50 protein-coding genes (2 of these 50 only partly in view) are annotated in these 57103 nt (G+C 62.0%); 23 read left to right on the forward strand and 27 right to left on the reverse strand.

All coding sequences use genetic code 11. From position 1 onward, the window contains the following. On the reverse strand, positions 1-381 hold the start of the coding sequence (locus MUM_RS0108050) for a LysR family transcriptional regulator (protein WP_010168852.1). It extends 540 nt beyond the left edge of the window; only the first 381 of its 921 coding nucleotides appear in the window; its start codon is at positions 379-381; the stop codon falls past the left edge of the window. A gap of 183 nt (positions 382-564) precedes the next feature. On the opposite strand from MUM_RS0108050, the gene MUM_RS0108055 reads away from it, so the two are divergent. Beyond that, positions 565-1470, forward strand: coding sequence for a TauD/TfdA dioxygenase family protein (locus tag MUM_RS0108055; RefSeq protein WP_010168854.1), 906 nt, complete (start codon positions 565-567; stop codon positions 1468-1470). Positions 1471-1654: 184 nt separating this feature from the next. Here MUM_RS0108055 and MUM_RS0108060 read toward each other — a convergent pair whose 3' ends face one another. Both MUM_RS0108060 and MUM_RS0108065 read right to left on the reverse strand, forming a co-directional pair. Next, complete coding sequence (locus tag MUM_RS0108060; RefSeq protein WP_010168856.1) at positions 1655-3268, reverse strand: alkaline phosphatase family protein; 1614 nt, start codon at positions 3266-3268, stop codon at positions 1655-1657. 190 nt (positions 3269-3458) lie between these two features. Further along, on the reverse strand, positions 3459-4403 hold the full coding sequence (locus MUM_RS0108065) for a LysR family transcriptional regulator (RefSeq protein WP_010168858.1): 945 nt from the start codon (positions 4401-4403) through the stop codon (positions 3459-3461). A 155-nt stretch (positions 4404-4558) separates the two neighbouring features. Here MUM_RS0108065 and MUM_RS0108070 point away from each other — a divergent pair, with 155 nt between their 5' ends. Further along, complete coding sequence (locus MUM_RS0108070; RefSeq protein WP_010168860.1) at positions 4559-6907, forward strand: TonB-dependent receptor; 2349 nt, start codon at positions 4559-4561, stop codon at positions 6905-6907. On the opposite strand, the gene MUM_RS0108075 is transcribed toward MUM_RS0108070, so the two are convergent. Together MUM_RS0108075 and MUM_RS0108080 are read right to left on the reverse strand one after the other, a co-directional pair. Further along, positions 6904-8088, reverse strand: a complete 1185-nt coding sequence (locus MUM_RS0108075) for a CynX/NimT family MFS transporter (RefSeq protein ID WP_010168863.1) — start codon at positions 8086-8088, stop codon at positions 6904-6906. The two genes, MUM_RS0108070 and MUM_RS0108075, sit on opposite strands and share 4 nt — an antisense overlap. Further along, positions 8075-8536 (reverse strand): nucleoside deaminase, encoded by a 462-nt coding sequence (locus MUM_RS0108080; RefSeq protein WP_010168865.1) that lies wholly within the window; start codon positions 8534-8536, stop codon positions 8075-8077. The genes MUM_RS0108075 and MUM_RS0108080 overlap by 14 nt, the downstream gene beginning before the upstream one ends. 105 nt (positions 8537-8641) lie before the next feature. Here MUM_RS0108080 and MUM_RS0108085 point away from each other — a divergent pair, with 105 nt between their 5' ends. The 11 genes from MUM_RS0108085 (at position 8642) to MUM_RS0108140 (ending at position 18905) form a co-directional block, all read left to right on the forward strand. Then, complete coding sequence (locus MUM_RS0108085; RefSeq protein WP_010168867.1) at positions 8642-9493, forward strand: LysR family transcriptional regulator; 852 nt, start codon at positions 8642-8644, stop codon at positions 9491-9493. Between the two features lie 240 nt (positions 9494-9733). Beyond that, positions 9734-10531, forward strand: coding sequence for an energy transducer TonB (locus MUM_RS0108090; RefSeq protein WP_010168869.1), 798 nt, complete (start codon positions 9734-9736; stop codon positions 10529-10531). A gap of 51 nt (positions 10532-10582) precedes the next feature. Further along, positions 10583-11311 (forward strand): MotA/TolQ/ExbB proton channel family protein, encoded by a 729-nt coding sequence (locus MUM_RS0108095; RefSeq protein WP_085989906.1) that lies wholly within the window; start codon positions 10583-10585, stop codon positions 11309-11311. 1 nt (position 11312) lies between these two features. Continuing rightward, positions 11313-11714, forward strand: a complete 402-nt coding sequence (locus tag MUM_RS0108100; RefSeq protein WP_003218118.1) for an ExbD/TolR family protein — start codon at positions 11313-11315, stop codon at positions 11712-11714. Positions 11715-12777: 1063 nt separating this feature from the next. Further along, the gene (locus MUM_RS0108105) at positions 12778-13359 is read left to right on the forward strand and encodes an alpha/beta hydrolase (protein WP_010168877.1); all 582 of its coding nucleotides are present in this window, start codon (positions 12778-12780) and stop codon (positions 13357-13359) included. Between the two features lie 48 nt (positions 13360-13407). Beyond that, complete coding sequence (locus tag MUM_RS0108110; protein WP_003211821.1) at positions 13408-14328, forward strand: sigma 54-interacting transcriptional regulator; 921 nt, start codon at positions 13408-13410, stop codon at positions 14326-14328. Between the two features lie 232 nt (positions 14329-14560). Then, positions 14561-15343 carry a MetQ/NlpA family ABC transporter substrate-binding protein gene (locus MUM_RS0108115; protein WP_010168878.1) on the forward strand — a complete coding sequence of 261 codons (783 nt, stop codon included), beginning with the start codon at positions 14561-14563 and terminating at the stop codon, positions 15341-15343. A gap of 611 nt (positions 15344-15954) precedes the next feature. Next, positions 15955-16620, forward strand: a complete 666-nt coding sequence (locus tag MUM_RS0108125; protein WP_010168879.1) for an amino acid ABC transporter permease — start codon at positions 15955-15957, stop codon at positions 16618-16620. Then, on the forward strand, positions 16601-17260 hold the full coding sequence (locus MUM_RS0108130) for an amino acid ABC transporter permease (protein WP_010168880.1): 660 nt from the start codon (positions 16601-16603) through the stop codon (positions 17258-17260). The genes MUM_RS0108125 and MUM_RS0108130 overlap by 20 nt, the downstream gene beginning before the upstream one ends. Then, the gene (locus tag MUM_RS0108135; RefSeq protein ID WP_010168881.1) at positions 17257-18033 is read left to right on the forward strand and encodes an amino acid ABC transporter ATP-binding protein; all 777 of its coding nucleotides are present in this window, start codon (positions 17257-17259) and stop codon (positions 18031-18033) included. Before MUM_RS0108130 ends, MUM_RS0108135 begins: the two co-directional genes overlap by 4 nt. Continuing rightward, the gene (locus MUM_RS0108140) at positions 18030-18905 is read left to right on the forward strand and encodes a transporter substrate-binding domain-containing protein (protein WP_010168882.1); all 876 of its coding nucleotides are present in this window, start codon (positions 18030-18032) and stop codon (positions 18903-18905) included. The genes MUM_RS0108135 and MUM_RS0108140 overlap by 4 nt, the downstream gene beginning before the upstream one ends. A gap of 97 nt (positions 18906-19002) precedes the next feature. On the opposite strand, the gene MUM_RS0108145 is transcribed toward MUM_RS0108140, so the two are convergent. Next, entirely contained in the window at positions 19003-20163 is a 1161-nt protein-coding gene (locus MUM_RS0108145) for an AAA family ATPase (protein ID WP_010168883.1), read from the reverse strand. A gap of 122 nt (positions 20164-20285) precedes the next feature. Here MUM_RS0108145 and MUM_RS0108150 point away from each other — a divergent pair, with 122 nt between their 5' ends. The 4 genes from MUM_RS0108150 (at position 20286) to MUM_RS0108165 (ending at position 27818) form a co-directional block, all read left to right on the forward strand. After that, positions 20286-21395: an efflux RND transporter periplasmic adaptor subunit gene (locus MUM_RS0108150; RefSeq protein WP_010168886.1), complete on the forward strand. Its 1110-nt coding sequence runs from the start codon at positions 20286-20288 to the stop codon at positions 21393-21395. Continuing rightward, positions 21392-22462 (forward strand): efflux RND transporter periplasmic adaptor subunit, encoded by a 1071-nt coding sequence (locus tag MUM_RS0108155; protein ID WP_010168887.1) that lies wholly within the window; start codon positions 21392-21394, stop codon positions 22460-22462. Before MUM_RS0108150 ends, MUM_RS0108155 begins: the two co-directional genes overlap by 4 nt. Next, positions 22459-25512 carry an efflux RND transporter permease subunit gene (locus MUM_RS0108160; protein WP_010168889.1) on the forward strand — a complete coding sequence of 1018 codons (3054 nt, stop codon included), beginning with the start codon at positions 22459-22461 and terminating at the stop codon, positions 25510-25512. The genes MUM_RS0108155 and MUM_RS0108160 overlap by 4 nt, the downstream gene beginning before the upstream one ends. 122 nt (positions 25513-25634) lie before the next feature. Next, a complete protein-coding gene (locus MUM_RS0108165; protein ID WP_029615805.1) occupies positions 25635-27818 on the forward strand; it encodes a glycoside hydrolase in 2184 nt (727 codons plus the stop codon). Positions 27819-27929: 111 nt separating this feature from the next. Here the strand turns inward: MUM_RS0108165 and MUM_RS0108170 are convergent, their stop codons facing one another. From MUM_RS0108170 to MUM_RS0108225, 12 genes are all read right to left on the reverse strand, one after another. After that, positions 27930-28556, reverse strand: a complete 627-nt coding sequence (locus MUM_RS0108170; RefSeq protein WP_010168893.1) for a class I SAM-dependent methyltransferase — start codon at positions 28554-28556, stop codon at positions 27930-27932. Positions 28557-28595: 39 nt separating this feature from the next. Beyond that, complete coding sequence (locus MUM_RS0108175; RefSeq protein WP_003211840.1) at positions 28596-29240, reverse strand: methionine ABC transporter permease; 645 nt, start codon at positions 29238-29240, stop codon at positions 28596-28598. Then, positions 29230-30348 carry a methionine ABC transporter ATP-binding protein gene (locus tag MUM_RS0108180; protein ID WP_010168895.1) on the reverse strand — a complete coding sequence of 373 codons (1119 nt, stop codon included), beginning with the start codon at positions 30346-30348 and terminating at the stop codon, positions 29230-29232. The genes MUM_RS0108175 and MUM_RS0108180 overlap by 11 nt, the downstream gene beginning before the upstream one ends. Beyond that, entirely contained in the window at positions 30345-31160 is an 816-nt protein-coding gene (locus tag MUM_RS0108185) for a MetQ/NlpA family ABC transporter substrate-binding protein (RefSeq protein ID WP_010168897.1), read from the reverse strand. Before MUM_RS0108185 ends, MUM_RS0108180 begins: the two co-directional genes overlap by 4 nt. Positions 31161-31301: 141 nt before the next feature. Further along, entirely contained in the window at positions 31302-32654 is a 1353-nt protein-coding gene (locus MUM_RS0108190; RefSeq protein ID WP_010168899.1) for an LLM class flavin-dependent oxidoreductase, read from the reverse strand. Continuing rightward, a complete protein-coding gene (locus MUM_RS0108195; protein ID WP_010168901.1) occupies positions 32654-33847 on the reverse strand; it encodes an SfnB family sulfur acquisition oxidoreductase in 1194 nt (397 codons plus the stop codon). The genes MUM_RS0108190 and MUM_RS0108195 overlap by 1 nt, the downstream gene beginning before the upstream one ends. Before the next feature lie 25 nt (positions 33848-33872). Continuing rightward, on the reverse strand, positions 33873-35114 hold the full coding sequence (locus MUM_RS0108200; protein ID WP_010168903.1) for an SfnB family sulfur acquisition oxidoreductase: 1242 nt from the start codon (positions 35112-35114) through the stop codon (positions 33873-33875). Positions 35115-35298: 184 nt separating this feature from the next. Further along, positions 35299-36084: a hypothetical protein gene (locus tag MUM_RS0108205; RefSeq protein ID WP_010168904.1), complete on the reverse strand. Its 786-nt coding sequence runs from the start codon at positions 36082-36084 to the stop codon at positions 35299-35301. Between the two features lie 337 nt (positions 36085-36421). Further along, a complete protein-coding gene (gene tcyN / locus MUM_RS0108210) occupies positions 36422-37168 on the reverse strand; it encodes an L-cystine ABC transporter ATP-binding protein TcyN (RefSeq protein WP_010168907.1) in 747 nt (248 codons plus the stop codon). A 3-nt stretch (positions 37169-37171) separates the two neighbouring features. Continuing rightward, a complete protein-coding gene (gene tcyL, locus MUM_RS0108215) occupies positions 37172-37837 on the reverse strand; it encodes a cystine ABC transporter permease (protein ID WP_010168909.1) in 666 nt (221 codons plus the stop codon). After that, entirely contained in the window at positions 37837-38631 is a 795-nt protein-coding gene (tcyJ, locus tag MUM_RS0108220) for a cystine ABC transporter substrate-binding protein (protein WP_010168911.1), read from the reverse strand. Before tcyJ ends, tcyL begins: the two co-directional genes overlap by 1 nt. 160 nt (positions 38632-38791) lie before the next feature. Next, positions 38792-39784, reverse strand: a complete 993-nt coding sequence (locus MUM_RS0108225) for a D-cysteine desulfhydrase (protein ID WP_010168913.1) — start codon at positions 39782-39784, stop codon at positions 38792-38794. Between the two features lie 166 nt (positions 39785-39950). Here MUM_RS0108225 and epsC point away from each other — a divergent pair, with 166 nt between their 5' ends. Both epsC and betT read left to right on the forward strand, forming a co-directional pair. After that, the gene (epsC, locus tag MUM_RS0108230; protein ID WP_010168915.1) at positions 39951-40877 is read left to right on the forward strand and encodes a serine O-acetyltransferase EpsC; all 927 of its coding nucleotides are present in this window, start codon (positions 39951-39953) and stop codon (positions 40875-40877) included. Positions 40878-41303: 426 nt separating this feature from the next. After that, positions 41304-43265 (forward strand): choline transporter BetT, encoded by a 1962-nt coding sequence (gene betT, locus MUM_RS0108235; protein ID WP_003211865.1) that lies wholly within the window; start codon positions 41304-41306, stop codon positions 43263-43265. 3 nt (positions 43266-43268) lie between these two features. Here the strand turns inward: betT and MUM_RS0108240 are convergent, their stop codons facing one another. Together MUM_RS0108240 and MUM_RS0108245 are read right to left on the reverse strand one after the other, a co-directional pair. After that, positions 43269-43517 (reverse strand): hypothetical protein, encoded by a 249-nt coding sequence (locus MUM_RS0108240; RefSeq protein ID WP_010168918.1) that lies wholly within the window; start codon positions 43515-43517, stop codon positions 43269-43271. Positions 43518-43693: 176 nt separating this feature from the next. Beyond that, complete coding sequence (locus MUM_RS0108245) at positions 43694-44425, reverse strand: SDR family oxidoreductase (protein ID WP_010168919.1); 732 nt, start codon at positions 44423-44425, stop codon at positions 43694-43696. Between the two features lie 119 nt (positions 44426-44544). Between MUM_RS0108245 and MUM_RS0108250 the strand changes: the two genes are divergently transcribed. From MUM_RS0108250 to mgrA, 3 genes are all read left to right on the forward strand, one after another. Then, positions 44545-45435 carry a LysR family transcriptional regulator gene (locus tag MUM_RS0108250; RefSeq protein WP_010168920.1) on the forward strand — a complete coding sequence of 297 codons (891 nt, stop codon included), beginning with the start codon at positions 44545-44547 and terminating at the stop codon, positions 45433-45435. Positions 45436-45596: 161 nt separating this feature from the next. After that, on the forward strand, positions 45597-46925 hold the full coding sequence (locus tag MUM_RS0108255) for an OprD family outer membrane porin (protein ID WP_010168921.1): 1329 nt from the start codon (positions 45597-45599) through the stop codon (positions 46923-46925). A gap of 109 nt (positions 46926-47034) precedes the next feature. Further along, on the forward strand, positions 47035-48072 hold the full coding sequence (mgrA, locus tag MUM_RS0108260) for an L-glyceraldehyde 3-phosphate reductase (protein ID WP_003211877.1): 1038 nt from the start codon (positions 47035-47037) through the stop codon (positions 48070-48072). A gap of 146 nt (positions 48073-48218) precedes the next feature. Here the strand turns inward: mgrA and tauD are convergent, their stop codons facing one another. From tauD to MUM_RS0108295, 7 genes are all read right to left on the reverse strand, one after another. Then, positions 48219-49055, reverse strand: a complete 837-nt coding sequence (gene tauD, locus MUM_RS0108265; RefSeq protein WP_029615806.1) for a taurine dioxygenase — start codon at positions 49053-49055, stop codon at positions 48219-48221. 22 nt (positions 49056-49077) lie between these two features. After that, on the reverse strand, positions 49078-49914 hold the full coding sequence (tauC, locus tag MUM_RS0108270; RefSeq protein WP_010168923.1) for a taurine ABC transporter permease TauC: 837 nt from the start codon (positions 49912-49914) through the stop codon (positions 49078-49080). After that, a complete protein-coding gene (gene tauB, locus MUM_RS0108275; protein ID WP_029615807.1) occupies positions 49911-50690 on the reverse strand; it encodes a taurine ABC transporter ATP-binding subunit in 780 nt (259 codons plus the stop codon). Before tauB ends, tauC begins: the two co-directional genes overlap by 4 nt. 18 nt (positions 50691-50708) lie before the next feature. After that, complete coding sequence (gene tauA / locus MUM_RS0108280) at positions 50709-51686, reverse strand: taurine ABC transporter substrate-binding protein (protein WP_003213167.1); 978 nt, start codon at positions 51684-51686, stop codon at positions 50709-50711. Between the two features lie 206 nt (positions 51687-51892). Beyond that, on the reverse strand, positions 51893-53476 hold the full coding sequence (gene gshA, locus MUM_RS0108285; RefSeq protein WP_010168929.1) for a glutamate--cysteine ligase: 1584 nt from the start codon (positions 53474-53476) through the stop codon (positions 51893-51895). Between the two features lie 213 nt (positions 53477-53689). Next, complete coding sequence (locus tag MUM_RS0108290) at positions 53690-54073, reverse strand: PaaI family thioesterase (protein WP_008435797.1); 384 nt, start codon at positions 54071-54073, stop codon at positions 53690-53692. Next, positions 54073-56397, reverse strand: coding sequence for a Tex family protein (locus MUM_RS0108295; protein ID WP_010168933.1), 2325 nt, complete (start codon positions 56395-56397; stop codon positions 54073-54075). Before MUM_RS0108295 ends, MUM_RS0108290 begins: the two co-directional genes overlap by 1 nt. A 356-nt stretch (positions 56398-56753) precedes the next feature. Here MUM_RS0108295 and ompR point away from each other — a divergent pair, with 356 nt between their 5' ends. Continuing rightward, positions 56754-57103: the beginning of an osmolarity response regulator transcription factor OmpR gene (gene ompR, locus MUM_RS0108300; protein WP_003213175.1), read on the forward strand. The gene runs 391 nt beyond the window's last position; the window shows 350 of its 741 coding nt (coding positions 1-350); its start codon is at positions 56754-56756; its stop codon lies beyond the right edge, outside the window.

The raw sequence follows: 57103 nt of genomic DNA on the forward strand, positions 1-57103 counted from the left end.
ATCCACCTGGAAACTGGTGCGGATTTTCGGGTGGGCGGTGATAAAGCGCGCCACCGCGTCCGGTACCAGTTTCACCGCCGGCGCCGGGCCGCAACCGAAGCGCAGTTCGCCGGCATCGAGCTTGGTCATGCGCGTGACTTCGCTGCTCAGCAACGCGGCGCCGTGCACCAGGGTCAGGGCGTGCTGCAGCACCACCTGGCCTTCGGGTGTGGGGCGCAGGTCCTTGTTGCCACGGTCGACCAGAACGCAGCCGAACTCCTGCTCCAGCCCCTGGATGCTGCGGCTGAACGCCGGTTGGGTGATGCCCATGGCGTCGGCGGCACGCACAAAACTGCGGTGTTCGTTGAGGGCAATGAAGTAGCGCAGTTGGCGAAGATCCATATGCTTTCCTGGCATCTGAAAAATAGGTCGAAGGCATTTGCGACCGGGGGAGCTGAGGTTTTAAATGCAAGCTCTTATTCCGTCAACGAAGCATTCGTTCATTTGCTAGACCTAAAATGCATATGAATAGAGCGTTGTTGCACGCTACTCCCAACCGAAAGCTGGCACATGAGGGTCATCACCATGAGCAACGCCGCACTAGCTGTTCAACCCGTCGCCCAGGCGCTGGATATCCACCCGGTGGCCGGACGCATTGGCGCCGAGATCCGTGGCATCACGTTATCCGGCGGGCTGGATGCCGCCACGGTCGAAGCCATCCAGCAGGCGCTGGTGCAGTACAAGGTGATCTTCTTCCGCGAGCAGACCCACCTTGATGACCAGAGCCAGGAAGCCTTCGCCCATTTGCTCGGTGAGCCGATTGCCCACCCCACCGTACCGGTGCGCGACGGCACCCGGTTCCTGCTGGAACTGGACGGCGCCCGTGGCCAGCGCGCCAACTCGTGGCACACCGACGTGACCTTCGTCGACGCTTACCCGAAAGCCTCGATCCTGCGTTCAGTGCTGGCGCCGGCTTCGGGGGGTGACACCGTCTGGGCCAACACCGCTGCCGCCTACAACGACCTGAATGCCGAACTGCGTGAGCTGGCCGACAAGCTTTGGGCCGTGCACAGCAATGAATACGACTACGCCGCGCGCAAGCCGGACGTGTCGCCGGAGAAGTTGGAGGAGTACCGCAAGGTCTTCACCTCGACGGTCTACGAGACCGAACATCCGGTGGTGCGCGTGCACCCGGTCAGCGGCGAAAAAACCTTGCTGCTGGGGCACTTCGTCAAACGCCTGAAGGGCTATTCACAGGTGGATTCGGCGCACCTGTTCAACCTGCTGCAAAGCTACGTCACACGCCTGGAAAACACCGTGCGCTGGCGCTGGAACACCGGCGACGTGGCGATCTGGGACAACCGCGCCACCCAGCATTACGCGGTGGATGACTACGGCACCCAGGAGCGCATCGTGCGCCGGGTGACGCTCAAGGGCGATGTGCCGGTGAGCGTGCAGGGGCAGCGCAGCCAGACCACCCGCGGCCTATAAAACCACCGCAATATTCGTGGCTAGGGGGCTTGCTGTGGCGAGGGGGCTTGTCCCCCGTTGGGCTGCGAAGCGGCCCCAGGAACTGCCAACGTCATTGTATCTGGCAGACCGCATGTACCTTATTGGGGCTGCTTCGCAGCCCAACGGGGGACAAGCCCCCTCGCCACAAAAGCGGGTTTCGGCGTCACCAGACGCCGATCTGCACCACCTTCTCTGCCTCCGGCTCGCCATACCGAAACCGTTGGCCACGCAAATCGATCTCGGCGTGGCTGATGGTGGTGCGCCGCTTCAAGCCCCGCAGCCATTCGAACAGATAACCCCGATGCGCCTCGCGCACATCGGCATGCGCCGGGTCGGTGCCCAGGTCATGCAGTTCCTGCGGGTCATTCTGCAAGTCGAACAACTGCGCGCGGTAACCGTCGTAGGCCAGGTATTTCCAGCGCTCGCTGCGCACCATCGTCATGCGGCAGCGGTCGATGGGCTGCTCCAGGCGTTCGCGTGCCGGGGCCTGGAACGCATAGTCGTATTCGGCGATGGCGTAGCGGCGCCAGTCGATGTCTTCGCCGTGCAGCAGCGGAATCAACGAGCGGCCCTCAAGGCGATGCTCGGCACCTGGTAATCCCAAGGCTTGCAGGAACGTCGGCAAGGTATCGATGGTTTCCACCAGGCGCTCATCCACCGTGCCTCGGCTGATATCGGCGGCGGCACGCGGGTCGCGCACGATCAGTGGAATGCCTACCGCCGGCTCCAGCAGGAATTCCTTTTCACCCAGGAAATGATCACCGAGGAAGTCACCGTGATCGCTGGTAAACACGATCAGCGTGTCGTCCCAGCGGCCATTGCTTTCGAGGAAATCAAACAGCCGGCCGAGTTGATCGTCGACCTGCTTGATCAGGCCCATGTAGGTCGGAATCACGTTAAGCCGCACTGCGTCCCGGGAGAAATTCAGGCTCTCCTGGTGCTGCCGGAAGGCGTGGTACACCGGGTGATCGCTGGCCTTTCCGGGAGCGGGTCGGATCGGTGCCTGCACCTGCTCGGCGGCGTACAGCGCGTGGTACGGCGCCGGGGCGATGTAGGGCCAGTGTGGCTTGATGTACGACAGGTGCAGGCACCACGGCTGCTCGCCCTGTTCGGTGATGAAGTCGATGGCGCGATCGGTGGTGTAGACGGTTTCCGAGTGCTGCTCGTCCACCCGCGCCGGCAGGTGAGCGTTACGCATGTGCCAGCCGCTGAGGATCTCCCCGGATTCGCCGGCCGCCGCATTCGCCCATTCGTGCCACGGGTTGGCGCTGTCGTAGCCCTGCTCGCGCAGGTAGTGGGTGTAGGGCGCGGACTCGCGTTTTTCGGTGAACAGCGGGCTGTCGGGGAAGATTCCGTCGTGCCGGAAATACGCCTCGAAGCCCACTTCGTTCAGCGGCTGTGCCTGGGCACTGTCGGGGTCGATCTCCAGGCGTTGCAAGGCCTCGAGATTGGGCGTGGCGTGGGTCTTGCCCACCAGCGCGGTACGGATGCCGTGGGGCCGCAGGTAGTCGCCGATCGTCAGTTCTTCCAGGGGCAGCGGCACCGCGTTCCAGGCCACCTGGTGGCTGCTGACGTAGCGCCCGGTGTAGGCCGACATCCGCGACGGGCCGCAAATCGTGCCTTGGGTGTAGGCCCGGCTGAAGCGCACGCCGGCGGCGGCCAGGCGGTCGATATGGGGGGTGTGCAAATGGGCGTGGCCATAGCACGAGAGGTAATCGCGGCGCAGTTGGTCGCACATGATGTAGAGCACGTTGCGCACAGGTTTGGGGTGGGACATGAGGCTTCACCGAGCGGAGGACAGGCGAACGATTTCGCCGCTTGGCAGGCGTTGAAGCAAGTGCATTCGGGGAATGGGTTTCATGCAGTGGGCGCATGGGTGTGGCGACCGGTGCTATCGCGGGCAAGCCAGCTCCCACCTTTGAAATGCATTCCCCTGTGGGAGCTGGCTTGCCTGCGATAGCGGTCGCTCAGACAGCAAAATTTTCCAGCGCACACACCTCTTCATCCTGCTCATCGATCACCTTGATCTGCTCGATCATCGCCTCGGCCAGCGGTGACAGGCGATACCCTGCGCGGCTGACAATCCCGTAGCGGGTGTAGCGCTCCTCCAGGTCTTCGGCCAGGCCTTCAATGCGCAGGCACACCAGTTCGCCACGGGCCATGTGCAGCACGTCGCTGTTGGCGCTGACGATGCCGATGGCGTCCGAACGCAGCACCACGCCCAGGAGGCTATAGCCGTTTTCGCATTCGACGTTGGGCGTGTAGTCGGGCCGGCCACTGAGGTCGACGATGACCTTGCGCAGGTTCGGCGGGCGGATGGTCACCGCCAGCGGATAACTCATCAACTCTGCGCCGGTCACGCTTTCCCGGGTTGCCAACGGGTGCCCGGCACGGCAGCAGAAATACCATTTGCGCGGGCGCAGCCGGTGGGTCTGGTAGTCCGGGTTGGCTTCGAAGTGCCGGGTGTCGGCGACGAAAAATTCGAACTCTTCGCTGAGCAGGCGCTTGCTCAGGCTTTGCCAGTCGTCCACCTGGAACTGCACCCGGGCCTTGGGATAGCGCCCGATGAAACTGCCGATGGCTTTCGGGATCAGCCCGGCAGCGGGCGCCGGGCCGCAACCGAAACGTAACTCTCCGGCCTCCAGCCCGTTGAATTGGCTGATTTCATTGGCCAGTTGCTGGGCGCCACTGACCAGCCGCCGTGCATGTTCGAGCAGCACCTGGCCTTGTTTGGTCGGCGCCAGGTCCTTGCGGCCACGGTCCACCAACTGGCACCCGGCGCTGAGTTCCAGCGCCTGGATGCTGCGGCTGAAGGCCGATTGCGACAGGTTCACGGTCACCGCCGCCGCGACAAAACTGCGTTGCTCGGCAAGGGCGATGAAGTGGCGAAGTTGGCGCAGGTCGATATGCATTTTTCACATTGAAAATATCGGGGAAATGCATTGGCTATGCATTAGGTCGACTCCTTATAAAGGCTATCTCTTATGCAGTAAATGTTTGTAAAAACATAAATAAATAGCCTTTAGGAATATGCGATCCAGCGTATTTCCTGACACTGGAGCCGCTTATGAGCCTGTTGAGTCGCGCTGTCCCTCCCTCTTCCTGGCGGCTGAAACGCTTGCCCGTGGCGCTGTTGCTGGCGGGCAGTGCCAGTTGGTCCAGCAGCCAGGCGGCCGAGGAGCCCGCGCCTGCGCCCAAGGGTGAGAGCGCCAGCGGGCAACTGGAAACGGTCACGGTGACGGCGCGGCGGCGTACCGAAAGTGCCCAGGACGTGCCCACGCCCATGAGCGTGATCGGCGGCCAGGCCCTGGAGAGCCAGCGGGTCTACCGGATTCAGGATTTGCAGCAACTGGTGCCCAGCGTCAACGTCGCCTACATGCATGCGCGCCAGTCCAGCGTGTCGATTCGCGGGCTGGGGAATAACCCGGCCAGTGACGGCCTGGAAGGCAGCGTGGGGCTGTACATCGACAACGTGTATCTGGGCCGGCCGGGGATGGCCGTGTTCGACCTCATGGACATCGAACAGCTTGAGGTACTTCGCGGTCCCCAAGGCACGCTGTTCGGCAAGAACACCACCGCCGGGGTGATCAATATCAGTACCCGCGCGCCGAGTTTTACCCCGGAGCGCAGCATTGAAACGTCACTGGGCGAGGACGGTTATTTCCAGACCAAGGGCACGATTTCCGGCCCGCTGACCGAGGACCTGGCGGGACGGTTTTCCGCGTATCGCACCCGCAGCGACGGCGACATCAAGAACGAGTACAACGGCCACGACCTCAACGGCGGCTCACGCCAGGGCTTTCGCGGGCAACTGCTGTACAAGCCCAGCGATACGTTCAACCTGCGCTGGATCGGCGACTACAACGAAGAAGACTCCAGCGCCGGCACCCGCGTGCTGTACAGCACCGGGCCGACCATCAACGGCACCAACCTGTATCAATCGCGGGCCGCAGCGGCGGGGGCGACCCTGGTCGACGGCACACACCGCAAGGTCAACCTCGACAGCGACCAGCACGTCACCGTGTTCCAGGGCGGCACCTCGCTGGAAGCCAACTGGACCCTGCCCAGCGACTTTACCCTGACCTCGGTCAGTTCCTACCGCTGGTGGAATTTCACCCCGCGCAACGACGACGGCCTCAACGTACCGGCGTCCTACAACGCCGGCGTGTCGGTGGAAGACAAGCAGTGGTCCCAGGAATTTCGCCTGGCTTCGCCCACCGGCGGCTTTTTCGATTACGTGCTCGGCGCCTACTACTTCGGCTCCGACCTGGACAACAAATCCTTCGCCTATTACGGGCCCAAGGCCGACATCTGGAACGGCACGCCCACGGGCGCCCTGAACAACGTCAGCAGCGTGGGCAACGGGCATATCCGCACCGACAGTTTTGCGCTGTTCGCCCAAGGCACCTGGCACCTCACCGAACGCCTGGATTTCACCGCCGGCCTGCGTGGCACCTATGAACAGAAAAGCGCCTGGGTAACCCGTAACGCGCCCATTGGCGGCGACGCAGTCACCGGTGCGGCGGCCACTGCGCGACGCGGGCGAGCAGGGGCTTACGACTCCGGCGACCTCAACCAATACAGCACCAGCCCGTCCGGCTTGTTGAACCTGAGCTATCGCTTCAACGACAACGTGTTGGGTTACGCCACCTTGTCCCATGGCGAGAAATCCGGTGGGGTTAACCTGGCGGTAGGCTCCGCGCCCACGGCCGGGCCGGACTCGCTGTTGATCGGCACCGAGCGCGCGAACAACGCGGAGTTGGGGTTCAAGAGCACCCTGTGGGACCGCCGGCTGCAGCTCAACGCCAACCTGTTCTGGACCCAGGTCAACGGCTACCAGACCAATGCCTACGACGACAACAACCGCGTGCAGTACCTGACCAACGCCGGCTCGGTGCGCTCACGGGGCGTGGAGGTGGAGAGCACGCTGATCCCGATCAAGGGCCTCACGCTCAACCTCAACGGCTCGTACAACGACGTGCAATACCTCTCGTATAAGGATGCGCCGTGCCCGCCGGAAGTCAGCCTGCGGCCAGGTGCGCCGGCCTCATGCGACCTGAGTGGTCACCAGGTGGTGGGCGCTTCGAAGTGGATTGCCAACGCCAATGGCGAATACAAGTGGAACCTCGATAACGGCTTCGAACCCTACGTCACCGCCAGCTATGCGTTCCGCTCCAAGGCGGTGGGCACGGTGGAAGATTCCGATTACGGGCAGATCCCGGCCTACGCGGTGGTCAACCTGTCCACCGGCCTGCGGGGCAACTACCAGCAAGGGCAGTGGGACGTGTCGCTGTGGCTGAAGAACGCCTTCGACAAGACCTACTACACCACCTTGTGGACCGGTGGTAACGGTGGGTATGAAGGGCTGCTGGGCACCCCGCGCACGCTTGGGGTGACCGGTCGCTACGACTTCTAGGCCACAGCCGGTGCGGTGCGATAAGTCGCCGGGCTGAACACCCGGGTGAGTATCAGCATCGCCACCACGGTCAGCGTCAGCACCATCCAGGCGCTGACGAAACTGCCGGTCAGTTCCCGCAGCCAGCCGGTCAGCCACGGCGAAATGGCGTTGATCAAAAAGCCCACGCCCTGGACGAACGCAGCCAACTGGCCGGCTTCCCGAGGGTCGCGGCGGTGATCCAGGGTCAGTAGCAGGCTCAGGGCAAAACACGCCCCCAGGCCGAAGCCGATCAGCGCCACCCACAGGTGCGGGAATTGCAGCGGCGCCGTCAGCAAGCCGATATAGCCCACGGTCTGGGCCAGCAGGCTGATGCTCAGCAGCGGTCGACGATCGATGCCGCGTTGCGCCAATGCGGGCATCAACAGCGCGGCGATGACCTGGAAGATCGTCATGAACGCCAGCAGCGAGCCACTGGGCAATACGTCCCAACCCAGTTGCTGGTAGTAGGCCGGCAACCACGCGACCATGCTCATGTAGCCGCAATTCACCAAACCGAAATACAGCGCCAGCAGCCATGCGCGACGGTTGCGCAGGCCCTGGAACGGCGCCGTCACCTGCGGGTTTTTTGCCGCGCCCAACGGCAGCCAGGCCCACAGCAACAACGCGCCCAGCGCCGGTAGCAACCAGATCCCAAGCCCCGCCTGCCACTGCTGGAAGTGCCCAGCCACCAGCGGGCTGAGCAGCGCCGCCAAGCCACCGCCGCCCATCAGCGACGCCGAGTAAACCCCCATCGCCAACGGCACGCGCTGGTGAAACTGGCGCTTGATCATCGCCGGCACCAACGCCTGGATCAGCGCCACACCCGCGCCACCGAACAGCGCCGTGGCCAGCAGTGCCGGCGCCTGGCCAAACAGCCAGCGCGCCAGGCACGCCAGCAGAATCATCATCAGGCCGAGGGCGATCCCGCGACGCTCCCCCAGCTTGGCCTCCAGGCGCACACCCACCAATGCCACCAGGCCCATGCAGATCACCGGCAGGCTGGTGAGCAAGGCACTGCTCTGGAAACTCAGGCCGGTGGCCAGGCGGATTTCCCCCAGCAACGGGCTGATGGAGCTGAGGATGGGTCGCAGGTTCAGCCCCAGCACCACCAGCAAGCCCCAGCCGGCGAGTTTGCCTGCGAACGAATTATTCAGCGTCATGCAGGGCCTTCCATTGCGCGTAAAGGGCCTGCATCGCCGCCTGCGGCAGGTGCTGTACGGGCAACTTTTGCTCCGCCAGCGGCAGCGACAGTTGCTGGTAGATCGCGGTTGTGGACAGGCCAAAGGGCGCCGCCACTTCGTTGCTGGCGGCGAATACCACGCGGGATATCCCGCACAGGTACATCGCACTCAGGCACATCGGGCAGGGCTGGCCGCTGGCGTAGATCACGCAGCCTTCCAGGCGCGGGCCGAGTTGTTGGCTGGCGGCGCGGATGGCGAGCATCTCGGCGTGGGCGGTGGGGTCCTGGCTCAAGTGGATTTCGTTGACCGCTTCCACCAGCACCTCGCCGTCGCGCACCAGCACGGCGCCAAATGGGCGGCCACCGGCGGCTACGTTGGCCTGGGCCAGTTGCACCGCGTGGTGCAGGTGCCGTTGATCGTCAGTCATGCAAAACCCCTCGTGCGCATTGAGGCGTGAAGTATGGGCAGCCGCAGGGGTATTCTGAAATTAAATATAACCATGCCAATCAGTGGCAAATGGAATGGTGAGCCCATGTTCGATCCCGTGTTATTGCGCAGTTTTGTCGCCGTGGTTGATTGCGGCAATTTCACCCGCGCGGCCGAGCGCCTGCATTTGACTCAATCCACGGTCAGCCAACAGATCCGCCGCCTGGAAGAGGCGTTGGGCAGCCAGGTGCTCGACCGGGATCAGCGCCGCGTGGTGGCCACGGTGGAGGGCGAGCGGTTGCTGGCGTATGCGCGGCGCATCCTGGCGCTGCACGAAGAGGCGGCCGACGTGCTGATCAACCAGCAGAGCGACGGTGTGCTGCGCCTGGCGGTGCCCGAGGATTTTGCGGCCGAGCGCCTGATGCCGTTGTTGTCGGCGTTTGTGCAGGCTTATCCACGGGTGCGGCTGGAGGTCACCAGCGGCTTGGGGCCCGAGTTGCTGCGGGCTTATCGCGGCGGTGAATTTGACGTGCTGCTGGTCAAGCAAATGGGCGACAGCGATGACTGCCTGGCGTCCTGGCCGGAGCCGTTGTGCTGGGTCGACAGCCGCAGTGCGCCGTCCCTGGTGCGTGACCCGCTGCCGCTGGTGGCATTTCCCGCAGGCGGTCTGTACCGCAATGAAATGCTGCATCACCTGGAGGTGGGCGGCTGGCGCTGGCGCATCGGTTATTCCAGCGCGAGCCTGGCCAGCGTGTGCTCGGCGGTGGCGGCGGGGCTGGGGATCAGCCTGCTGCCGGTGCGGGTGGTGCAGCCCGGGCATGTGGTGTTGGGCGCGGACAGCGGTTTGCCGGCCGTGCAAGGCGTGCGGCTGGCGCTGTATGGCCGTAACGGCCTGGGTGCGGCGGGGCAGGCATTGTTGAGCCAACTGCTGGATTTATGTGCCAGTAACCCGCGCTGAGCCATGCCTTTAGGGAATATTTTGTATGCCTCAAAAGCATTCAGATTTGGCCCCTCGGCGCCAGGCCGCGCAGGCCGTGGCTTCGGCGTATCCGGATGTTTCGGTTATTCACTTTAGATCTATCCATAACTTTAAAGATTACTTTAAGAGATAAGCGTCTGCCCCCGATGATTCACCCCTCGACGGCCGCCAAGGCAGGCCCGTCGGTTTTTTTGCTTAAGACCGCAGGGGAGTTAATCAATGGGCAATGTCCAGACCGCCGCCAGTGCACAAGAGGCGCAGTGGCGCCACGCACCGGGTGGTGAGTTGGTCGACCTTGGCCGGCCGCATCGCGCGCCGTTGGGGCAGTTGCGTACGCAGAAAACCCCCAAGGGTGTGTTGAGTCGGCGTGAAGCGATCCTGTTGGGGATTCTCGCGCTGGCCTTGCATGGCGCGGTGATCTATTGGGTCAGCCAGAAGCCAACCCCGGTGCTGCCGATTGTGCCGCCGGAAATTCCGCCGATGACGATCGAATTTTCCCAGCCGGCGCCGCCGGTTGTGGAGCCGCCACCGCCAGTGCCGCCACCGCCGCCGCCACCGGTTGTCGAGCCACCGCCACCGGTGGTCGATGAGCTGGCCGCCAAGCCGGCGCCGAAAAAGATTCCGAAACCCAAGCCGGTACCAAAGCCCGCACCGAAACCGGTGGCGGAGCAGCCGCCCGCGCCGCCCGTACCTGCGCCACCGGCTCCAGCCCCGGCACCGCCTGCGCCAGCGCCGGTAACGCCGGCCTCGGCCAACGCCGCGTACCTGAAGAACCCGGCGCCCGAATACCCGTCACTGGCCCAGCGCCGGGGTTGGGAAGGCACGGTGTTGTTGCGGGTGCATGTATTGGCTACCGGCAAACCGGGTGAGATCCAGATCCAGAAGAGCAGTGGTCGCCAGCAACTCGACGAAGCCGCACTGGCTGCCGTGAAGCGCTGGAGTTTTGTACCGGCCAAGCAGGGCGATGTGGCCCAGGACGGCTGGGTCAGCGTACCGATCGATTTCAAGATTCATTAATTATTGGGATGCGGTGTGTTGGACACATCGCGACCTGCACAGAGGGAAAACATCATGGCATTAGCATCTCCAACTGAATCCATCGAAAGCGCGGTTATCTGGCTGCTGGTGGTCTTTTCGGTCGCCACCTGGGGCCTGGCCTTGCTCAAGGGCGTCCAGTTCGGCCGCCTCAAGTCCCAGGATCGCAAATTCCACAAACAGTTCTGGGCGGCATCGAGTCTTGATTCGGCCGCAGAACTCGCCGAAACCAAACCCGGCGCCGCTGCCCGCGTGGCCCAGGCAGGTTACGCCGCGATCCAGGTCGGTGAGGCGCCACACGCTGCGGACTTGAGCCAGGCGATCAACCATCAGGACCGCCTCGAACGTGCCCTGCGCCAACAAATCGTGCGTGAGCGCCGCTCCCTGGAAACCGGCCTGGCCGTGGTCGCGAGTATCGGCAGCACCTCGCCGTTCATCGGCCTGTTCGGCACCGTGTGGGGCATCATGGAAGCCTTGAAAGGCATCAGCGCCGCCGGTTCCGCCAGCCTCGAAACCGTGGCCGGCCCGATCGGTGCCGCCCTGGTTGCCACCGGCGTGGGTATCGCCGTCGCGGTGCCAGCAGTGCTGGTCTACAACTACTTCCTGCGTCGCCTGAAACTCACCGCCGCCGACCTGGATGACTTCGCCCACGACTTCTACAGCCTGGCGCAGAAGAACTCCTTCCGCGTGCTGCTGCACCCGACGCTGAGCAAGGCTGGTGGTGCTCAGGGCGGCGCGCAAAAAGTGAAGGAGGCGTCCTGAGATGGCCTTTTCCACGCAAGACAGTGATGAGGTGCTGAGCGAGATCAACGTCACCCCGCTGGTGGACGTGATGCTGGTGCTGCTGGTGGTGTTTATCGTCACCGCGCCGCTGTTGACCAACGCGATTCCGATCAACCTGCCCAAGACGGAGGCTGTGGCCCCGGTGGAGCAGAAAGATCCGCTGGTGGTGAGCATTGATGCGGCCGGCAAACTGTTTATCAACAAGGATGAAATCCAGCCGGACCTGCTGGAATTCAACCTGCAGTCGGCCAAGGCCAAGGACCCGGACGTTCGGGTGCAACTGCAGGCTGATGATGGAGTGAACTACGGCGAAGTGGCGCGAGCCATGGCGTCTATCGAGCGCGCGGGGATTACCAAGCTGTCGGTGATTACTGCACGTTAGTTTCAAATGCCTCGACAATTTTTTTGGCCGTCTCCTTGGCAGGGTGCGGCCTTTTTTTTGCCTTTGGTTTGGGTTGGTGTGTATATCCGTTATTTAGGTAATGGCGGCTATGGGTTCCGCTCTTACAGCGGCTCACTTTTGAACAGCGCAAAAGTAAGCAAAACGCTCTTGCCCCACCACTCGGCACCTCGCTAATGCTCGGTGTGCCCTCACTCCGGCTTTGGACCGTGGGCCGCCGCGATGGGCCATCCTTGGCCCAGCGCGGCTAACCCGGCGTCCTGCCGGGTTACCCACGCTCCAAAGCCTGCGTTCGGCCAGCGTGGTTTAACGGGGCGCCTAGGATCAAGATCAAAAGCAGATCAACAGCACAGCGGCCTACAGGCCGGCTTGAGTGGTGTGAAGCAAAGGCAACATCAAAATCTACAGTGGGCACGGTCCAACTGTAGGAGCTGGCTTGCCTGCGATAGCATCGCCTCGGTGTACCTGAGAGACCGAGTTGTCTGCATCGCAGGCAAGCCAGCTCCCACAGAAAAGCAGAGCTGCATCAGTTTCAGATTTGGTTTTCGCTTTGGCTTTCGCTCTGGCTTTGGCTTTGGCTTTTGATCTGGCTTCTACCACTCAAGCCGGCCTGTAGGCCGCTGTGCTCTTGCTTTTGATCTTGATCTGGCTCTGACTGCCCCAATAAGCCCGAGGCCGAACGTAGGTATTGAGGAGCGGGTAAACCGGCAGGACGCCGGTTTAGCCGCGACGGGGCAGGGACGCCCCGTCGCGGCGGCCCGCGGAGCAATGCCGGAGTGAGGGAACACCGAGCCACAGCGAGGCGCCGACAGGCGGGGCAGAGCCCTTTGCTTACTTTGGGGCTTTTCCAAAGTGAGTCGCTGTAAGAGCGAAACCATAAGCCGCCGTTACCTGAATAACGGATATGTACCCTCAACCCCTAAACCCCCACACCACCCTCAATCCAACATTTTGGTTATTAATAAATAGCTTCTTATTCCTTAACGAATATATACCTCGTGCCTATACTGACCCACAACGTTAAACGCTGCAGGAGGGCACACCCATGCACAGCGAGTCGATTCGTTATCTGATCGTGCCGGGCTGGCAAGGATCGCCAGAAGATCATTGGCAAAGTCATTGGCAGAACAGCCTGCCCAACAGCGCACGCGTGGAGCAGGCCGACTGGCTCACCCCGCGTCGCGAAGACTGGGTGGCAGCACTGGCCGAAGCCATTGCCGCCGACAGCACCCCGGTGATTCTGATTGCCCACAGCCTGGGCTGCATCACCGTTGCCCATTGGGCGGCCACCGCACCGGTGCAGTTTCTGCGTCAGGTACGCGGCGCCCTGCTGGTGGCCCCGGCCGATGTCGAACGTCCCGCCTGCGCACCCGCCCTGCGTAACTTTGCGCCAATCCCCAGCGACCTGTTGCCGTTCCCCAGCCAAGTGGTCAGTTCCGACAACGACAGCGCCGTCAGCGCCACCCGCGCCCTTGAACTGGCGCGTAACTGGGGCGCCGAAGCGGGGATTCTCGCGGGCGCCGGGCACATCAATGTGAAGTCCGGACATCAACGCTGGGAACAGGGCTTCGCCTACCTCTATCGCCTGCAAAATCGCCTGGAACATCACTCCCGGCGCCGTGCATAAAATTTTTTAAACGCCCCTTCCCCTTCGTGGATGGGGCGGGAGTCTGCCATGAGCCTGCATGAAACCTTCGGTCAGCCACTGCTGACCTTCCCCGACGCCGAAAAAAGCCCCCTGAGCATCCGGGCCAAGGCGCTGGTGTTTGTCGACCCGCGTTCGCGCCAATTGCGTGAAGACCTCGAAAACCTCGCCCCCCGTGCCTTGCCCGTGCTGATCCGCGGTGAAACCGGCAGCGGCAAGGAATTGCTCGCGCGCCACATCCACCGTGGCAGCGACCGCACCGGTTTGTTTGTCTCGGTCAATTGCGGCGCCATCAGCCCGACGTACGCCGACGCCGAATTATTCGGCTATGCCGCCGGCAGCCACAGCGGCGCGGCCAGCAGCCGGGCCGGCTGGTTTGGCTCGGCCAACGGCGGCACCTTGTACCTGGATGAAATCGGCGACTTGCCGTTGCCGATCCAGGTCAAGTTGCTGGCGGCGCTGGAAAACCACGAAGTCACCCGCGTCGGTGCCCATCAGCCAAGCCCGGTGGATGTGCGCCTGGTGGCGGCCACCAGCATCGACCTCGCCCAGGCCGTGGCGGCCGGCAAGTTCCACGAGCGCTTGTTCCATTACCTCAGCGAAGGCCAGTTGGAGTTGCCGGCACTGCGCGAGCGGGTGGGCGACATCCTGTCGCTGGCAGAGTATTTCCTCGGCATCTACAGCCAGCGTCTCGACCTGCCGGTGCCGCTGATCAGCGACGAAGCCCAGCGCGTGCTGGAGCATCACAGCTGGCCCGGCAACACCCGGGAGTTGGAGAACGTGATTCACTTTGCCCTGCTGGTCAGCAGTGGCGACGAGATTCTGCCTGAGCATTTGAACCTGCCCGTGGCGGGTTCGCCTGTGGAGCAGGTGCGGCGAATTCTTGGCCACGCCAGCGCCGCCGAGGTTGAAGCCCTGAAAAGCTATCTGAAAGAACACGCTGTTTTGTAGGAGCCCGGCTTGCCGGCGATGGCGTCCTCAGGAGCATCGCAAGGCTCAAGACCGACATCGCCGGCAAGCCGGGCTCCTGCATGAACAAAATGGAATATCAAAGTGAATAAAAAGTATTGTTCTGGAATAAAAAACCTCGGTATTGTCCGCTCCACGCCGCGATAGCACTTCGCTGGCATCCACTAAAAAAGCGGCCGTCACAGACGACCCGGATTTTCGATAAGGACACTGCATGAAAAAGGTTCTGTTGTTTACCGCACTGGCGGCTGCCCTGACTGCAAGCTTCGCCCAGGCCAACGAGAAACTGGTGGTTGCCGCTACCCCGATCCCCCACGCCGAGATCCTTGAGCTGGTCAAACCGACCCTGGCCAAAGAAGGCGTGGACCTGGAAATCAAAGTCTTCACCGACTACGTACAGCCGAACGTACAGGTGGCCGAGAAGCGTCTGGACGCCAACTACTTCCAGACCCTGCCGTACCTGGAAAACTTCAACAAGGGTAAAGGCACCAACCTGGTCACCGTGATCGGTGTGCACGTCGAACCTTTCGGCGGTTACTCGAAAAAGATCAAAAACATCTCTGAGCTCAAAGATGGCGCCACCGTGGCCATCCCGAACGAAGGCAGCAACTCCGGCCGTGCCCTGCTGCTGCTGCAAAAGGCTGGCGTGATCACCCTGAAAGACCCGACCAACGCCCTGGCCACGCCGAAAGACATCGCCAGCAACCCGAAAAACCTGAAATTCAAAGAGCTGGAATCGGCCTTGCTGCCACGCGTTCTGGACCAGGTTGACCTGGACCTGATCAACACCAACTACGCCCTGGAAGCCGGCCTGAACCCGGCCAAGGACGCGCTGATCATCGAAGACGCCAAGTCGCCGTACGTGAACTTCCTGGTTGCCCGCCCGGACAACAAGGACAGCGATGCGATCCAGAAGCTGGCCAAAGCCCTGACCAGTCCTGAAGTGAAAGCCTTCATCGAGAAGAAATACAACGGCGCTGTTGTGCCGGCGTTCTGATCGAGCCCCAAAACCTCCTTCAAGGTTTAAACGCCGACGGCTTTTATAGCGTCGGCGTTTTTTATGGTTGGAGTGCGGTCAAAACTGTGGGAGCTGGCTTGCTGTGGTGAGGGGGCTTGTCCACCGTCGGGTTCACCGCAGATTGATGGGGCTGCTTCGCAGCCCAGCGCGGGGCAAGCCCGCTCACCACAGCAAGCCCCTCACCACAGTAAGGCCGCTCCCACATTTGGTACTGCGTCAGGTCAGACATTCCGGCTGTTAATGGCCCTGCGCAACGCCACCAGCCATTTCACCAGTTCCTGCGGGTCAATCGGTTTTGCCTCGGTCATCGCTCATTCCCTCGCCTGTTGATAGGCCATCAGTCTGGCCAGGCGCTGCCTATCCCTGAAGTGCGGCGCCGATAAAAAGACCCTTCCTACTTCCACGGGAACAGTAGCTGTCATCCGCCTGCACCGCGAATCCGCAGGTTATCTATTTGGGTGATATCAATATGCTATTTCGGTATTTAAATTTTACTTTTTATACCTTTAAAGTCGGCGCTACTCAGCGTTACCCACGCTGAACCGGACCGCACCAACGCCGCATTACCCCTGTGGCGTCAGGGATTTCAGATGACCTTCGATTACGCATTTATCCTCAGCACGCTGCCGGCGTTTCTCAAGGCCGTGGGCGTGACCTTGCAAGTCGGCCTGATCGCCATCGGCACCTCCATGCTGGTGGCTTTGCTCAACGCCGCGCTGCTGGTATTTCGCACCCCTTACGTGTGGCGCCTGGTGGCGCTGTACGTCGAGCTGGCGCGCAACACACCGCTGCTGATCCAACTGTTTTTTGTCTACTTCGCGTTGCCGGCCCTGGGGCTGAATATCTCCGGGTTCTGGGCGGCGATCATCACCATGACTTTTCTGGGCGGCGCTTACCTGACCGAAGTGCTGCGCGCGGGTGTGGAGGCGGTACCGCTGGCACAGATCGAGTCGGGCAAGTCCATCGGCCTGTCCCACTGGCAACTGCTGCGCCATGTGATCCTGCCCCAGGCCGGGATCCTCAGCCTGCCGGCGCTGTTTGCGAACTTCATTTTCCTGCTCAAGGAAACCACGATCGTTTCAGCCGTGGCGGTGCCGGAGATTCTCTACACCACCAAAAGCTATATCGCCCTCTACTACAAAACCTACGAAATGCTCGCGGTGCTCACACTGATCTGCGTGCTGTTATTTCTGCCGCTGTCGCTGCTGCTCAGCCGCCTTGAAAGGAGGCTCCAGCATGGCCAGTTCGGGTCTTGAATTACTCTGGGTGTCGTTGCCTCAACTGGGCAAGGGCGCTGCGCAAACCCTGTCGATCTCATTCTTGAGCATCGCCTTCAGCACGGTCGGCGGTGTGTTGTATGGCGTGCTGCGCACCCTGAACTCGAAAGCGATCAACCTGGTGCTGCGGGTTTACCTGGAGCTGTTCCGCGCCATCCCGGTGCTGGTATGGCTGTATTTGCTGTTCTTCGGTCTGCCGATTTTCTTTGGCCTGAGCATCCCGAGCTTCTGGTGCGCGGTGCTGGTCTTGTCGCTGTGGGGCGCCAGTGAAGTCGGCGAAGTGGTGCGCGGTGCCTTGCATTCGTTGCCCCGCGGCCAGCGCGAAGCCGGTCTGTCGATTGGCCTGTCGGACCCGCAGCTGTACGGCTACGTGTTGCTGCCCCAGGCCCTGAAACGCATGACCCCGCCGACCATCAACGTCTATACCCGCATCATCAAGACCAGCTCCCTCGCGGTGCTGATCGGCGTGGTGGACGTGATCAAGGTCGGCCAGCAAATCATCGAGCGCACCTACGAGTCGGTGTTGATCTACGGCGCGCTGTTCCTGTTTTTCTTCTTTATCTGCTACCCGTTGTCGGCCGCCTCCAAGGTGCTGGAACGGCGCTGGGCCCAAGCATGAGCGCATTGATCGAGTTCCAGGGTTTCAACAAATACTTCGGCGAGCAGCAGGTGCTCAAGGGCATCGACCTGAGCGTCGAAAGCGGCGAAGTGGTGGTGATCCTCGGCCCCAGCGGTTGCGGCAAAAGCACGCTGCTGCGGTGCCTCAATGGCCTGGAAGTGGCCCACAGCGGCAGCCTGCGGTTTGCCGGCAAGGAGCTGCTGGACAAGGCCACTGACTGGCGCCAGGTGCGCCAGGACGTGGGCATGGTGTTCCAGAGTTATCACCTGTTCCCGCACATGAGCGTGCTCGACAACATCTTGCTCGGCCCGCTCAAAGTGCAAAAACGCGACCCCCGCGAAGCCCGCGCCCAGGCTGAAAAACTGCTGGAACGGGTGGGCCTGGCGGATAAACGCGATGCCTACCCGCGCCAGCTCTCGGGCGGCCAGCAGCAACGCATCGCCATCGTGCGTTCGTTGTGCATGAACCCGCAGGTCATGCTGTTTGATGAAGTCACCGCCGCCCTCGACCCGGAAATGGTCAAGGAAGTGCTGGAAGTAATCCAGGGCCTGGCCCGGGATGGCATGACCCTACTGATCGTCACCCATGAAATGGCCTTCGCCCGCGCGGTCGCCGACCGCGTGGTGTTTATGGAGGCCGGCCGCATCCTCGAACAAAACACCCCCGAGGCATTCTTTACGAACCCGCAAACCGCACGCGCGCAGCAGTTCCTGGAGAAGTTCTCCTTCGTTTCAACACTGCCCAAAAGAACCAAGGAACTGGAGCTGTTATGAAAACTGCCAAGTTGTTATTCCCCCTGTTCGGCCTCGCTCTGCTGGCCGGCTGCAATAAATCCGAAGAGCCCGCCAAGACGGCTGCTGCGGCCACCCCGGCACCGGCGGCGGTGAGCTACATCGACAAGATCAAGGCGCGGGACAAGCTGATCGTCGGTGTATTCACCGACAAACCACCGTTTGGTTTTGTGGATGAGTCCGGCCGCTACGTCGGCTTTGATACCGACATTGGCCGCCGCTTCGCCAAGGACCTGCTGGGCGACGAGAACAAGGTCGAATTCGTCGCCGTGGAACCGGCGAGCCGCATTCCGTTCCTGCAAAGCGACAAGGTGGACCTGATCCTTGCCAACATGACCGTGACCCCTGAGCGCAAGGAAGCGGTGGACTTCACCAACCCAAACCTGAAAGTGGCGGTGCAGGCGCTGGTGGCCAACGGCAGCCCGGTGAAAAGCCTGGACGACCTGGCGACCCGCACCACGATCGTCACCACCGGCACTACCGCTGATATCTGGCTGACCAAGAACCACCCGGACTGGAAACTGCTGAAGTTCGAGAAAAACTCCGAGTCGCTGCAAGCGTTGTCGGCAGGCCGTGGTGATGCGTACGCGCAGGACAACCTGGTGCTGTTCAGCTGGGCCAAGCAGAACCCGGGCTACCGTGTGCTGGAGCAGAAGCTGGGCGATGAAGCGCCGATTGCGCCGGCGGTGAAGAAGGGCAACATCGAACTGCGCGATTGGGTGAATGCCGAACTGGCCAAGCTGGGCGAGGAGAAATATTTGCTCAAGCTGTATGACCAGTATGTTCGCAAGGAACTGAGCGATGACACCAAGCCGGAAAGCGTGATTGTTGAAGGCGGGAAGTGGCAGGGCTGATCAGGTAGGCCGCGATCGCCGGCAAGCCGGCTCCTACAGAGGAATACGATCAACTGTAGGAGCCGGCTTGCCGGCGATTGGCCCTGTCAGGCACCGCCTAGCTGGGCCAATGCCACGCCGGCTCATCCAGCACCCGCTGCCCCACCACCTGCGTCTGCCCCATCACCTTCTCCAGCACAATCGAATTACACCCTTCATCTTGCTGCAACGCCGCAATCAAGCGGCTGGCATGGGAAACCACCCACACCTGGCACTGCTGCGAAACCTGGATGATCAACCGCGCCAGCGCCGGCAACAGGTCCGGGTGCAAACTGGTTTCCGGCTCGTTCAGCACCATCATCGTCGGCGGCCTCGGTGTCAGCAGCGCCGCCACCAGCAACAAATAACGCAAGGTCCCGTCCGACAACTCCGCCGCCGACAAGGGCCGCAGCAACCCTTCCTGATAAAACTCGATGGCAAAACGACCGCCCTGCAACGGCTCGATATTCAACCGCGCCCCGGGAAACGCATCGCTGATCGCCCGCTGCAAAGCCTCGGGGTCGCCGATCTCGCGGATGGTCTGCAACGCCGCCGCCAAGTCCCGACCGTCGTGATGCAGCACCGGTGTACGCGTGCCCAGTTGTGGCTGGCGCACCGGGGCGTCGATGTCGCTGCGAAAGTGGTCATAAAAGCGCCACCCGCGAATGCTTTCGCGTAACAGCAGCACCTCCGGCGAACCCCGCAGGCTGCCGACCTGATCGAACAGGCTGTGGTAGTTCGGCGTGTGCTGGGCCAATACATCCCAGGCGCGGCCATCCCGGGCGCGCACCATCGGGCCGGAACGTTGCACCAGCAGGCTTGCCGGGCGGTACACGTGGCCGGCCCAGATGCATTCCTTCTTGATCTCAGGGTCCAGGGAGAAATACGACTGGCTTGGCTCAGGCAAGCCCAGGGAGATCGCGTAGCTGAAGTCCTCGGCGGCAAACCCCAGGCGCAGGCGCTTGGCGCCCTGACGCACGTTCGGCTCTACCGCGACTTCACCGTTGAGCATGCGCCGGCTGATGTTTTCCGGGCCGGCCCAGAAGGTCGAGTCCAGCCCGCCCTCGCGGGCCAGTGCGTTGATCACCCCGCCCTGGGCCGTCTCCGCCAGCAGCCGCAGGGCGCGGTACAGGTTGGACTTGCCGCTGCCATTGGGGCCGGTGATCAGGTTCAACCGATCCAGCGGCACCACCAATTTGTTGATCGAGCGGTAATTGGCCACCGCTAGGGTCTTGAGCATGAGAAAAATTATCGGCGTGGGAACCCCCGGAGTATGGGATTCTCCATGCAGATAAGGAACCCTGTTCTAAGCTCACAGTCGCATAGACACTGGCATGGCGGCATCACGCAAAAGGAGCCTGCATGGGCGGTCCCACCTCGACATTTATCTTCGGCCTTGGCCTGCTGGCGCTGTTGAGCGGTTGCGGCCAGGAAAAAGCCGAACCCAAGGAACATTCCCGGGTGTTTGTGCAGACCGTGAAGTCCACCGACTTTGCCGCCGCCGTCACCTTGACCGGCGATATCCAGGCGCGGGTGCAGACCGATCTGTCGTTCCGCGTCGGCGGCAAGATCATCCAGCGCATGGTGGATGTCGGTGACCGGGTCAGTGCCAAGCAGGTGCTGGCCAAGCTCGACCCGAAAGATTTGCAGACCAACGTCGACTCCGCCCAGGCCCAGGTGGTCGCCGAGCAGGCGCGGGTCAAACAGACCGCCGCCGCGTTTGTGCGCCAGGAAAAACTCCTGCCCAAGGGCTACACCAGTCGCAGCGAATACGACTCCGCCCAGGCCGCGCTACGCAGCAGTCAGAGCGCGTTGACCGCCGCCCAGGCGCAGTTGGCCAACGCCCGCGAGCAGTTGGGCTACACCTCGCTGATCGCCGACGCGCCGGGCATCATCACCGCGCGCCAGGCCGAGGTGGGCCAGGTGGTGCAAGCCACCGTGCCGATTTTCAGCCTGGCCCGGGACGGCGAGCGCGACGCGGTGTTCAACGTCTATGAATCGTTACTGGTGGAGCCGCCACCGGACAAACCGATTACCGTCAGCCTGCTGGAAAACCCGCAGATTACTGCCGTGGGCAAGGTCCGCGAAGTCACCCCGGCGGTGGCTGCGAATACCGGCACCGTGCAAGTCAAAATCGCCCTCGACGCGCTGCCCAAGGGCATGCAGTTGGGCTCGGTGGTCAGCGCCACCGCGAACGGGCCGGCCAAGGCCAGCATCGAGTTGCCTTGGGCCGCGCTGACCAAAGACATCAGCGCGCCGGCGGTCTGGCTGATTGACGACGACGGCAAGGCGCAACTGCACAAGGTTACGGTCGCGCGCTACCTCACCGGCAAGGTGATCATCAGCGACGGCCTCAAGGGCGGCGAAAAAGTCGTGGTGGCCGGCGGGCAATTGCTGCATCCCGGCATGATCGTGGAAATCGCCCAGCCGCCGGATCAGGCCCAGGCCCAGGCCCAGGGAGTGCAGCCATGAAGCGGCTGACGGTATTACTCGCCGCCAGCCTGCTGTTGGTGGCGTGCTCCAAGGAAGAACCGGCGCCGGAACCGGTGCGCCCGGTGTTGTCGATTGAAGTGAAATCCGAAGACCAGGAAAACCTCGGCCGCTTTGCCGGTACGATCCAGGCCCGCTACGAAAGCAATCTCGGTTTCCGTGTGCCCGGCCGCATCGCCCGGCGCGCGGTCGACGTGGGTGCTGAGGTGGAGCAGGGTGCATTGCTGGCCGTGCTCGACCCCACCGATCAGCAGAACCAGCTTCGTGCTGCCCAGGGCGACCTGGCCCGCGTCCAGGCGCAGTGGATCAACGCCCAGGCCAACGCACGCCGCCAGCAGGAATTGTTCAACCGTGGCGTCGGCGCCCAGGCCCAACTGGACATCGCCCAGACTGATCTGAAAACTACCCAGGCCTCCCTCGATCAAGCCAGGGCCTCGGTCAACCAGGCCAAGGACCAGCTCAACTACGCCGAACTGCGCACCGACCACGCGGGCATCGTCACCGCCTGGAATGCCGAGGCCGGCCAAGTAGTGAGTGCCGGGCAGCAAGTGGTGACCCTGGCGCGTCCCGACATCAAGGAGGCCGTCATCGACCTGCCCGCCGGCCTTGCCGAGCGCCTGCCGCCGGACGTGGTGTTTCTGGTGGCCGGGCAAATGGACCCGAGCGTCAGCACCACCGCCACCGTGCGTGAGATCGAACCCCAGGCCCAAAGCGCCACCCGCACCCGTCGCGCGCGCCTGACCCTGGCCGAAACGCCGCCCGCATTTCGCCTTGGCACCGCCATCAGCGTAACCCTCAGTTCCGCCATCGCCCCGCGTATCGAACTGCCCCTCAGCGCCGTGCAGGAGGCTGACGGCAAGACCCGCATCTGGGTCATCGACACCCAAAGCCAGACCGTGCAGCCCCGTGACGTCACCATCGTCAGCCGTGACGCCGACAGCGCCTTGCTCAACGCCGGCGTCAAACCCGGCGAACGCGTGGTGAGTGCCGGCGTGAACAGCCTGAAGCCCGGGCAAAAAGTCAAAATCGACGAGGACAGCCCGCGATGAAAGGGAGCTTCAACTTATCCGACTGGGCCCTCAAGCATCAGTCCTTCGTGTGGTACCTGATGTTCGTCGCGCTGCTGATGGGCGTGTTCTCGTACATGAACCTGGGCCGTGAGGAAGACCCGTCGTTCACCATCAAGACCATGGTGATCCAGACCCGCTGGCCGGGCGCGACCCAGGAAGAAACCCTCAAGCAGGTCACTGACCGCATCGAGAAAAAACTCGAAGAGCTGGACTCCCTCGACTACGTGAAAAGCTACACCCGGCCCGGGGAATCCACGGTGTTTGTGTTCCTGCGGGACACCACCAGCGCCAAGGACATCCCGGAGATCTGGTACCAGGTTCGCAAGAAGATCGACGACATTCGCGGCAGTTTCCCCCAGGGCTTGCAGGGGCCGGCGTTCAACGACGAGTTCGGTGATGTATTCGGCTCGGTGTATGCGTTTACCGCCGATGGCCTGTCGATGCGCCAACTGCGCGATTACGTGGAGCAGGTGCGCGCCGAAATTCGCTCGGTGCCGGGGCTGGGCAAGGTCGAGATGATCGGCCAGCAGGACGAAGTGATTTACCTGAATTTCTCCACCCGCAAACTCGCGGCCCTGGGGATTGACCAGCGCCAGGTGGTGCAGAGCCTGCAATCGCAGAACGCGGTGACCCCGGCCGGGGTGATCGAGGCCGGGCCCGAGCGGATTTCGGTGCGTACCTCCGGGCAGTTCGCCTCGGAGAAGGACCTGGCCAACGTCAACCTGCGGCTCAATGACCGTTTCTATCGGCTGGCCGATGTGGCGGAAATCACCCGCGGCTATGTCGACCCGTCGACGCCGATGTTCCGCTTCAACGGCAAGCCCGCCATCGGTTTGGCCATCGCCATGCAGAAGGGCGGCAACATCCAGGACTTCGGCAAGGCCCTGCACCAGCGTATGGACGACCTGACGGCCGACCTGCCGGTGGGGGTGGGCGTGCACAAGGTTTCCGACCAGGCAGAAGTGGTGGAGGAGGCCGTCGGCGGCTTCACCAGCGCGCTGTTTGAAGCGGTGATCATCGTGCTGGTGGTGAGTTTTATCAGCCTTGGCGTGCGCGCCGGGTTGGTGGTGGCCTGCTCGATTCCGCTGGTGCTGGCGCTGGTGTTTGTGTTCATGGAATACAGCGGCATCACCATGCAGCGGGTGTCGCTGGGCGCCTTGATCATCGCCCTCGGCCTGTTGGTGGACGACGCGATGATCACCGTGGAGATGATGATCACGCGCCTGGAAAAAGGCGAAACCAAGGAGCAGGCGGCAACCTTTGCCTACACCTCCACCGCGTTCCCGATGTTGACCGGCACCCTGGTGACCGTCGCCGGGTTTGTGCCGATCGGCCTCAACGCCAGTTCGGCGGGCGAGTACACCTTCACCTTGTTCGCGGTGATTGCGGTGGCGATGCTGGTGTCGTGGGTGGTCGCGGTGTTGTTCGCGCCGGTGCTGGGCGTGCATATCCTCAGCAGCAAGGTAAAACCTCATAACGCCGAGCCGGGCCGGGTGGGCCGGGCGTTCAACGGCGGCATGCTGTGGGCCATGCGCAATCGCTGGTGGGCCATCGGCATCACCGTGCTGTTGTTTGTGGCATCGGTGTTTTCCATGCAGTTCGTGCAGAACCAGTTTTTCCCGTCCTCGGACCGTCCGGAAATTCTCGTCGACCTCAACCTGCCGCAAAACGCTTCGATCAATGAAACCCGCAAGGCCGTCGACCGCCTTGAAGCCATCATCAAGGACGACCCGGACATCGCCCGCTGGAGCACCTACATCGGCCAGGGCGCGATCCGTTTCTACCTGCCGCTGGACCAGCAACTGGAGAACCCGTACTACGCGCAGTTGGTGATTGTGAGCAAGGGCCTGGAAGAGCGCGGCGCGCTGATTGCCCGCCTGCAAAAACGCCTGCGGGAAGATTTTGTCGGCGTGGGCAGCTTTGTGCAGCCGCTGGAAATGGGCCCGCCGGTAGGGCGTCCGATCCAGTACCGGGTGTCTGGCAAGGACATCGACCAGGTGCGCAAACATGCGATCGAACTGGCGACCATGCTCGATAAAAATACCCACATGGGCGAGATCATCTACGACTGGAACGAGCCGGGCAAAGTCCTGCGGGTGGACATCGCCCAGGACAAGGCGCGGCAACTGGGGCTGTCGTCGGAAGACGTGGCGCAGTTGATGAACAGCGTGGTCAGCGGTGCGTCGGTGACCCAGGTGCACGATGATATCTACCTGATCAACGTGGTCGGCCGCGCCGAAGACGCCGAGCGCGGTACACCGGAGACCTTGCAGAACCTGCAGATCGTCACGCCCAACGGCACCTCGATTCCGCTGCTGGCGTTTGCCACCGTGCGCTATGAACTTGAGCAGCCGCTGGTGTGGCGTCGCGACCGCAAGCCGACCATTACGATCAAGGCGGCGGTGCGCGATGACATGCAGCCGACCGACCTGGTGAAACAGCTCAAGCCGGAAATCGACAAGTTCAGCGCTGCGTTGCCGGTGGGTTACAAGGTCGCTACCGGCGGCACCGTGGAAGAAAGCGGCAAGGCCCAGGGCCCGATTGCCAAGGTGGTGCCGCTGATGTTGTTCTTGATGGCGACCTTCCTGATGATCCAGCTGCACAGCGTGCAGAAGATGTTCCTGGTGGCCAGCGTTGCGCCGCTGGGGTTGATTGGCGTGGTGCTGGCGCTGATTCCCACGGGCACGCCCATGGGCTTTGTGGCGATCCTCGGGATTCTTGCGTTGATCGGTATCATCATCCGTAACTCGGTGATCCTGGTGACGCAGATCGACGCCTACGAACGCGACGGCTACACGCCGTGGGACGCGGTGGTGGAAGCCACCGAGCACCGGCGCCGGCCAATTCTGCTGACCGCAGCGGCGGCCAGCCTGGGCATGATCCCCATCGCCCGGGAAGTGTTCTGGGGGCCAATGGCTTACGCGATGATCGGCGGGATTATTATCGCCACCTTGCTCACGCTGCTGTTTTTGCCGGCGCTGTATGTGGCCTGGTACAAGATTCGCGAGCCGAAGAAAGAACAAGCCTGACAGCCACTGCGATGACATTCCTACACGGACGTGGGAATGTTCTCTGAAACATTTTTTTGCCCTTCGCACCTGGCCAATTGTTTTACCCTCCGGGCCTGATCCTGTTTGCAAAGGCCTGCGCCATGCGTCATTTCCTGCTGGTTTGTTCGTTGTTGCTGTCACCTGTGGCCCTTGCGGGCACGGTGCTGGAGAACGCCCTGTGGCGAGTTGAGCTTGACCCGGCGACCCTCGCGATCCACGTTATCCCCAGCGACCAGCGCGCCGTGCAGGTTTCAAGCGGAGTACCTGCGCACACGGTCAACCCGCTTTCCCAAAGCGCCAGCCAGGCCATCTGGGAATGGGACAACGGCGCCTACCGCTTGAGCGCCACCCTCGATCAACGTGATCTCGCGCTGACGATTACTGCCCGTGATGCCGGTGAGTTGGCCATCTTGCGGCAACCCGCCAGTGCCATGGGCAACGGCCTGATCTGGCCCCTGGCCGAAGGGCACTACGTGCCGGCGGGCAATGCCGTGTGGCAAAAATTCCTGCTGGAGCAGGGCGACGTCAACACCACCCAAGACCTCAGCCTGCCGTTGTGGGGTGTGGACCACGGTGCGTTCACCCTCAACTGGCTGATGACCAATCCCTACAACAACCGCTTGCACTGGCAGGCCGACGGTAAGGGACTCGCGTTGTCGGCCTCCCATGAGTTCACAACGCTGCATCCCGCGACGCCGATGACGCTGCTGCTGCACCTCGGCGAGAGCGACCCGCTCGCCGGCGCCAAGCGTTATCGCCAGTGGCTGGTGGAGCAGGGACGTTATGAGCCGTTGGCAGACAAACTGCGGCAAACCCCGGAAGCGGAAAAACTGCTGGGTGCCAGCCATATCTACCTGTGGGGCAATGACCTGCTGGGCCCGGGTGATGTGCGCGACTGGCCGCAGCTGCTCAAGCTGCTGCGCAGCGGCAAAGGCTTGGCGGCTGAATTGAATGGTTTGCTCGATAAGGAGTCGGCTCAGGTTCGACAGGTCAAGCAGCCGTATGAGCAGGCCGTGCTCCTGCGGGGCTTGAATGCTGCGATCAACAAAAAAGCTCGGCAGAATTGGCAGCCCTCCGCCGAGCCGGACATGACCCAACTCGCTGAGGGTTATGGCGCACTGCGCCGCGAATTGGCGGTGGCCTTTGCCGGGGCCTTGAGCGCTACGCCCGAGACCTGGGGTAACACCTTGTCGGTCACCCACGCGCTGAAAGGCGCGGGTCTCAAACGCCTGCTGGTGACCCAGGGCGAAGGCTGGGAAGGCGGGCTCTGGCACCCTGAAGCGGTCACGTCCGGGGTCGACGCCGGTTACCTGATGGCGCCTTACGACTCTTATGAAACCGCCTTGTCCGCCACCGAAAACCCTGACTGGACCACCGCGCACCTGGGCAGCAAGGCCTGGCGCGAATGCGCGATCGTGTTGAAGGGCGGCGAGTTCAAGACCGGCTTCCAGAAGTCCGGCCACTACACCGACCCGCATTGCGTGCGGCCATTGTTGGAGGCGCGGATCAAGGCGGTGCAGGTCAGGTCCGGGTTCAACGCCTGGTTCCTCGACGCCTACGCCACCAGCATGCTGTTCGACAGCTATCGCACCGGCGCGAGCATGACCCAGGCACAGAATGCCGAAGGCAATATCGACGCGTCCCGCTGGATCAGCACCGTGCTCAAGCTGCCGGCAGGGTCCGAGGACGGCAACGCGATTACCGCCCAAGGCATTGTGTTTGCCCACGGCATGCAAACGCCGGTGCTGGGCTGGGGAGACAAGGAGATGACCCGGGACAAGCAGTCGCCGTATTACGTAGGCGCCTGGTACCCGCCGGAACAGCCGGCGGTGTTCTTCAAACCGGTGCCGTTGAAGGCGCCGTTTCGCACGGTCTACTTTGACCCGGCAATGCGCCTGCCGCTGTATCAGGCGGTGTTCCATGGCTCTGTGATCACCACGCACCATTGGCTGTTCGACAGCCTGAAACTGAGCAATGTGCGGCGGGAGAACGAGCTGACGCAACTGCTCTACAACGTGCCGCCGCTGTATCACCTGAGTGCGGCGACGGTGAAGCAGCGCTTGCCGGTGATTCAGCGCCAGGACGAATTTTTCCGTCCGCTGCATGAACGGCTGGCGACTCAGGCCATGACGGATTTCCGCTGGTTGACGGCAGACAGGCAGGTGCAGCAGACCACGTTTGCGGATGGGACGCGGTTGGTGGCGAATTTTGCTGAGGGGCGTATTAAGGCGTTTGTGCCGGGTGCGCAGGCGGTGGTGTATCAGGTGGATCAGGGGGGGCTGTGAGTCCATCGCAGGCAAGCCAGCTCCCACATTTGACCACGTTGCCAGCGCTTGCACCGATCAAATGTGGGAGCCGGGCTTGCCCGCGATGAGGCCAGTTCAGGCAATGCAGCTCTAAACTTTCTTCCACACACTCGCCAGCCACGGCTGCTGTTCCCGAGGCAACCCCGCCGGCCGGAAGTAATGCTCCAACTCCACAAAGCCTGCCGCCGTCAGCAGTTCCTGCCAGGCCTGCAAGTCGTGGTACGAGCCATACCGCGGCCCGTTCCAACCTTCCTGGTTTTCACCCCGAGGGTTCGAACTGAACAACACGCCACCGACCTTCAACGCCCCATGCAACTGCCCGAGCACCCGCGGCAGTTCCTGCTTGGGAATATGAAACAGCACCGCATTGGCGAAGATCCCGTCAAAACGGCCGGCGGGCAAATCCAGCTTCAGAAAGTCCTGCTGCAGCACTTCACAGCCGCTGTCTTCCCGGGCCATTTGCGCGAAGCGCTCCGAGCCATCAAGCCCCACCGCGATATGGCCCATGCGGGTAAACGTCTGCAAATCCCGGCCCGGGCCGCAGCCGAAATCCAGCACGGTAAACGGCGCGTCGCCGTGGATATGCCGCAGCAACGCATCGATGTTCTGGCTCACGTCGTGATCGCGGGTGCCTTCACGAAAATCCTCGGCCACCTTGTTGTAGTGGCCGAGGGTGGTGGCGGTGATCTGGTGGAGGTCGTCGGGGGCGAGTTTCATGGCGGGTCATACCGGGCGCTGAGATTGCCCGACTATACCTCACCTCTTGTTCAGAACCCTGGCCAACCGATCGCCGCCCAATTGAATCACCGCCACCAGGATCACCAGCAGCACGATCACGGTGAGCATGATCTGGGTATCAAAGCGCTGATATCCATAGCGATAGGCAATATCCCCCAGGCCACCGGCACCAATCGCCCCGGCCATGGCCGAGGAGTTGATCATGGTCACCAGGGTAATCGTGAACCCGCCGACAATCCCCGGCAGCGCCTCGGGCAACAGCACGTGCCAGACGATATGCCAGCGCCGGCAACCCATGGCTTGCGCCGCCTCGATCAGGCCGTGATCGACTTCCCGCAGGCTGACCTCGGCGATCCGCGCAAAGAACGGCGTGGCTGCAATGGTCAGCGGCACCACGGCCGCCCACACGCCATAGGTGGTGCCGACGATCAGCCGGGTGAACGGAATCAGCGCCACCATCAAAATCAAAAACGGAATCGAGCGGAACAGGTTAACGAACGCCCCCAGCACCCGATTCAACGCGGGCGCCTGATAGATGCCGCCCTTGTCGCTGGTCACCAGGAACACCGCCAGGGGAATGCCCACCAGCAACGCGATCAGTGACGACACACCCACCATCAACAGCGTGTCGATGGCGCCCTGCAATAAACGATCAAACCACATAACCCAGCACCTCCACCTGTTGTGCCCAGCGCCTGGCGCGGGTGCGCAGTTCTTCGGCGGTCAGGGCCGAACCGCTCACCGCCAGCAGCAATTGCCCCAAGGCGTGGCCCTGGATGCGTTCCACACCGCCTTGCAGCAAGCGCACGCGCCCGCCGAGGGCGCTGAACAACGCAGCAAGATCGGGTTCGTCTTCGGCACTGCCAGTCAGTTGCAAGCGCAGCACCACGGCGGCGTCCTTTGAGGTCGGATTGGCCTGCAGGCGGCTTTGCAACTCTTCAGGCAGGCCATGTTGCAGCGGCGCCAGCAGGGTTTTACTGACCTCATGCTGCGGGTTGCCGAACACTTCCCACACCGGACCTTGCTCGACCACATGGCCGTGTTCCAGCACCACCACGCGGTCGCAGATTTCGCGAATAACGGCCATTTCGTGGGTGATCAGCACAATGGTCAGGCCCAGGCGTTTGTTGATCTCCCGCAGCAGGCCGAGGATGGATTGCGTGGTCTCAGGGTCGAGCGCCGAAGTGGCTTCATCGCACAACAGAATCTGTGGGTCATGCACCAGTGAGCGGGCGATGCCCACCCGCTGTTTCTGCCCGCCGGACAGCTGCGCCGGGTAAGCCTTGTGCTTATCCTGCAAGCCGACCAATTCCAGCAGTTCACGAACCTTCTTCTCGCGCTGCTCCTTGGGCACGCCCGCGACTTTCAACGGCAGTTCGACGTTCTGCCACACGGTCTTGGCCGACATCAGGTTGAAGTGCTGGAAGATCATGCCGATGCGTCGGCGCAGGGCGACCAGGCGGTCTTCGTCGAAGTCGCCGATGTCCACCTGGTCAATCAATACCCGGCCGCTGCTCGGTTGTTCCAGGCGGTTGATGGTGCGGATCAGCGACGACTTGCCGGCGCCGCTGCGGCCGATGATGCCGAAGACTTCGCCGCGCTGGATCGCCAGGTCGATGCCTTGCAGGGCGGGCACGGATTGGCCGTCATAGGTCTTGCCCAGGTTGATAAAGCGCACGTGCGCGCGGTTCAGATCCGGGTGCAGTTCTGTCTGCTCGGCGTCCCTGGGTGGCAGGCCCAGGTCGCGCAGTTGAGAGTGGGCGGCGGTCATTTTTTATCTTCCCAGCCCACTTGGTAGAGCTTGCCAAGGGATTTATCCAACGCGGCGCGCACCACCGGCGAGTGCTGGTAGATGTCGACGAACTTGATCACACGCGGGTCGGTTTTGCTCTTGGGCTGGATCACGAACTGGATCACGTATTCCGGGTGGTCGAGGCCGTCGAACAGCAGCGCCGACTCGGCATCGAAGGTCTTGGACAGGCGGATATACGCCGGGTAGCCCTGCACCAGGTCGGCGTCGTCATAAGCGCGCACCAGTTGCACGGCTTCGACTTGCAGGATCTTGATCTTCTTCGGGTTGGTGACGATGTCTTCTTCAGTGGCCTTGTAGCCCACGCCCGGCTTGAGCGTGATCAAGCCGGCCTTGGCCAGCAGTTGCAAGCCGCGACCGCTGTTGATCGGGTCGTTGGCAATCGCCACGCTGGCGCCCTGGGGCAGGTCGTTGATGCTCTTGTACTTCTTCGAATACAGCCCGACGTTGTTGATGATGCCCGGCGCGTACGGCACCAGGTCAAAGCCTGCAGCGGCCTTGGCGTTTTCCAAAAACGGGATGTGCTGGAAGTAGTTCACGTCGATATCGCCGGCCGCCAGGCTGACATTGGGTGCGATCCAATCGGTGAACTCCACCAGTTCGACTTTCAAACCCTGTTTGCCGGCCTCTTCGACGGCGGCCTCCAGGGGAATGGCGAAGGCGGCGGTGGTGCCGACTTTCAAGGGAGCGTCAGCGGCGAATACCGCCGAGCTGAACAATCCGAGGGCGAGAGCCAGTGCTTTGACTGGGTGGCTGAGCAATGTTTTTTTCATAGTGGATTTCCAGTCATAAGGTATTTGTGTGAGCAACTCGGTCAACTGTGGGAGCTGGCTTGCCTGCGATAGCGGTGGGTCAGCGACATTTCTTCAACTGACACTCCGCAATCGCAGGCAAGCCAGCTCCCACATTTTGGTTCAGTGGCGGTAGGTGGAACCGGTGTGTTGTTCAGGTAAGTGCGCCGAGTGGTGGAAGACTTTTTCCCGCAACGTCCCGGTCTCATACGCGGTCTTGTACGAGCCCCGGCGCTGCAGTTCCGGCACCACCAGTTCGATGAAGTCGACGTAGCTTTCCGGGGTGACGATGCGCGTCAGGTTGAAGCCATCCAGGCCGGTTTCGCTGATCCATGACTCCAGCTCGTCAGCCACCTGCGCAGGCGAGCCCACCAGGGTGATGTAGCGGCCGCCGAGGGCGTGTTGTTCGAGCAACTTGCGCCGTGTCCAGTCGTTGTTTTGCAGGTTCTTGGTCGCCGACTGGATGGCGTTGCTCTTCACGTACTGGATCGGTTCATCCAGTTCGTATTGGGAAAAATCAATCGCGGTGGAGGCCGAGAAATGCGCCACGCCGGCTTCCGCACTGGCGTAGCTCAGGTACTCGGCGTGCTTGGCCCACGCCGCTTCTTCGGTGGCGCCGACAATCACGTTCAGGCCCATGAACACCTTGATATCGTCCGGGTTGCGCCCGGCTTCCACGGCGCTGGCGCGCACCTTGTCCACTTGGATCTTGGTCGAGGCCTTGTTCTGCCCGCTGATGAACACGCACTCGGCGTGACGCCCGGCAAACAGCAGCCCACGGTCCGAACTGCCCGCCTGGAACAGCACTGGCGTGCGTTGCGGCGACGGCTCGCACAGGTGATAACCCTCCACCTGATAGAACTCGCCCTTGTGCTCGACCTTGTGCACTTTTTCCGGCTGGGCATACACCCGCGCGTGCGGGTCGTTGATCACCGCGTCGTTTTCCCAACTGCCTTCCCAGAGTTTGTAGAGCACTTCCAGGTATTCGTCGGCCTGGTCGTAGCGCCGGTCATGCTCGACCTGCTCGGTGAGGCCCATGGCCTTGGCGGCGCTGTCGAGGTAGCCGGTGACGATGTTCCAGCCCACCCGGCCACGGCTCAGGTGATCGAGCGTGGACATGCGCCGGGCGAACAGATACGGCGGTTCGTAGGTGAGGTTGGCGGTGAGGCCGAAGCCGAGGTTTTTGGTGACGGCGGCCATGGCCGAGACCAGCAGCAACGGGTCGTTGACCGGCAGCTGGATCGCCTCTTTGAGCGGCACGTCCACCGAGTTCTGGTAGACGTCATACACCCCGACGATGTCGGCGATGAACAGGCCGTCAAACAGCCCGCGTTCCAGCAACTGCGCCAGTTCGGTCCAGTACTCGATGGTTTTGTACTGGGTCGAGTTGTCCCGTGGATGGGTCCACAGGCCGTGGTTGATATGCCCGATGCAGTTCATGTTGAAGGCATTGAGCAGGATCTTTTTCTTCGCCATCAGATAGTCCCCCGCAGTGGCGGGTTTTCATCGTTGAGGTAGTAGTTGCCCACAGCAAAGTATTTCCAGCGCACCGGGTCGTGCAGGGTGTGCACCCGGGCGTTGCGCCAGTGGCGGTCCAGGCCGTGTTCGGCGAGGGTTGCCTGGCTGCCGGCGAGTTCGAACAGGGTGCTGCCGGCGGCCAGGGAAATCTCCGTGCTCAGGGCGCGCACTTCGGCGACCGCGATGGATGCGGCGGCGACGGTGTCGGCGTTGCTGTCGGCCTGGGCGCGGTCGAGGAACTCACCGGAGCGTTCCAGCAATGCCTCGGTGGCGTGCAGGCGGATGCTCAGGTGGCCGAAGCTTTTCAGGGTCAGTGGGTCTTCCGTTGCCTTGTCGCTGGTGGCGTCGATCCATGGCCGGGTTTTGGTGCGCACGAAGTGCAGGGCATCTTCATAGGCGGCGCGGGCGATGCCGGTGTCGATGGCGGCGTGAAGGATCTGCGCCAGCGGGCCGACGGTGGTCGGGCGTTCAAAGGCGCTCTGGAACGGGATGACGTCCTGGGCCGCGACCCACACGTTATCGAACACCACCGAACCGCTGCCGGTGGTGCGCTGGCCGAAGCCGCTCCAGTCGTCGATCACGCTCAGGCCCTCGCTGTCACGGGTGACAAAGGCCAGTTGCTGCACACCGTTTTCGTCCACCACGGAAGTGGGAATACGTTGGGCGTAGATCGCGCCGGTCGAGTAGAACTTGCGGCCGGTGATACGGAAACCGTCACCGTCGCGGGTAATCGTGGTTACACGGTCGTGGGCAGTCTTGGTGCCCAGTTCGGCCAGGGCATTGCCGAAGCGTTGGCCGGCGAGCACTTCGGCGTACAGGCGTTTTTGCTGCGCCGGGCTGCCGTTCACCCGCAGCACTTCGAGGGCATAAAAGTGGTTCTGCGGGATCTGCCCCAGGGACGCATCCGCCTGGGCAATCAATGCCGTGACCTTGGCCAGGGTGACGTTGGAAACCCCAGCGCCGCCGAATTCCCTCGGTACGCTGATGCCCCACAGGCCGGAGCGGGAAAACACGTCCAGTTCAGGCAAGGGCAGGCGGCGTTCACGGTCACGCAAGGCGCTGTCGCGGCGGAAGTCTTCGGCCAGGTCGCTGGCGACAATAAGGGCTTGTTCATCGCTGGTAATAACCGCGACGTGATGAGAAAGGGTCATGCGTATTCTCCAGAGGTCTGGTCGGTTAAATCCAGGAATGTCGGGCAGGTAAAGTGCCGTTGAGGTGGTAAGCGCCCACCGCGTGATACTTCCAGCGCACCGGGTCGTGCAGGGTGTGCACCCGCGCGTTGCGCCAGTGGCGGTCGAGGTTGAATTCGGCGAGGGTCGCGCGGCTGCCGGCCAGTTCGAATAATTTCTCGCTCGCGAGCAATGAAATCTCGGTGGTCAGCACCTTGGCTTCGGCCACGGCAATCGAGGCCCGAGCCGCGGACTGCGCGGTGATCGGCGCGGCACTGACTTGGTCCAGCACCTGGCCCGCCTTGCGCAACAGCGCTTCGGCCGCGTGCAGTTCGATTTTCAGCTTGCCGATATCGGCGATCACATACAGGTCATCGCTGGCCCGTTCGACCTTGGCGTCGATCCAGGGCCGCGAGCGTTCGCGTACAAAGCTGATGGTGTCGTCGATTGCGCCACGGGCGATGCCGGCGTCGATGGCCGCCTGGATCAATTGCGACACCGCGCCCTGGATACCCGGCGATTCGCCGAGGCGCCAGGTCTCCACCACCAGTTCGGCGTCCACCGCCACCTGATCCAGCAGCACCGTGCCGCTGGCCGTGGTGCGTTGGCCAAAGCCCGACCAGTCATCAACGATGCGCAGGCCTTCGGTGCCACGCCGCACGAACGCCATGACGACTTTGCCGTCATCGTCCAACGCCTTGACCGCCACCCAGTGGGCGAACAGCGCACCGGTGGAGTAGAACTTCTGGCCGCTGATGACGTAGCCGTCGTCCTTGGCGGTAATGCGCGCCTTGAGGTCCAGGGTGTGTTTGGTGCCGCGTTCCGGGCCACCGTTACCGATGCGCCAACCCTCGAGCACGCTCTGGAACAGCTGCTTTTTCTGGCGCTCGCTGGCCGCCCCTTGCAGCACGTGCAGGATGCCGAAATGGTTCTGCGGGATTTGCCCCAGCGCCGGGTCGGCCGCGCTGATGATCGCGAACACCTCGGCCAGGGTCACGAAGGACACTTGCGGGCCGCCGTACTCACGGGGAATGGAAATGCTGCCCAGGCCGCTGCGGGTGAAATGCTCGATTTCAGCCCAGGGCAGTTTGCGTTGCTGATCGCGCCTGGCCGCTTGCAGGCGTGCAGCCTGTGCCAGCTCATGAGCAGCGCTTAGGGCCTCGGCGTCGTTGCGCAGCACCTTGGCGGGCAACAACAGCGGGGCGACGTCCAGATCACTCTGGGGGGGTGTTTGTGCCAAGTTAGACATCAGCGCCGCTCCTTGGCTGCACGCAATGCCCTGGCGTTACGCACCGGGGTAATTTTGACCATACCTACCTCACATCCGTTGAAAAGATAAAAAAATCAGGAATGTCCGGTGGTCCGGTGCATATACCCTAAGCGTGTTAAATTTTTTAATAAACTAACTTTTAGGAATATGCATAGAAGGTCTGTCACCCGGGTTCACAAGGCGAGCCGGGGCGGCGGGGTTGGTAGACCAGCGGAGCCTTGGCGGGGCTGGTCGGGGCCTGGGGAACGAGCGCAGCGATGCGCAGGGTGCGGGTTGGCGCCCAGCGCGAATTGTTGCCGACCCGGTCGAGAATGCAGTAGGTCACTTCGAGGCGATGGTCATCTCCGGCCTCAATGATGATCGCCGACGGCACCCAGACCTGCACCGCCTTGCCCACATCGCCGGCCTGGATCTTCGGCAGGTCCAGGCGCACGTCACCCCAGCGCAGGGTGATTTCGTCATCGGTCGCCATGTTCAGGTACGGCTCGATGGTCAACGGTACGCCACGACGGATCTGGCTGCTGTTGACGCCGTGGCGGCGAATGGTCTCGGGCAGGCCGACGGCGGCCAGGTTCTGGTTTTCGTCGTTACTCAATGCAGAAGGGTGGCCGCCGGGATAATCAGTCTTGACCTGCACCCGGGTGGTCGCCGAACGCGCCGGGCCGTGGCCGACTTGCATGACCCGGTAATGAATCCGTGCCTCGCCATCCAGCACAAAGCTTTCCGGCACCCGCAGGCGGGTGGGCATGCCGATTTTGCCGGCGGTGATGCGTCGGGAAGCCGCAAAGCAGTTGTTCCAGAACAACTCGATCAGGTCGCCCTCGTCCATGCCATCGTAAGGCGCGATATCGACCTGCAGGTGGGTGGCGGCGAGGGCATTGATACCCTCTCGATGGGCCTCAGGCAAGGTCGGGGCAGTGAGCAGCGCGGGGGGGGAAATACGCGTCATAAATAATCTCCTTGATGCAGCCAGCAGCAATCGTTCCGGACATTAAGCGCGGGCGGGCGACGTAGTCCGAAAGGAACGATTTAATGAAAAACCAGAATGGATCCAATCCTCTGGGCGTTAGATAAGAGGCTCGGTTAGTTGGCGTCAAGAGGCTGGGCGGGGCAAACAGGGGGTTATGGATTATTCAGAAGGGTCTGACTGGCGGGGCGCTGCAAGTGCGTGTTTCGAGGTGACTTTTACCCAGTGAATAAAGGGCTTTTCCCAAAAAACACTAAAGAGGCGAGTTGCCTTTCGGCAACTCTATAAAGCGAAGTTTCTTACAAGCGATGGGCGCACGTTAGTTGTTGATGAACTTGCTGAGAAACTGCCGGGTACGTTCTTCTTTCGGGTTGGCGAACAGTGCCTTGGCTTCGCCCTGTTCAACGATCACCCCCTTGTCGAAGAAGATCACCCGGTTGGCCACGTCCCGCGCAAAACTCATCTCGTGGGTCACGATGACCATGGTGCGGTTTTCTTCAGCGAGGCTGCGAATGGTCGCCAGCACTTCGCCTACCAGCTCCGGGTCCAGGGCCGAGGTCGGTTCATCGAACAGGATCACCTCCGGCTCCATCGCCAATGCCCGGGCAATCGCTACCCGTTGCTGCTGCCCGCCGGACAGGCGCCGTGGGTAGGCGTCTTCCTTGCCCGCCAGGCCAACCCTGGCCAATAGCTTGCGGCCGAGGGCATCTGCGGCGGCCCGGGGCATCTTCTTGACCACGATCGGGCCTTCGATGACGTTCTCCAGGGCGGTGCGGTGGGGGAACAGGTTGAAGTTCTGGAACACAAAACCCACGTGCTGGCGCAGGCGCCGCACCAGGTTTTGCTGCTGGTTGAGCGGGCGGCTGCTGTCGATCTCGATGTCACCGACCTTGATCCGGCCACTGGTGGGTTCTTCGAGGAAATTCAGGCAGCGCAGCAAGGTGGTCTTGCCGGAACCGCTGGGGCCGATGATGGCGACGACTTCGCCTTCCTTGACCTCAAGGTCGATCCCGTTAAGCACCACCTGACCCTTGAATTGTTTGGTCAGTTTTTCAACCACGATCATGCTTCAAGACTCCAGGTCATGCCGGTTGACTCGTGCTTCCAGGCGGTTTTGCACGTGCGCCAGAACGCTGGCAAGAATCCAGTAGATCAAGGCGGCGGACAGATACATGGTGAAAATTTCGAAGGTACGGGCCGAGACCAGTTGCGCCTGGCGGAACAACTCCGGCACCTGGATGGTGGCGGCCAGGGCGGTGTCCTTGACCAGGGAAATAAAGCTGTTGCCCAACGGCGGCAAGGCCGTGCGCATGGCCTGTGGCAGGATGGCCCGGCGCAGGGTCTGCGCACGGGTCATGCCGATACTGGCCGCAGCTTCCCACTGGCCGCGCTCGATGGAACCGATGGCGGCACGCAGGATTTCACAGGCATAAGCGGCCATGTTCAGCGAGAAGCCGATCATGGCCGCCGGGATCGGATCCAGCTCGATGCCCACTTGCGGCAAGCCGTAGTAGATCAGGAACAGCTGTACCAGCAAGGGCGTGCCGCGAAAGAACGACACATAGACCCGGGCGATCCAGCTCAGCAACTTGAAGCGCGACAGGCGCATCAAGGCCAGGCCAAAGCCCAGCAGCAAGCCGAAAAACATCCCGCCAAGGCTAAGAATTACCGTGAAATACGCGCCCTTGAGCAGAAAGGGCGCGGAGTCCAGCGCGAGTTGGAAACCTGCTTCCATTATTGAGTAACGTCAGCGTTGAAGTACTTCTCGGACAGCTTCTTCAAGGTACCGTCGGCACGCAGTTCGTCGAGGGCCTTGTTCACCGCAGCCAGCAGTTCAGGCTCGCCTTTGCGCAGGGCAATGCCGGCTTCCTGGCGGGAGAACGCAGCGCCTGCAGCGGCGGTGTCCTTGGCTTTCTTGGCGTATTCCAGCGCGGCCAGGCGGTCGATCAGGATGGCGTCGACACGGCCGATGCGCAGGTCCTGGAACTTGGTTGGGTCATCGTTGTAGGTTTTGACGATGGCTTTCGGTTGGTTTTCCTTGAGCCATTGTTCGTAGTTGGTGCCCAGGCCCACACCGATTTTCTTGCCGGCCAGGTCGTCGGCGGTCTTGATGGTGTCGACGTTCTTCGCCAGGGTCAGCGCCTGAATACCGGAGACGGTGTACGGCGTGGAGAAATCATACTTTGCCTTGCGCGCGTCGGAGATGGTCACCTGGTTGACGACCGCGTCCAGGCGCTTGGACTCCAGAGCGGCGAGAATGCCATCCCACGGAGTGGCTTGCAGCTTGACCTTGACGCCCAGCTTCTTGGCCAGGGCTTCAGACAACTCGACCTCGAAACCGCTGAGCTTGCCGCTTTCATCGACGAAGCTGAACGGCGGGTAGGTGCCTTCCAGGCCAATCTTGATTTCGCCGGCTTTCTTGATGTTATCCAACTGCTCGCCGGCCACTGCCTGACCGAGCCACCCGGCGCCTAGCGCCAGCCCCAACGTGCCAACCAGTAACGTGCGACGGAATACAGAAATAGTCATGAAGAGCCCCTGTGTTTTTTATGTTGAGCGATGCAGGTGACGCGGTAGTCGTATCCTGCCTTAAAGCGAGATGCGCGTCTTCGCCTACGGCGCGACTATAAAGCCGGTTTTTAAGACTTGAAAATAATATAAAATCAGATTGATATTCTTTTATGGAATATCAAAAGCTTGAATCATACGCAAACAACGCCGGTGCACCGCCGGTATGCAGGAAGATGATCGGCCCCTCTTCAAAGCGCTGGCGACCAATGCCATCCAGCAAGCCGGCCATGGCCTTGCCAGTGTAGACCGGGTCCAGCAGCAGGCCTTCCTGACTGGCCACCAGCTTGATCGCCGCCAGCGTGCCGGCACTCGGCTCGCCATAACGGGGGGCGAAGTACTCATCCCACAGGATTACCTTGAACGCGTCCGGTACCGGCGCGCCGAGCAATTCGGCCGTGCGCTCGGCCAGGCCTTGCACCTTGGGGCGCTGGGCTTCGTCGGTACGGGACACGGTGACGCCAATCACTTGCAGGTCCGGCAGTACTTCGCTCAGCGCCAATGCCAGGCCGCTGTGGGTGCCGGCGCTGCCGGAAGCCAGCACCACGGTGGAGAACTTGATACCGCTGTCTTCGATCTGCCCGGCCAGTTCCAGCCCGGCGCGTACATAACCCAGGGCGCCGAGGGCGTTGGAGCCGCCAATGGGCACCAGGTACGGCTTCTTGCCGTTGCTGCGCAGGCGGTCGGCGAGGGCGTTGAGTTGGTCGTCGACGTTGTCCAGGTTCTCCACCAACTCGACCTTGGCGTCGAACAGTTCCAGCAACAGGCGGTTGCCGTTGGCCAGGTAGTTGGGGTCTTCGGTGCCTGTCGGGTTTTCCAGCAGGGCAACGCAGCCCAGGCCGAGCTTGGCCGCCAGCGCGGCGGTTTGGCGGACGTGGTTGGACTGGATCGCGCCGGCGGTCACCAGGGTATCGGCGCCTTGGGCAATCGCATCGGCGGCAAGGTATTCGAGTTTGCGCAGCTTGTTGCCGCCCAGGGCCAACGGCGTGGTGTCGTCGCGTTTGACGTAGATATCACGCCCCAGCCAGGCCGACAGCCGCTCGAGTTTTTCCAGGGCGGTGGCGCCGCCCAGCAGTTCCAGACGGTTAAAGCGGTCGAGCTGTTGTTTGATCATGGCTACGCACGGGTGGTCAGAGATGCACCGACTATAGGCAGGCACTTTTGCGTGGGCAACCGTCAATCGCTTATGTCGATGGGTTATTAGCATTGCACTATTGGTTCTTAAGGGCGCTCAGGTGCCTTGCCGTAAAGTGATGGGCATTTCGTCAGGAGTGAAGACCGTGAGTGAGCGTTCCAGTCATTGGCAATTACAGACCATCGTCAGCCAGCTGCGCAGCGCCCGGGACCAGTGGCGCACCCGCAACGGCCGGGTCAGCGGCGAGCAGGGCGGGCGCGAGCTGCCTTCACGGGAAGCCGTGGCGCAGATTCTCGAGGCGTTGTGCGGTGCACTGTTCCCCATGCGCCTGGGGCCGGTGGATTTGCGTGAAGAGAGTGAAGACTTCTACGTCGGCCACACCCTGGATGTGGCGCTGAATGCGTTGCTCGCCCAGGCGCGGCTGGAGTTGCGTTACGCCGCGCGACAAGGTGGCCAGGATGACAGCGAGGTGGACGCCCATGCGATCCACCTGATCCAGGATTTCGCCCTGGCGTTGCCCGCCTTGCGCAGCCTGCTGGATACCGACGTACTCGCCGCCTATCACGGCGACCCGGCGGCCCGCAGCGTGGATGAAGTGCTGTTGTGCTACCCGGGCATCCTGGCGGTGATTCACCATCGGCTGGCTCACCACCTGTACCGTGCGGGCTTGCCGTTGCTGGCGCGCATCAGTGCGGAAATCGCGCATTCGGCGACCGGGATTGATATCCACCCCGGCGCGCAGATCGGCCCGAGCTTCTTTATTGACCACGGGACGGGTGTGGTGATTGGCGAGACCGCGATCATCGGCGAGCGGGTGCGGATCTACCAGGCCGTGACCCTGGGCGCCAAGCGCTTCCCGGCGGATGAAGACGGGCAGTTGCAGAAGGGTCATCCGCGGCACCCGATTGTTGAGGATGATGTGGTGATCTACGCCGGGGCGACGATCCTGGGGCGGATCACGATTGGCAAGGGTTCGACCATTGGCGGCAACGTGTGGCTGACGCGCAGCGTGCCGGCGGGGGCGAACCTGACCCAGGCGAACCTGCAGCATGATGACGGGACGCAGAAGTAAAACACTGCTCTCTCTAACGATCACACAGATCAAATGTGGGAGCTGGCTTGCCTGCGATAGCGGTGTATCAGCAACAGATGTATGGCTGACCCACCGCAATCGCAGGCAAGCCAGCTCCCACAATGGATCGCATTCCAGTCTCGGCCAGTATTTCGCTCAGCAATCGCTGAACGTTTTGTCATCCCCGCACGTCATACCTATCCTTGAGCTAGTGTAGGAAACACCTACCACTCGGCCCTGCGATTAGTCCTCAAACCCCTATCCATGTTTAACTTGACTGTTCGTTCAAGTTAAATCGGTGGTTCGCTGCCCGCTCACAACAGGAGGCTTACCTTTGCTGAGTCTGTTTTTCACAGCCACATCCCACACCCTTGAGGTGCGCCCTACATGAGTGCATCGTCCACACCTTCCAGCGGTCTGGTCCGCATGAACCCGCCGGTGTTTTACTTCGCCGCGAGCTTCATCCTGCTGTTCGGCCTGACCGTCATCGCGATTCCCGAACAAGCCGGCGCCTGGCTGCTGGCGGCACAAAACTGGGCGGCCAATACGGTCGGCTGGTATTACATGCTGGCGATGACCCTGTATCTGGTCTTCGTGGTGGTCACCGCGTTATCGGGCTACGGCAAGATCAAACTCGGTGCCGACCACGACGAGCCCGAATTCAGTTACCTGTCCTGGGCCGGCATGCTGTTCGCCGCCGGCATCAGCATCACGCTGTTTTTCTTCTGCGTTTCCGAGCCATTGACGCACCTGGTGCAACCGCCCCAGGGCGAAGCCTTGAACGGTGACGCTGCGCGCCAGGCCATGCAGATCCTGTTTCTGCATTGGGGCCTGCATGGCTGGGGCGTGTTCGCCTTCGTCGGCATGGCCCTGGCGTATTTCGCCTACCGGCACAACCTGCCGCTGGCGTTGCGCTCGGCGCTGTACCCGCTGATCGGCAAGCGCATCAACGGCCCCATCGGCTACGCGGTGGACGGCTTCGGCATCATCGCCACGGTGTTCGGCCTCGGCGCCGACATGGGCTTCGGTGTGTTGCACCTCAACTCCGGGCTCGACTACCTGTTCGGCGTGGCCCACACCCAGTGGATCCAGGTCGGCCTTATCACCTTGATGATGGGCGCAGCGATCCTGGTGGCCGTTTCCGGCGTCGACAAGGGCGTGCGGGTGATGTCCGACATCAACATGCTGCTGGCCTGTGCGCTGCTGCTGTTCGTGTTGTTCGCCGGGCCCACTCAGCACTTGCTGAACACGCTGATCCAAAACATTGGCGACTACCTGGGCGCGTTGCCGACCAAGAGTTTCGACCTTTACGCCTATGACAAACCCAGCGACTGGCTGGGCGGCTGGACCGTGTTCTATTGGGCCTGGTGGATCGCATGGTCGCCGTTCGTGGGCCTGTTTATCGCGCGTATTTCCCGCGGTCGTACCATCCGCGAATTCGTCTTCGGCGTGCTGTTGATCCCGTTGGGTTTCACCCTGGCGTGGATGTCGATCTTCGGCAACAGTGCCATCGACCAGGTGCTCAACCACGGCCTCACGGCGCTGGGGCAGTCGGCCATTGATGATCCATCGATGAGCCTGTACCTGCTGCTGGAAACCTACCCGTGGAGCAAGACGGTCATCGCGGTCACGGTGTTTATCAGCTTCGTGTTCTTCGTCACCTCGGCCGACTCCGGCACTGTGGTGCTCTCGACCTTGTCGGCCAAAGGCGGCAACGCCGATGAAGACGGGCCGAAGTGGCTGCGGGTGTTCTGGGGCGCGATGACGGCGTTGGTCACCAGTGCGCTGTTGTTCGCCGGCAGTATCGACTCGCTCAAATCGGCCGTGGTGCTGACCTCGCTGCCGTTCTCGATGATTTTGCTGCTGATGATGTGGGGGCTGCACAAGGCGTTCTACCTTGAGTCGCAGAAGCAGATCGCGCAGATGCATTCCCTTGCACCGGTGTCGGGCTCGCGTAAAGGCACAGGCGGTTGGCGCCAGCGCTTGAGCCAGGCGGTGCATTTCCCGTCACGGGATGAGGTGTATCGCTTCCTTGAGACCACGGTGCGTCCGGCGATCGAAGAAGTGACGGCGGTGTTTGTCGAGAAGGGCCTGAATGTGGTCACCCAGCCCGACCCGGCCAACGACAGCGTCAGCCTGGAAATCGGTCATGGTGAACAGCATCCGTTCGTGTACCAGGTGCAAATGCGCGGCTATTTCACGCCGTCATTCGCACGGGGCGGCATGGGTTCCAAGCAACTCAACAACCGCCGCTACTACCGCGCGGAAGTGCACTTGAGTGAGGGCAGCCAGGACTACGACCTGGTGGGCTACACCAAGGAGCAGATCATCAACGACATCCTCGACCAGTACGAACGGCACATGCAGTTCCTGCACCTGGTTCGCTGAGGCTCAGGCCCTGATAAACAGGGCCAGTGCCACCAACGGCGCACCAAACACCACACTGCCGATCACCAGCTCCGAGACCAGGGGCTGGCCGGCAGTGACCACGCCTACCGCGCCGTTTACCACCGCCACCACCAGCCAGACCCCGACAAAGCTGTAGGCCAGAATGTGCCGGCTGACGCCAAGCTTTTGGCCGATAAACAGCATCAACACGAGCAGGATCAGGCCGGAGGTGATGACGAGTGCGGTGTGCATGGCTGAAGTCTCCTGATACCCGCTGATTCACAGTGAACACCAAATCTGTGGCGAGGCAGCTTGCTCCCGTTGGGCTGCGAAGCGGCCCCAAAATCTTGGGAGGGCTACGCACTCCAGCGGGAGCAAGCTCCCTCGCCACAATATTAGTGCGTCGTAGAGTGAGTGGTTGTGTGGTTTCAGACCAGGCCGCCATTGGCCCGCAGGATTTGCCCGTTTACCCAGGCACCGGCCGGGCTCACCAGGAACGACACCACGCGGGCGATATCTTCGGGTTGGCCAAGGCGTTCCAGTGGCGCCATCTTGGCCAGGCCCTGGATCTGCTCTTCGCTTTTGCCATGCAGGAACAGCTCGGTAGCCACCGGGCCGGGGGCCACGGCGTTGACGGTGATGCGACGGCCGCGCATTTCCTTGGCGAACACTTGGGTCAGGGATTCCACGGCTGCCTTGCTGGCGATGTACACCGCGTAGCCGGGGAAATTGAGGCCGACGGTGCTGCTGGAAAAGTTGACGATGCGCCCGCCGTCGTTCAGGCGGGTCGCCGCTTCACGCAGGGCGTTGAAGGTGCCACGGGTGTGGATATCGAAGTTCTGGTTGTAGAGCTCATCGCTGTGCTGGGCCAGCGGCAGTACCTTGAGAATCCCGGCGTTGTTGATCAGCACATCGACCTTGCCCAGTTGGGCTTCGGTCTCGTCGAACAGGCGCTTGACGTCGGCGGCGCTGGCCACGTCGCCCTGGATCGCTATGGCTTGGTGCCCGGCCTGGCGCAACTCCACCACCAGTTTCGACGCTTCAGTGGCGCTGCTGGCGTAGTTGATCGCGACGGCATAACCGTCGGCGGCCAGTTGTTTGGCAATCACGGCGCCGATGCCACGGGAGGCGCCGGTAATGATAGCAACTTGAGTGGTCATGATCAGGTTTCCTTGGGAGAGTGGCTGGGTGTGGAAGCAGATTCACATGTTTACCCAAGCCGATAAATGCGCCAGAGTTGCCTTGACTGTTCAAAAATCGCCAACAATGGAGACTCAACGTGGACCAGGTCAAAGCGATGAAGGTGTTCGTACGAATCTACGAGCGCAGCAGCTTCACGCTCGCCGCGGATGACCTGAACCTGCCGCGCGCGACCCTGACCCACACCCTCAACCAGTTCGAAGCCTGGCTGGGCACGCGGTTGCTGGAGCGCAGCACCCGCCGCGTGCGCCCAACGCTCGATGGCGAGGCCTATTACCTGCGTTGTGTGCAGCTGCTGGCCGAGCTGGAGGAGGCGGAACTGGCGTTCCGTTCGGTAGCGCCCAAGGGCCGCCTGCGCGTGGATTTGCACGGCACCCTGGCCAAGTACTTCGTGATCCCGGCACTCCCGCAATTCATGGCGCGCTACCCGGAAATCGAACTGTCCATCAGCGAGGCAGACCGCTTCGTCGACTTGATCGCCGAAGGCGTGGATTGCGTGCTGCGGGCAGGCACCCTGGGGGATTCGGCGTTGATCGGCAGGCGTGTTGCGACGCTGCGCCAGGTGACCTGCGCGAGCCCGGCGTACCTGCGCAAATACGGCGAGCCGAAAAGCCTCGCCGACCTGGGTGAGCACCGGGCGGTGAACTACGTTTCGCGCACCACCGCCAAGCTGTTCCCGTTCGAATTCATGGTCGACGGCCACGTGCAGGAAGTCACGATCGAGGGGGCGCTGTCGGTGTTCGGCGCAGAGATTTATTCCGCCAGCGCGGTGGCCGGACTGGGCATTATCCAGTGCCCGCACTACCGCATGGCCGAGCTGATTTCCCAGGGCGTGATGCAGGAAATCCTCGCCGATACACCGCCGCCCTTGATGCCGGTGTCGGTGCTTTACCCGCAGAACCGACACATGTCGCCGAGGGTGCGAGTGTTCGTCGATTGGCTCGCCGAAATCTTCGCCACTGCCCGCTAACCCGCGTACTTACTGGGTTTCTTAAATTTAATTTCATCCGGGTAAAGGGTGTTTTGACTCCGAACTGTCACATGGCCATCGCCTAATTGTGTGAAGCGTTTGACGCTTTCATTTCAGAACAGTGACGGAGACCGGTACCAATGAAGACGTTATTAAGCCCCATGGTGGGTGCCGCCATGGCGAGCTTTATGCTGTCCGCCCACGCCGATTTTATCGATGACAGCCACGCCGACGTGACCCTGCTCAACCGCTACCTCAATCAGCAGGGGCGCGATGTGGTGAACAGCAATAACAAGGCCCACAGCATTCGTGACTGGGGTCAGGGTTTTGAATTCAACTTCAAGTCGGGCTACACCGAAGGCACCGTAGGTTTTGGTCTGGACCTGCAGGCGTTCTACGGTTTGAAACTGGACTCCGGTGGCGACCTCAACGACAAGGATCACCAGGGCCGCTACCCCGGCAGTATGTTCCCGCTGGATGACGGCAAATCGGCCGACCAGTTCGGCGTGCTCAGCCCGACCTTCAAGATGCGTTTCGCCCAGGATGAATTGCGCGTCGGTACGCTCTACGGCAACAACCCGGTCCTGGCCAACACCGACGGCCGCCTGTACCAGCAGACCAACACCGGCGTGCAGTTGGTTTCCAAAGACTTGACCGACTTCACCTTTACCGCCGGTGACATCCTCAAGACCAAGATCCGCAACGAAACCGGCGACCAGGGCATGATCACCGCCGGCGGCACCAAAGAGAGTGATCGCTTCCTCTACGGCGGTGCGGACTACAAAGGCTTGCCGGACACCACCGTCAGCCTGTGGTACTCGAACCTTGAGGATTACTACCAGCAGTTCTTCCTCGGTGCCAAGCGCCATGACGCCTTGCCTGTCGGCGCGATCGACACCGACGTGCGCCTGTACCGCAGCCTGGGTGTGGGGGAAAACGCCGCCGGCGACAAAGACTATTCCGCCGCCGGCCTCTACGGTGACGGCACCTCCAAGGGCCGCATCAACCAGTCCACCGTCAGCCTGCTGGAAAGCTACAGCCTGGACGGCCATACCGTCGGCCTGGGCATCCAGAAAAACAGCGGCGACAGCGACTTCCCGTACCTGGATTCCGGCCTGAACAGCGGTGCCAGCAACCAGGGCCCGGGTTCGGGTGCCGACACCCCGGCACTCACCAACATGCAACTGAACAAGTTCCAGCACGCCGGCGAGCGCACTTGGTTGGCCCAGTACAAATATGACTTCGGCAAGCTCGGCCTCAATGGCCTGACCTTCGCCACGTCCTACGCACACGGTGATGACATCCGCACCACCCAAGGCACCACCAGCGAATGGGAACGTAACGTCACCGTGGCATACCAAGTGCCCACCGGCACCCTCAAGGGCCTCGGCGTAACCTGGCGAAATGCCCACGCCAGCCCGGATATCACCGGTGCCACCGTGCAAGATGAAAACCGCTTCTATGTGAGCTACGTCGTTCCACTCTGGTAGGAAATTGCTGTACAAAGAGCAAGCACACTTAAGCGATTCAGCTGCTTAAAAGGCCTGGGAATATCCTTATTCCCAGGCCTTATTTGCTCATAAGACCAGAGAGGATTCGATGACTTACATTGCTGCCGAAAACCGCTATGAATCTATTCCTTACCGCCGCGTAGGTCGCAGTGGACTGGTGCTGCCGGCACTGTCCCTGGGGCTGTGGCACAACTTTGGCGACAGCACCCCCATCGACACCCAGCGCGCCTTGCTGCGCACCGCGTTCGACCTGGGTATCAACCACTTCGACCTGGCCAACAACTACGGCCCTCCGTACGGCAGCGCCGAGATCAACTTTGGCCGTTTGCTGCGCGAAGACTTCAAGCACTACCGTGATGAACTGATCATCTCCAGCAAGGCCGGCTGGGACATGTGGCCGGGCCCTTACGGCCAGGGCGGCGGTTCGCGCAAATACGTACTGGCGAGCCTCGACCAGAGCCTGCAACGCCTGGGCGTCGACTACGTGGACATTTTCTATTCCCACCGTTTTGATGCCGACACCCCACTGGAAGAAACCGCCAGTGCACTGGCCACCGCCGTGCAACAGGGCAAGGCGTTGTACATCGGGATTTCGTCCTATTCCGGGGTAAAAACCCGCGAGATCGCAGCGCTGCTTCAGGAGTGGAAAGTTCCGCTGCTGATCCACCAGCCGGCCTACAACCTGCTCAACCGCTGGGTGGAAAAAGACCTGCTGGACGTCACCGAAGAACTCGGCGCCGGCGTGATTGCGTTCACCCCGTTGGCCCAGGGTTTGCTGACCGACAAATACCTCAACGGCGTACCGGCGGATGCGCGGGTGAATCGTCCGGGTGGTGGTTCATTGCAGGCCAAGCACTTGTCCGAGGCCAACATTGCCCATGCGCGTGCGTTGAATGAAATCGCCAAGCGCCGTGGCCAGAGCCTGGCGCAGATGGCGTTGGCGTGGACATTGCGTGATCCGCGGGTCACCAGCGCCCTGATCGGTGCGAGCCGGCCGGAGCAGATCATCGAAAACGTCGGCGCGTTGCAGAACCTGAGCTTCAGTGCGCAAGAGCTGGCGGAGATTGACCGGTTCGCCCAGGAAGGCGGGATTAACTTGTGGGAGAAGCCGTCTACGGCGGAATAAGCGGCAGAGCTCGATTTCTGCATCAACACCAACCCAATGTGGGAGCGGGCTTGCTCGCGAATGCGGGGTGTCAGTCACCGAATTTATTACTGATCCACCGCATTCGCGAGCAAGCCCGCTCCCACATTTGATGCGTGGTGTGCCTGTTAAAACGGCACATCTCCAAGAATCGTCGCCCGATGCATCACCCGCCGTTGCGGCCGGTAGTCATCCACGGCGTAGTGCTGGGTCACGCGGTTATCCCAAAACGCCACGTCATTTTCCTGCCAGCGCCAGCGAATGGTGAACTCCGGCCGGGTGGCATGGGCAAACAACAGCTTCAGCACCGCTTCGCTTTCCGCCGGCTCCAGTTCGTTGATCTTGCTGGTGAACCCCTCACTGACGAACAGCGATTTGCGCCCGCTCACCGGGTGCGTACGAATCACCGGATGGGACAGTGGCGGGTTCTTGCGCCGGGCTTCTTCCCAGCGCGCCAGGTCTTGCGGCGTGTTGCCGTAGCGTTCCAGCGGGAAGGAGCGCGTGAAATCGTGGGTCGCGGTCAAGCCGTCCAGCAGTTTTTTGAACGGCTCGGACAACGCCTCATACGCGGCAATCCCACTGGCCCACAATGTGTCGCCGCCGAACTCCGGCAGCAGCTTGGCGCTGAGTACTGCGCCGAGGGCCGGGGTGGGCAGGAAGGTCACGTCGGTGTGCCAGATGGCGTTGTCGCGCACGTCGGTCACGGCGGTGTCGAGGATCAGCACTTCAGGCTGTTCCGGCACGTTGGGGTAGATCGGGTGAATGTGCAGGTCGCCGAAATGTGCCGCGAACCGCGCCTGTTGCTGCGGGTCGATTGGCTGGTTGCGGAAGAACAGCACCGAATGCTTGAGCAGCGCCTGTTCGATGGCGTCGCGGTGTTCGAGGGTCAGCGGTTGGGTGATGTCGACGCCACTGATCTGGGCGCCAAGGGCGGTGCTGAGAGGCGTTACGGTCAGGCTGCTCATGGGGTTCTCGTCGAAGATGTGCTTAGTGTGCCTGGCCATGCCAAGGCACCAGTTTGCGCTGCAGGGCACGCAAGCCCATTTCCATGGCGAAGGCGATCAGTGCGATCACCAGAATCCCCAGCACCACCACATCGGTGACCAGGAACTGCGCGGCGGATTGCACCATGAAGCCCAGGCCGCTGGTGGCGGCGATCAGCTCGGCGGCGACCAACGTCGACCAACCCACACCGAGGCCAATCCGCACGCCGGTGAGGATGTCGGGCAGTGCGCTCGGCAGGATCACATGGCGAATCAACTGGGCCCGGGTGGCGCCCAACGACTGCGCGGCGCGCAATTTGGCCGGGTCGACCGTGCGCACGCCGGTGGCGGTAGCGATGGCGATCGGCGCAAAAATCGCCAGGTAGATCAGCAGCACCTTGGACAGCTCGCCGATGCCGCACCAGATCACGATCAGCGGCAGGTAAGCCAAGGGTGGAATCGGCCGGTAGAACTCGATCAGCGGGTCCAGAATGCCTCGGGCGACGCGATTGGAGCCGATGGCAATGCCCACCGGCACGGCGGTCAGCACGGCAAAACCGAGGCCCAGGCCGATGCGCTTGAGGCTCGCGCCCAAGTGCTGCCACAGGGTGGAGTCCATGTAGCCGGTAGTTGCCAGCAGCCAGCCTTTTTGCAGCACGGCAGAAGGCGGTGGCAGGAACAGCGGTTCGATCAGCCCGCTGGCGGTCACGGCCCACCAGATGGCAACCAGCGTCACCAGGGTCAGCACGCTGATCCAGCGGGTGCTCAGGCTGCGGCGTACAGGGACCACGGGTTTGGTCACCGGTTTGGCGGCCGTGGCCGGTAATTCGTAACTGCTCATGCGGACACCTGCCGTTGGGAGAACACCTTGCCCAGCACGTGTTCGCGGGTTTCGATAAAGCGCGGGTCGGATTTGATCGCCCGTGCCGACTCACCGGCGGCATAGCGCTGGCCGAAATCCAGGCTCAGGCGCTCGACGATCTGCCCGGGGTTGGGCGCCAGCAGGATCAGGTCCGTGGCGAGGAACACCGCTTCTTCGATGTCGTGGGTAATCAGGAATACGGGTTTGGCCGTACGCCGCCAGACTTGCAGCAACAGCTCCTGCATCTGCTCGCGGGTGAAGGCATCGAGGGCGCCGAAGGGTTCGTCCATCAGCAATACGCGTGGGTCGGCGGCCAATGCGCGGGCCAGGCCGACACGTTGCTTCTGGCCACCGGAGAGTTGCCAGATACGACGGCTGTCGAAACCGGCGAGGTCCACCAGGGCAAGCATTTCCCGGGCGCGGATTTCGCGCTGGGCCTTGGGCACGCCCGCCAGCTCCAGGCCGAAGCCGACGTTGGCCAGCACGTCCTGCCAGGGCAGCAGGGCGTCGTCCTGGAACACCACGCCACGCTCGGCGCTGGGGCCTTTTACCGGCACACCGTCAAGGGTGATGCGCCCGGCACTGGGTTCGACAAAACCGGCAATCAGGTTCAACAGCGAAGTCTTGCCACTGCCGGAAGGGCCGAGGGCCACCAGCAATTGCTGGGGCCCAAGGCTCAGGGAAATATCTGCCAGTACTGGCTCCGGGCTGCCTGGGTACTGTGCGCTGATGCGCTCCAGTTGTAGCAAGGCCATCGCGGTTAACTCCTGGTATCAGTTGGTGATGAACTTCGGGCTGACGTACGGGGCGTAGTCCGGCAGTACGGCGTCGACCTTGCCTTGTTCCTTGAGGAACGCGGCGGTGTCGGTGACGGCCTTGGTGGTCGGTGCGCCGAGCAGGGTGACCTGGTCAGCCGCCAGCGGGTAGACGTTGCCTTGCAGCAGCAGCGGAATGTCGCTGGCCTTGGCCCCGGAGAGCTTCACCAGTTTGTCGACGTTGCCTTTGTCAGCCAGCCAGGCTTGTGGGTCTTTGCGGTAAGCGGCGTAAGCATCCAGGGTGACCTTGGCAAAAGCCGTGACGATTTCCGGGTGCTTCTCGGCGAAATCCTTACGCACGATCCAGGCATCGAAGGTCGGCGCGCCGAACTTGGCCAGTTCGCCGGAGGTGATCAACACCTTGCCGTTTTCCTTGGCGACGCCCAGGGCCGGGTCCCACACGTAGGTGGCGTCGATATCACCACGCTTCCAGGCGGCGATGATGGCCGGCGGGGCGAGGTTGAGGATGGTCACTTTCGAAGGGTCGATGTTCCAGTGCTTCAACGCGGCCAGCAGGCTGTAGTGGCCGGTGGAAACAAACGGCACGGCGACTTTCTTGCCGATCAGGTCCTGCGGGCTGTTGATCCCGGAGCCGTTGCGCGCCACCAGGGCTTCGGCACCGCCGATCTGGGTCGCGATCAGGAAGGTTTCCACCGGGACCTTGCGGGTAACCGCAGCGGTCAGCGGGCTGGAACCGAGGTAGCCGATCTGCACGTCGCCGGAAGCGATGGCGGCGATGATGTCGGCACCGTTGTCGAATTTGCGCCAGTCGATCTTGGCGTTGGTGGCTTTTTCATAGGCGCCGTCGGCCTGGGCGACTTTCGCCGGGTCAACGGTGGTCTGGTAAGCGATGGTCACGTCGGCGGCCTGGGCAAACAGGCTGGCACCGGCCAGGGACAAGGCCGCCAGGAGGCGAAGGGGAAAATGCAGTTTCAAGGGAGGAGTCCTCATCAGGCGGCCGGAGGTCGGCGTATGAGAAGACTAAATGATCTAAGAATCCGAAAATAAATAACATTTTCGAATTAGCTTATGAGGGGAAACGCGGTCGCTGCGTCGATGCATAAACAGTGTAGGAGCCAGCTTGCCGGCGATGGCGTTCTTGAGGTCGCCATCGCCGGCAAGCCGGTTCCTACAGGGGCGTGTCAGTTGCTGATGGCGAGGATGCTCGCCTGGTACGAGCCGACAAACACGTCAAAGTCGCCCACTTCGTTCTGCTCCAGCTCCGCCTGCTGCGCCAGCGAATTACGCGCCAGTTCCTCAAAGCGTGCCTGTTCCTCAGCCTTCAACGGCTCGCTGCGGAAGTGCTCCGCATGCACCTGGCTCTGATGCAGCGAGAACTGCGCAAAGCTCTCTTTACGCTCGCTCATGGCCGCCAACACCTGGGCCGACGGGGTCAGGGACGAATCCTTGACCTTCGCCAGCTGGGCGTCCAGCGCCTGGCTGTGTTCATTGATGCCCTGGCTCTGGTCCAGCAAGGCTGCCAACGGAGCGATCTGCTCCAGCAACTCGGCGGCCCATTCCTTCATGTCCACGGATTCGCCACGGCGCCGCAATTGCAGGCCCGGACGGCGACCTTCCTTGACCACACTGAGGAAGTTGGAAGTGGCGTTGCCGCACTCGTTGTCGGCGAACAGCGGGCTGTCGTTGAGCGCGCAATACAGCAGGAACGCGTCGAGGAAGCGCGACTCCTGCAAGTCGATGCCCATTGGCAGGAACGGGTTGATGTCCAGGCAGCGCACTTCGATGTACTGAATACCACGGGCCATCAGCGCCTGGATCGGCCGTTCGCCGGTGTAGGTCACGCGCTTGGGGCGGATGTTGGAGTAGTACTCGTTTTCGATCTGCAGGATGTTGGTGTTGAGCTGTACCCACTCACCGTCCTTATGGGTGCCGACTTCGACGTACGGAGCGTAGGGCGTTGCCACCGCTTCGCGCAGGCTGTCGGTGTAGCTCGCCAGGTCGTTGTAGCACGGCGTCAGGCCGGCCTGGGCGTTGCTCTGGTAACCCAGGTCGCTCATGCGCAGGCTGGTGGCGTACGGCAGGTACAGGGTGTCGGCATCCAGCACTTCGAGCTGGTGCGAGCGACCGCGCAGGAAGCCGGCGTCCAGGGCCGGCGAGGCGCCGAACAGGTACATCAGCAGCCAGCTGTAGCGGCGGAAGTTACGGATCAGCGCGATATAGGCCGTGGACTGGTAGTCCCGGTCGGTGCCCACAAAGCCTTCGGCTTCCTTGAGCAGCGGCCAGAGGTCTTCCGGCAGGGAAAAGTTGTAGTGGATCCCGGCGATGCACTGCATGGTCTTGCCGTAACGCAGGGCCAGGCCCTTGCGATACACGTACTTGAGCTGTCCGATATTGGAGGTGCCGTAGTAGGCAATCGGAATATCTTCCTCGGCCGGCAACGGGCACGGCATCGATGGACTCCACAGGTACTCGTTGCCGAGCTTGCTGTAGGCAAAGCGGTGGATCTTGTCGAGGCTGCTCAGGGTGTCGGCCGGGTTGGGCAGGGCCGGCGTGATGAATTCCAGCAGCGACTCGGAATAGTCGGTGGTGATCTGTTCGTGGGTCAGTGCAGCGCCCAGGGCCTCGGGATGCGGCGTTTGTGCCAGCCGACCCTCACCGGTGACGCGCAGGCATTCGCGCTCGATGCCGTGCAGGCACTGCTCGAGCAAAGAGAGGTGTTCGTGCTTGCCGAGCAATGCCAGGCGGCGGTTGAGAAGTTCGCTCAAGTTGGATTCCTTCACGCGTCAGTCGCCCCAATATGGGGGTGGGCAGGACGGTCTACAAGGGTGAAGTGGAAACTGGCGTTATCGCCTGGTTTTCGAGCCGGATTGACCCACTCGGAAAGTGCCGCTTCATCCTTGAATCTGGCTATCGCGCACGAAGAAAAGTTCGGCGCAACTTTCGCAGCGCCGAAATTAACTCAAATCGATGACAGGGAGCTATAGGACAGCGAAGGTGCCTTGTGCTTTTGCGACCAGTTTTTCGTCCTGGTACACGTCAGCCTCGACCACCAGCGTGCGCCGGCCCGGGTGGATGACCCGGGCGGTGCACAGCACATCACCGTCGGAAACGGCGCGGATGTAGTTGATTTTGCATTCGATGGTCGCGCTCTGCTGGTCGAAACCATGGGAGCTGGAACACGCCAGCCCCATGGCAATGTCCACCAGGCTGAAGATCGCCCCGCCATGGAGCTTGCCAGCGCGGTTGCGCAGTTGCGGTTCCAGGGTCATGGCCACCTCGGCAACGCCGGTTTCCAGGCGTTGCAGGCGGCAGCCAATGAGTTCGCTGAAAGCACTGTGGGTCAAGCCGGCTGGCAGTTCCATTAACGTTTCTTCAGTTGTTTGGCGTTGGCGAACAGCGAAGCCATGGCGTTATTGGCCGGGGCTGGCGCAGTGGTTTCCTTGCGGGGTGCGCTGCCTTGGGACTGGCGTGGCGCCGAGCCTGGGCGTGCGCCGCGGGCACCGTCGATTTTCTCGCCGGGGGTGTCGCTCATGCGCATCGACAGGCCGACGCGTTTGCGCGGGATGTCGACTTCCATGACTTTCACCTTGACCACGTCCCCGGCTTTTACCGCTTCGCGAGGGTCCTTGATGAACTTCTCCGAAAGTGCAGAGATGTGGACCAAACCGTCCTGATGCACGCCGATATCCACAAACGCGCCGAAGTTGGTCACGTTGGTGACCACGCCCTCGAGGATCATCCCCAGTTGCAGGTCCTTGAGGTCTTCGACGCCTTCCTGGAACTCGGCGGTCTTGAACTCGGGACGCGGGTCGCGGCCAGGTTTCTCCAGCTCTTGCAGGATGTCGGTGATGGTTGGCACGCCGAAGGTTTCGTCGGTGTACTTTTTCGGGTCCAGGCGCTTGAGGAACGCGGCGTCGCCGATCAGCGAGCGGATGTCGCGGTCGGTTTCAGCGGCAATGCGTTGTACCAGCGGGTAGGCTTCCGGGTGGACGGCCGAGGAGTCCAGCGGGTTGTCGCCATTCATGACGCGCAGGAAACCGGCGGCCTGTTCGAAGGTTTTTTCGCCAAGACGTGCGACTTTTTTCAGCGCTGCGCGGGTCTTGAACGCGCCGTTTTCGTCGCGGTGCGTCACGATGTTCTGCGCCAGGGTGGCGTTGAGCCCGGAGATACGCGCCAGCAGCGCAACGGAGGCGGTGTTCACGTCCACGCCGACGGCGTTCACGCAGTCTTCAACCACTGCGTCCAGGCCGCGAGCCAGTTTCAGCTGCGACACGTCGTGCTGGTACTGGCCGACGCCGATGGATTTCGGATCGATCTTCACCAGTTCGGCCAATGGATCCTGCAGGCGGCGAGCAATGGACACGGCGCCACGGATCGACACGTCGAGGTCCGGGAATTCCTTGGAGGCCAGCTCGGACGCGGAGTACACCGAAGCGCCGGCCTCGGAGACCATCACTTTGGTCATCTGCATGCCTGGGTATTTTTTGATCAGCTCGGCGGCCAGCTTGTCGGTTTCACGGCTGGCGGTGCCGTTGCCGATGGCGATCAGGTCCACCGAGTGCTTGGCGCACAGGGCGGCCAGGATCGCGATGGTCTGGTCCCACTTGTTGTGCGGCACGTGGGGGTAAACCGTGGCGTGGTCGAGCAGCTTGCCGGTGGCGTCGACCACGGCAACCTTGCAACCGGTACGCAGGCCCGGGTCGAGGCCCAGGGTTGCGCGCGGGCCGGCGGGTGCGGCCAGCAGCAGGTCATGCAGGTTGTGGGCGAATACGCTGATGGCTTCGGTTTCGGCGCCGTCGCGCAGTTCGCCCAGCAGGTCGGTTTCCAAGTGCGTGTAGAGCTTGACCTTCCAGGTCCAGCGCACGACTTCACTGAGCCACTTGTCCGCAGGACGATTCTGATTCTGGATGCCGAATTGTTGACCGATCATGCCTTCGCACGGGTGCATGGTGCCCGGCAGCTCGTCGCCGACTTTCAGCGCGGAGCTCAGGATGCCTTCGTTGCGACCGCGGAAAATCGCGAGTGCGCGGTGGGACGGCATGCTTTTCAGCGGCTCGTCGTGTTCGAAGTAATCGCGGAACTTGGCGCCTTCCTCTTCCTTGCCGGCGATCACGCGGGCACTGAGGGTGGCTTCCTGTTTCAGGTAGTTGCGCAGTTTTTCCAGCAGGTTGGCGTCTTCGGCGAAGCGCTCCATGAGGATGTACTTGGCGCCTTCGAGGGCTGCCTTGACATCGGCGACGCCTTTTTCGGCATCGACAAAGCGCGCGGCTTCGCTTTCCGGAGCCAGGGACGGGTCGTTGAACAGGCCGTCGGCCAGCTCGCCGAGGCCGGCTTCCAGGGCGATCTGGCCCTTGGTGCGGCGCTTCTGCTTGTACGGCAGGTACAAGTCTTCGAGGCGGGTCTTGGTGTCGGCGAGCTTGATGTCGCGTTCCAGTTGCGGGGTCAGCTTGCCTTGCTCTTCGATGCTGGCGAGGATGCTGATGCGCCGTTCGTCGAGTTCTCGCAGGTAGCGCAGGCGCTCTTCCAGATGCCGCAACTGGATATCATCGAGGCTGCCGGTGACTTCTTTACGGTAACGGGCGATGAAGGGCACCGTGGAGCCTTCATCCAGTAGAGCGACGGCCGCTTCGACCTGTTGTGGGCGTACACCGAGTTCCTCGGCGATGCGGCTGTTGATGCTGTCCATAAAACCACCTGAAATTCTGAAAGCAGGCTCGCAGGCCCGGAAAACAAGGCGTGCGAGGCTGGTTGAGCGGCCCGACTGGCGCCGCTGCCTGGGTCAAGAGGCAGCCTATTGACCCTCGAAATCGAAAAAATCACTACAAGCGGGTGAAAAAATCCCCTGGCAGTAAACGGTAACGAACGGACGTTGCCCTGCACAAAGGCGCCGCATTATAACCGGCGATCCGCCCTTGGGGGGATTGCGGCCAAGGTTGTAAGGCGCGGGTTCGCTGGCGGTAGAGGAAAAATCTGCTAACAATGCACACGGTGCGTATAACGGCAGCTACGCCATAATGCGCGCCGAGATAAGAGGAGCATCTAATGAGCAGCACTGCACAAACTGCTGAAGGCGAAAAAATTCTCATCGTTGATGACGATCCGGGGCTGAGCAGCCTGCTGGAGCGCTTCTTCAACTCCAAGGGCTATCGTGCCCGCGCGGTGCCAAACACCGAACAGATGGACCGCCTGTTGGGACGTGAAGTCTTCAACCTGGTGGTGCTGGACCTGATGCTGCCCGGCGAAGACGGCCTGACCGCCTGCAAACGCCTGCGCGGCGCCAACAATCAGATCCCGATCATCATGCTGACCGCCAAGGGCGATGAGCTGAGCCGCATCAAGGGCCTGGAACTGGGCGCCGACGATTACCTGGCCAAGCCGTTCAACCCGGATGA

Origin of the sequence: Pseudomonas sp. PAMC 25886 (assembly GCF_000242655.1) — a bacterium.
Lineage (GTDB): Bacteria > Pseudomonadota > Gammaproteobacteria > Pseudomonadales > Pseudomonadaceae > Aquipseudomonas.

What these genes read in the sequence shown, in the direction of transcription:
- MUM_RS0108065 (WP_010168858.1), bottom strand. Translation starts at nt 4,403, where the DNA reads ATGCATATCGACCTGCGCCAACTTCGCCACTTCATCGCCCTTGCCGAG.
- betT (WP_003211865.1), top strand. Translation starts at nt 41,304, where the DNA reads ATGAACCCGCCGGTGTTTTACTTCGCCGCGAGCTTCATCCTGCTGTTC.
- MUM_RS0108165 (WP_029615805.1), top strand. Translation starts at nt 25,635, where the DNA reads ATGCGTCATTTCCTGCTGGTTTGTTCGTTGTTGCTGTCACCTGTGGCC.
- MUM_RS0108115 (WP_010168878.1), top strand. Translation starts at nt 14,561, where the DNA reads ATGAAAAAGGTTCTGTTGTTTACCGCACTGGCGGCTGCCCTGACTGCA.
- MUM_RS0108060 (WP_010168856.1), bottom strand. Translation starts at nt 3,268, where the DNA reads ATGTCCCACCCCAAACCTGTGCGCAACGTGCTCTACATCATGTGCGAC.
- MUM_RS0108080 (WP_010168865.1), bottom strand. Translation starts at nt 8,536, where the DNA reads ATGACTGACGATCAACGGCACCTGCACCACGCGGTGCAACTGGCCCAG.
- MUM_RS0108100 (WP_003218118.1), top strand. Translation starts at nt 11,313, where the DNA reads ATGGCCTTTTCCACGCAAGACAGTGATGAGGTGCTGAGCGAGATCAAC.
- tauB (WP_029615807.1), bottom strand. Translation starts at nt 50,690, where the DNA reads ATGGCCTTGCTACAACTGGAGCGCATCAGCGCACAGTACCCAGGCAGC.
- MUM_RS0108185 (WP_010168897.1), bottom strand. Translation starts at nt 31,160, where the DNA reads ATGAAAAAAACATTGCTCAGCCACCCAGTCAAAGCACTGGCTCTCGCC.
- MUM_RS0108130 (WP_010168880.1), top strand. Translation starts at nt 16,601, where the DNA reads ATGGCCAGTTCGGGTCTTGAATTACTCTGGGTGTCGTTGCCTCAACTG.
- MUM_RS0108240 (WP_010168918.1), bottom strand. Translation starts at nt 43,517, where the DNA reads ATGCACACCGCACTCGTCATCACCTCCGGCCTGATCCTGCTCGTGTTG.
- MUM_RS0108175 (WP_003211840.1), bottom strand. Translation starts at nt 29,240, where the DNA reads ATGTGGTTTGATCGTTTATTGCAGGGCGCCATCGACACGCTGTTGATG.
- MUM_RS0108290 (WP_008435797.1), bottom strand. Translation starts at nt 54,073, where the DNA reads ATGGAACTGCCAGCCGGCTTGACCCACAGTGCTTTCAGCGAACTCATT.
- MUM_RS0108190 (WP_010168899.1), bottom strand. Translation starts at nt 32,654, where the DNA reads ATGGCGAAGAAAAAGATCCTGCTCAATGCCTTCAACATGAACTGCATC.
- MUM_RS0108295 (WP_010168933.1), bottom strand. Translation starts at nt 56,397, where the DNA reads ATGGACAGCATCAACAGCCGCATCGCCGAGGAACTCGGTGTACGCCCA.
- tauC (WP_010168923.1), bottom strand. Translation starts at nt 49,914, where the DNA reads ATGAGCAGTTACGAATTACCGGCCACGGCCGCCAAACCGGTGACCAAA.
- MUM_RS0108195 (WP_010168901.1), bottom strand. Translation starts at nt 33,847, where the DNA reads ATGACCCTTTCTCATCACGTCGCGGTTATTACCAGCGATGAACAAGCC.
- MUM_RS0108085 (WP_010168867.1), top strand. Translation starts at nt 8,642, where the DNA reads ATGTTCGATCCCGTGTTATTGCGCAGTTTTGTCGCCGTGGTTGATTGC.
- MUM_RS0108170 (WP_010168893.1), bottom strand. Translation starts at nt 28,556, where the DNA reads ATGAAACTCGCCCCCGACGACCTCCACCAGATCACCGCCACCACCCTC.
- tcyN (WP_010168907.1), bottom strand. Translation starts at nt 37,168, where the DNA reads ATGATCGTGGTTGAAAAACTGACCAAACAATTCAAGGGTCAGGTGGTG.
- MUM_RS0108155 (WP_010168887.1), top strand. Translation starts at nt 21,392, where the DNA reads ATGAAGCGGCTGACGGTATTACTCGCCGCCAGCCTGCTGTTGGTGGCG.
- MUM_RS0108145 (WP_010168883.1), bottom strand. Translation starts at nt 20,163, where the DNA reads ATGCTCAAGACCCTAGCGGTGGCCAATTACCGCTCGATCAACAAATTG.
- MUM_RS0108245 (WP_010168919.1), bottom strand. Translation starts at nt 44,425, where the DNA reads ATGACCACTCAAGTTGCTATCATTACCGGCGCCTCCCGTGGCATCGGC.
- MUM_RS0108160 (WP_010168889.1), top strand. Translation starts at nt 22,459, where the DNA reads ATGAAAGGGAGCTTCAACTTATCCGACTGGGCCCTCAAGCATCAGTCC.
- MUM_RS0108110 (WP_003211821.1), top strand. Translation starts at nt 13,408, where the DNA reads ATGAGCCTGCATGAAACCTTCGGTCAGCCACTGCTGACCTTCCCCGAC.
- MUM_RS0108140 (WP_010168882.1), top strand. Translation starts at nt 18,030, where the DNA reads ATGAAAACTGCCAAGTTGTTATTCCCCCTGTTCGGCCTCGCTCTGCTG.
- tauD (WP_029615806.1), bottom strand. Translation starts at nt 49,055, where the DNA reads ATGAGCAGCCTGACCGTAACGCCTCTCAGCACCGCCCTTGGCGCCCAG.
- tcyL (WP_010168909.1), bottom strand. Translation starts at nt 37,837, where the DNA reads ATGGAAGCAGGTTTCCAACTCGCGCTGGACTCCGCGCCCTTTCTGCTC.
- MUM_RS0108225 (WP_010168913.1), bottom strand. Translation starts at nt 39,784, where the DNA reads ATGATCAAACAACAGCTCGACCGCTTTAACCGTCTGGAACTGCTGGGC.
- MUM_RS0108070 (WP_010168860.1), top strand. Translation starts at nt 4,559, where the DNA reads ATGAGCCTGTTGAGTCGCGCTGTCCCTCCCTCTTCCTGGCGGCTGAAA.
- MUM_RS0108105 (WP_010168877.1), top strand. Translation starts at nt 12,778, where the DNA reads ATGCACAGCGAGTCGATTCGTTATCTGATCGTGCCGGGCTGGCAAGGA.
- mgrA (WP_003211877.1), top strand. Translation starts at nt 47,035, where the DNA reads ATGACTTACATTGCTGCCGAAAACCGCTATGAATCTATTCCTTACCGC.
- MUM_RS0108255 (WP_010168921.1), top strand. Translation starts at nt 45,597, where the DNA reads ATGGTGGGTGCCGCCATGGCGAGCTTTATGCTGTCCGCCCACGCCGAT.
- MUM_RS0108055 (WP_010168854.1), top strand. Translation starts at nt 565, where the DNA reads ATGAGCAACGCCGCACTAGCTGTTCAACCCGTCGCCCAGGCGCTGGAT.
- MUM_RS0108135 (WP_010168881.1), top strand. Translation starts at nt 17,257, where the DNA reads ATGAGCGCATTGATCGAGTTCCAGGGTTTCAACAAATACTTCGGCGAG.
- MUM_RS0108150 (WP_010168886.1), top strand. Translation starts at nt 20,286, where the DNA reads ATGGGCGGTCCCACCTCGACATTTATCTTCGGCCTTGGCCTGCTGGCG.
- MUM_RS0108205 (WP_010168904.1), bottom strand. Translation starts at nt 36,084, where the DNA reads ATGACGCGTATTTCCCCCCCCGCGCTGCTCACTGCCCCGACCTTGCCT.
- MUM_RS0108075 (WP_010168863.1), bottom strand. Translation starts at nt 8,088, where the DNA reads ATGACGCTGAATAATTCGTTCGCAGGCAAACTCGCCGGCTGGGGCTTG.
- MUM_RS0108200 (WP_010168903.1), bottom strand. Translation starts at nt 35,114, where the DNA reads ATGTCTAACTTGGCACAAACACCCCCCCAGAGTGATCTGGACGTCGCC.
- tcyJ (WP_010168911.1), bottom strand. Translation starts at nt 38,631, where the DNA reads ATGACTATTTCTGTATTCCGTCGCACGTTACTGGTTGGCACGTTGGGG.
- MUM_RS0108090 (WP_010168869.1), top strand. Translation starts at nt 9,734, where the DNA reads ATGGGCAATGTCCAGACCGCCGCCAGTGCACAAGAGGCGCAGTGGCGC.
- MUM_RS0108180 (WP_010168895.1), bottom strand. Translation starts at nt 30,348, where the DNA reads ATGACCGCCGCCCACTCTCAACTGCGCGACCTGGGCCTGCCACCCAGG.
- MUM_RS0108125 (WP_010168879.1), top strand. Translation starts at nt 15,955, where the DNA reads ATGACCTTCGATTACGCATTTATCCTCAGCACGCTGCCGGCGTTTCTC.